The sequence below is a fragment of the Polyangiaceae bacterium genome (genome assembly GCA_020633205.1).
Taxonomy (GTDB): Bacteria; Myxococcota_A; Polyangia; order Polyangiales; family Polyangiaceae; genus JAHBVY01.
The window spans coordinates 749,035-805,540 of the sequence record JACKEB010000013.1 but is presented as its reverse complement, the minus strand read 5'-3'; the positions used below and the strand labels follow the sequence as shown (position 1 = coordinate 805,540).

The 56,506-nt window shown below is 64.0% G+C and carries 57 protein-coding genes (2 of these 57 running past the window's edge); 35 read left to right on the top strand and 22 right to left on the bottom strand.

All coding sequences use genetic code 11. From position 1 onward, the window contains the following. On the top strand, nt 1-1,045 hold the 3' portion of the coding sequence (pgi, locus tag H6718_19835) for a glucose-6-phosphate isomerase (GenBank protein MCB9587664.1). The gene continues 584 nt to the left of window position 1, outside the view; only the last 1,045 of its 1,629 coding nucleotides appear in the window; its start codon lies off the left edge, out of view; it ends in the stop codon at nt 1,043-1,045. 4 nt (nt 1,046-1,049) lie between these two features. Here the strand turns inward: pgi and H6718_19830 are convergent, their stop codons facing one another. Beyond that, a complete protein-coding gene (locus H6718_19830) occupies nt 1,050-1,658 on the bottom strand; it encodes a hypothetical protein (protein ID MCB9587663.1) in 609 nt (202 codons plus the stop codon). 380 nt (nt 1,659-2,038) lie between these two features. On the opposite strand from H6718_19830, the gene H6718_19825 reads away from it, so the two are divergent. Beyond that, nucleotides 2,039-3,394 (top strand): SWIM zinc finger family protein, encoded by a 1,356-nt coding sequence (locus H6718_19825; protein MCB9587662.1) that lies wholly within the window; start codon nt 2,039-2,041, stop codon nt 3,392-3,394. After that, nucleotides 3,391-6,441 (top strand): hypothetical protein, encoded by a 3,051-nt coding sequence (locus tag H6718_19820; GenBank protein MCB9587661.1) that lies wholly within the window; start codon nt 3,391-3,393, stop codon nt 6,439-6,441. Before H6718_19825 ends, H6718_19820 begins: the two co-directional genes overlap by 4 nt. Here H6718_19820 and H6718_19815 read toward each other — a convergent pair. Next, entirely contained in the window at nt 6,438-7,106 is a 669-nt protein-coding gene (locus H6718_19815; GenBank protein MCB9587660.1) for a hypothetical protein, read from the bottom strand. The genes H6718_19820 and H6718_19815 overlap by 4 nt on opposite strands. A gap of 74 nt (nt 7,107-7,180) precedes the next feature. On the opposite strand from H6718_19815, the gene H6718_19810 reads away from it, so the two are divergent. The 5 genes from H6718_19810 to H6718_19790 all read left to right on the top strand — a co-directional run bounded on the left by H6718_19810 (nt 7,181) and on the right by H6718_19790 (nt 12,050). Further along, entirely contained in the window at nt 7,181-7,843 is a 663-nt protein-coding gene (locus tag H6718_19810; protein MCB9587659.1) for a hypothetical protein, read from the top strand. A gap of 60 nt (nt 7,844-7,903) precedes the next feature. Then, nucleotides 7,904-8,827, top strand: coding sequence for a hypothetical protein (locus H6718_19805; GenBank protein MCB9587658.1), 924 nt, complete (start codon nt 7,904-7,906; stop codon nt 8,825-8,827). Nucleotides 8,828-8,928: 101 nt separating this feature from the next. Continuing rightward, complete coding sequence (locus H6718_19800; protein ID MCB9587657.1) at nt 8,929-9,558, top strand: TetR/AcrR family transcriptional regulator; 630 nt, start codon at nt 8,929-8,931, stop codon at nt 9,556-9,558. 66 nt (nt 9,559-9,624) lie between these two features. Then, nucleotides 9,625-11,229, top strand: a complete 1,605-nt coding sequence (locus H6718_19795; GenBank protein ID MCB9587656.1) for a right-handed parallel beta-helix repeat-containing protein — start codon at nt 9,625-9,627, stop codon at nt 11,227-11,229. Next, nucleotides 11,229-12,050, top strand: a complete 822-nt coding sequence (locus H6718_19790; GenBank protein MCB9587655.1) for an SUMF1/EgtB/PvdO family nonheme iron enzyme — start codon at nt 11,229-11,231, stop codon at nt 12,048-12,050. Before H6718_19795 ends, H6718_19790 begins: the two co-directional genes overlap by 1 nt. A gap of 29 nt (nt 12,051-12,079) precedes the next feature. Here H6718_19790 and H6718_19785 read toward each other — a convergent pair whose 3' ends face one another. Together H6718_19785 and H6718_19780 are read right to left on the bottom strand one after the other, a co-directional pair. Continuing rightward, nucleotides 12,080-12,598 carry a hemerythrin domain-containing protein gene (locus H6718_19785; GenBank protein MCB9587654.1) on the bottom strand — a complete coding sequence of 173 codons (519 nt, stop codon included), beginning with the start codon at nt 12,596-12,598 and terminating at the stop codon, nt 12,080-12,082. A 153-nt stretch (nt 12,599-12,751) separates the two neighbouring features. After that, nucleotides 12,752-12,970: a hypothetical protein gene (locus H6718_19780; protein MCB9587653.1), complete on the bottom strand. Its 219-nt coding sequence runs from the start codon at nt 12,968-12,970 to the stop codon at nt 12,752-12,754. A 168-nt stretch (nt 12,971-13,138) separates the two neighbouring features. Here H6718_19780 and H6718_19775 point away from each other — a divergent pair, with 168 nt between their 5' ends. Further along, a complete protein-coding gene (locus tag H6718_19775; GenBank protein ID MCB9587652.1) occupies nt 13,139-13,567 on the top strand; it encodes a hypothetical protein in 429 nt (142 codons plus the stop codon). A 32-nt stretch (nt 13,568-13,599) separates the two neighbouring features. On the opposite strand, the gene H6718_19770 is transcribed toward H6718_19775, so the two are convergent. Continuing rightward, nucleotides 13,600-13,845, bottom strand: coding sequence for a hypothetical protein (locus H6718_19770; protein MCB9587651.1), 246 nt, complete (start codon nt 13,843-13,845; stop codon nt 13,600-13,602). A 141-nt stretch (nt 13,846-13,986) separates the two neighbouring features. Here H6718_19770 and H6718_19765 point away from each other — a divergent pair, with 141 nt between their 5' ends. Further along, the gene (locus H6718_19765; protein ID MCB9587650.1) at nt 13,987-14,433 is read left to right on the top strand and encodes a hypothetical protein; all 447 of its coding nucleotides are present in this window, start codon (nt 13,987-13,989) and stop codon (nt 14,431-14,433) included. Here the strand turns inward: H6718_19765 and H6718_19760 are convergent. Next, the gene (locus tag H6718_19760; protein MCB9587649.1) at nt 14,411-16,660 is read right to left on the bottom strand and encodes an EAL domain-containing protein; all 2,250 of its coding nucleotides are present in this window, start codon (nt 16,658-16,660) and stop codon (nt 14,411-14,413) included. The genes H6718_19765 and H6718_19760 overlap by 23 nt on opposite strands. Then, nucleotides 16,638-18,503, bottom strand: coding sequence for a HAMP domain-containing histidine kinase (locus H6718_19755; GenBank protein MCB9587648.1), 1,866 nt, complete (start codon nt 18,501-18,503; stop codon nt 16,638-16,640). Before H6718_19755 ends, H6718_19760 begins: the two co-directional genes overlap by 23 nt. Nucleotides 18,504-18,654: 151 nt before the next feature. On the opposite strand from H6718_19755, the gene H6718_19750 reads away from it, so the two are divergent. Then, entirely contained in the window at nt 18,655-19,656 is a 1,002-nt protein-coding gene (locus H6718_19750) for an SMI1/KNR4 family protein (GenBank protein MCB9587647.1), read from the top strand. A 7-nt stretch (nt 19,657-19,663) separates the two neighbouring features. On the opposite strand, the gene H6718_19745 is transcribed toward H6718_19750, so the two are convergent. After that, the gene (locus H6718_19745) at nt 19,664-20,647 is read right to left on the bottom strand and encodes an aldo/keto reductase (protein ID MCB9587646.1); all 984 of its coding nucleotides are present in this window, start codon (nt 20,645-20,647) and stop codon (nt 19,664-19,666) included. Nucleotides 20,648-20,725: 78 nt separating this feature from the next. Next, nucleotides 20,726-21,592, bottom strand: a complete 867-nt coding sequence (locus tag H6718_19740) for an aldo/keto reductase (GenBank protein ID MCB9587645.1) — start codon at nt 21,590-21,592, stop codon at nt 20,726-20,728. 333 nt (nt 21,593-21,925) lie between these two features. Between H6718_19740 and H6718_19735 the strand changes: the two genes are divergently transcribed. Beyond that, nucleotides 21,926-22,819 (top strand): LysR family transcriptional regulator, encoded by an 894-nt coding sequence (locus H6718_19735; protein ID MCB9587644.1) that lies wholly within the window; start codon nt 21,926-21,928, stop codon nt 22,817-22,819. 17 nt (nt 22,820-22,836) lie between these two features. Here the strand turns inward: H6718_19735 and H6718_19730 are convergent, their stop codons facing one another. The 3 genes from H6718_19730 to H6718_19720 all read right to left on the bottom strand — a co-directional run bounded on the left by H6718_19730 (nt 22,837) and on the right by H6718_19720 (nt 24,205). Beyond that, nucleotides 22,837-23,247, bottom strand: a complete 411-nt coding sequence (locus H6718_19730; GenBank protein ID MCB9587643.1) for a DUF2750 domain-containing protein — start codon at nt 23,245-23,247, stop codon at nt 22,837-22,839. A 250-nt stretch (nt 23,248-23,497) separates the two neighbouring features. Beyond that, on the bottom strand, nt 23,498-23,938 hold the full coding sequence (locus H6718_19725) for a hypothetical protein (protein MCB9587642.1): 441 nt from the start codon (nt 23,936-23,938) through the stop codon (nt 23,498-23,500). Between the two features lie 66 nt (nt 23,939-24,004). Next, entirely contained in the window at nt 24,005-24,205 is a 201-nt protein-coding gene (locus H6718_19720) for a dodecin domain-containing protein (GenBank protein MCB9587641.1), read from the bottom strand. A 163-nt stretch (nt 24,206-24,368) separates the two neighbouring features. Here H6718_19720 and H6718_19715 point away from each other — a divergent pair, with 163 nt between their 5' ends. The 6 genes from H6718_19715 to H6718_19690 all read left to right on the top strand — a co-directional run bounded on the left by H6718_19715 (nt 24,369) and on the right by H6718_19690 (nt 31,936). Beyond that, nucleotides 24,369-26,708 (top strand): hypothetical protein, encoded by a 2,340-nt coding sequence (locus tag H6718_19715; GenBank protein ID MCB9587640.1) that lies wholly within the window; start codon nt 24,369-24,371, stop codon nt 26,706-26,708. 56 nt (nt 26,709-26,764) lie between these two features. Beyond that, complete coding sequence (locus H6718_19710; protein MCB9587639.1) at nt 26,765-27,739, top strand: hypothetical protein; 975 nt, start codon at nt 26,765-26,767, stop codon at nt 27,737-27,739. A 225-nt stretch (nt 27,740-27,964) separates the two neighbouring features. After that, a complete protein-coding gene (locus H6718_19705) occupies nt 27,965-30,256 on the top strand; it encodes a VWA domain-containing protein (GenBank protein MCB9587638.1) in 2,292 nt (763 codons plus the stop codon). A 14-nt stretch (nt 30,257-30,270) separates the two neighbouring features. Next, the gene (locus H6718_19700) at nt 30,271-30,948 is read left to right on the top strand and encodes a hypothetical protein (GenBank protein ID MCB9587637.1); all 678 of its coding nucleotides are present in this window, start codon (nt 30,271-30,273) and stop codon (nt 30,946-30,948) included. Between the two features lie 141 nt (nt 30,949-31,089). Further along, a complete protein-coding gene (locus H6718_19695; GenBank protein ID MCB9587636.1) occupies nt 31,090-31,407 on the top strand; it encodes a PilZ domain-containing protein in 318 nt (105 codons plus the stop codon). A 160-nt stretch (nt 31,408-31,567) separates the two neighbouring features. Beyond that, nucleotides 31,568-31,936 (top strand): PilZ domain-containing protein, encoded by a 369-nt coding sequence (locus H6718_19690; GenBank protein ID MCB9587635.1) that lies wholly within the window; start codon nt 31,568-31,570, stop codon nt 31,934-31,936. A 223-nt stretch (nt 31,937-32,159) separates the two neighbouring features. Here the strand turns inward: H6718_19690 and H6718_19685 are convergent, their stop codons facing one another. Next, entirely contained in the window at nt 32,160-32,792 is a 633-nt protein-coding gene (locus H6718_19685; protein MCB9587634.1) for a hypothetical protein, read from the bottom strand. Nucleotides 32,793-32,833: 41 nt separating this feature from the next. Next, a complete protein-coding gene (locus tag H6718_19680) occupies nt 32,834-33,502 on the bottom strand; it encodes a hypothetical protein (protein ID MCB9587633.1) in 669 nt (222 codons plus the stop codon). Between the two features lie 203 nt (nt 33,503-33,705). Between H6718_19680 and H6718_19675 the strand changes: the two genes are divergently transcribed. The 3 genes from H6718_19675 (at nt 33,706) to H6718_19665 (ending at nt 35,162) form a co-directional block, all read left to right on the top strand. Further along, nucleotides 33,706-33,969, top strand: coding sequence for an anti-sigma factor (locus H6718_19675; GenBank protein MCB9587632.1), 264 nt, complete (start codon nt 33,706-33,708; stop codon nt 33,967-33,969). A gap of 2 nt (nt 33,970-33,971) precedes the next feature. Next, nucleotides 33,972-34,592 carry a sigma-70 family RNA polymerase sigma factor gene (locus H6718_19670; protein MCB9587631.1) on the top strand — a complete coding sequence of 207 codons (621 nt, stop codon included), beginning with the start codon at nt 33,972-33,974 and terminating at the stop codon, nt 34,590-34,592. A gap of 117 nt (nt 34,593-34,709) precedes the next feature. Then, complete coding sequence (locus H6718_19665; GenBank protein MCB9587630.1) at nt 34,710-35,162, top strand: peroxiredoxin; 453 nt, start codon at nt 34,710-34,712, stop codon at nt 35,160-35,162. Nucleotides 35,163-35,171: 9 nt separating this feature from the next. On the opposite strand, the gene H6718_19660 is transcribed toward H6718_19665, so the two are convergent. Beyond that, the gene (locus H6718_19660; GenBank protein ID MCB9587629.1) at nt 35,172-35,849 is read right to left on the bottom strand and encodes a superoxide dismutase family protein; all 678 of its coding nucleotides are present in this window, start codon (nt 35,847-35,849) and stop codon (nt 35,172-35,174) included. A 223-nt stretch (nt 35,850-36,072) separates the two neighbouring features. Between H6718_19660 and H6718_19655 the strand changes: the two genes are divergently transcribed. From H6718_19655 to H6718_19645, 3 genes are all read left to right on the top strand, one after another. Continuing rightward, on the top strand, nt 36,073-36,744 hold the full coding sequence (locus H6718_19655; GenBank protein ID MCB9587628.1) for a methyltransferase domain-containing protein: 672 nt from the start codon (nt 36,073-36,075) through the stop codon (nt 36,742-36,744). Between the two features lie 60 nt (nt 36,745-36,804). Then, nucleotides 36,805-37,689, top strand: a complete 885-nt coding sequence (locus tag H6718_19650; protein ID MCB9587627.1) for a sigma-70 family RNA polymerase sigma factor — start codon at nt 36,805-36,807, stop codon at nt 37,687-37,689. A gap of 86 nt (nt 37,690-37,775) precedes the next feature. Beyond that, on the top strand, nt 37,776-38,447 hold the full coding sequence (locus H6718_19645; protein ID MCB9587626.1) for a sigma-70 family RNA polymerase sigma factor: 672 nt from the start codon (nt 37,776-37,778) through the stop codon (nt 38,445-38,447). An 82-nt stretch (nt 38,448-38,529) separates the two neighbouring features. On the opposite strand, the gene H6718_19640 is transcribed toward H6718_19645, so the two are convergent. Continuing rightward, a complete protein-coding gene (locus tag H6718_19640; GenBank protein ID MCB9587625.1) occupies nt 38,530-39,495 on the bottom strand; it encodes a LysR family transcriptional regulator in 966 nt (321 codons plus the stop codon). Nucleotides 39,496-39,568: 73 nt separating this feature from the next. On the opposite strand from H6718_19640, the gene H6718_19635 reads away from it, so the two are divergent. The 3 genes from H6718_19635 (at nt 39,569) to H6718_19625 (ending at nt 42,329) form a co-directional block, all read left to right on the top strand. Beyond that, a complete protein-coding gene (locus H6718_19635) occupies nt 39,569-40,810 on the top strand; it encodes an MFS transporter (protein MCB9587624.1) in 1,242 nt (413 codons plus the stop codon). A 306-nt stretch (nt 40,811-41,116) separates the two neighbouring features. Beyond that, nucleotides 41,117-41,929, top strand: coding sequence for a hypothetical protein (locus H6718_19630; protein ID MCB9587623.1), 813 nt, complete (start codon nt 41,117-41,119; stop codon nt 41,927-41,929). Continuing rightward, nucleotides 41,922-42,329 (top strand): hypothetical protein, encoded by a 408-nt coding sequence (locus tag H6718_19625; GenBank protein MCB9587622.1) that lies wholly within the window; start codon nt 41,922-41,924, stop codon nt 42,327-42,329. Before H6718_19630 ends, H6718_19625 begins: the two co-directional genes overlap by 8 nt. A gap of 129 nt (nt 42,330-42,458) precedes the next feature. Here H6718_19625 and H6718_19620 read toward each other — a convergent pair whose 3' ends face one another. Beyond that, complete coding sequence (locus H6718_19620) at nt 42,459-44,576, bottom strand: hypothetical protein (protein MCB9587621.1); 2,118 nt, start codon at nt 44,574-44,576, stop codon at nt 42,459-42,461. An 80-nt stretch (nt 44,577-44,656) separates the two neighbouring features. Between H6718_19620 and H6718_19615 the strand changes: the two genes are divergently transcribed. The 5 genes from H6718_19615 (at nt 44,657) to H6718_19595 (ending at nt 49,050) form a co-directional block, all read left to right on the top strand. Continuing rightward, nucleotides 44,657-46,453, top strand: a complete 1,797-nt coding sequence (locus H6718_19615) for a DUF1446 domain-containing protein (protein MCB9587620.1) — start codon at nt 44,657-44,659, stop codon at nt 46,451-46,453. A 63-nt stretch (nt 46,454-46,516) separates the two neighbouring features. Beyond that, nucleotides 46,517-46,801, top strand: coding sequence for a hypothetical protein (locus tag H6718_19610; protein MCB9587619.1), 285 nt, complete (start codon nt 46,517-46,519; stop codon nt 46,799-46,801). Beyond that, nucleotides 46,801-47,874 (top strand): cupin, encoded by a 1,074-nt coding sequence (locus H6718_19605; GenBank protein ID MCB9587618.1) that lies wholly within the window; start codon nt 46,801-46,803, stop codon nt 47,872-47,874. The genes H6718_19610 and H6718_19605 overlap by 1 nt, the downstream gene beginning before the upstream one ends. Before the next feature lie 65 nt (nt 47,875-47,939). Further along, nucleotides 47,940-48,590, top strand: a complete 651-nt coding sequence (locus H6718_19600; protein ID MCB9587617.1) for a hypothetical protein — start codon at nt 47,940-47,942, stop codon at nt 48,588-48,590. Nucleotides 48,591-48,654: 64 nt separating this feature from the next. Next, the gene (locus H6718_19595; GenBank protein MCB9587616.1) at nt 48,655-49,050 is read left to right on the top strand and encodes a hypothetical protein; all 396 of its coding nucleotides are present in this window, start codon (nt 48,655-48,657) and stop codon (nt 49,048-49,050) included. On the opposite strand, the gene H6718_19590 is transcribed toward H6718_19595, so the two are convergent. The 3 genes from H6718_19590 to H6718_19580 all read right to left on the bottom strand — a co-directional run bounded on the left by H6718_19590 (nt 49,040) and on the right by H6718_19580 (nt 53,416). Further along, nucleotides 49,040-50,770 carry a hypothetical protein gene (locus H6718_19590; protein ID MCB9587615.1) on the bottom strand — a complete coding sequence of 577 codons (1,731 nt, stop codon included), beginning with the start codon at nt 50,768-50,770 and terminating at the stop codon, nt 49,040-49,042. The two genes, H6718_19595 and H6718_19590, sit on opposite strands and share 11 nt — an antisense overlap. Beyond that, nucleotides 50,763-52,355: a hypothetical protein gene (locus H6718_19585; protein MCB9587614.1), complete on the bottom strand. Its 1,593-nt coding sequence runs from the start codon at nt 52,353-52,355 to the stop codon at nt 50,763-50,765. Before H6718_19585 ends, H6718_19590 begins: the two co-directional genes overlap by 8 nt. Nucleotides 52,356-52,465: 110 nt before the next feature. Beyond that, nucleotides 52,466-53,416 (bottom strand): hypothetical protein, encoded by a 951-nt coding sequence (locus H6718_19580; protein MCB9587613.1) that lies wholly within the window; start codon nt 53,414-53,416, stop codon nt 52,466-52,468. 190 nt (nt 53,417-53,606) lie between these two features. On the opposite strand from H6718_19580, the gene H6718_19575 reads away from it, so the two are divergent. After that, entirely contained in the window at nt 53,607-53,954 is a 348-nt protein-coding gene (locus H6718_19575) for an STAS/SEC14 domain-containing protein (GenBank protein ID MCB9587612.1), read from the top strand. Nucleotides 53,955-53,994: 40 nt separating this feature from the next. On the opposite strand, the gene H6718_19570 is transcribed toward H6718_19575, so the two are convergent. Then, nucleotides 53,995-54,570: a hypothetical protein gene (locus tag H6718_19570; protein MCB9587611.1), complete on the bottom strand. Its 576-nt coding sequence runs from the start codon at nt 54,568-54,570 to the stop codon at nt 53,995-53,997. A gap of 116 nt (nt 54,571-54,686) precedes the next feature. Here H6718_19570 and H6718_19565 point away from each other — a divergent pair, with 116 nt between their 5' ends. Next, complete coding sequence (locus tag H6718_19565) at nt 54,687-55,706, top strand: AraC family transcriptional regulator (GenBank protein MCB9587610.1); 1,020 nt, start codon at nt 54,687-54,689, stop codon at nt 55,704-55,706. Nucleotides 55,707-55,777: 71 nt separating this feature from the next. On the opposite strand, the gene H6718_19560 is transcribed toward H6718_19565, so the two are convergent. Continuing rightward, nucleotides 55,778-56,386, bottom strand: coding sequence for a hypothetical protein (locus H6718_19560; GenBank protein ID MCB9587609.1), 609 nt, complete (start codon nt 56,384-56,386; stop codon nt 55,778-55,780). Between the two features lie 36 nt (nt 56,387-56,422). Here H6718_19560 and H6718_19555 point away from each other — a divergent pair, with 36 nt between their 5' ends. After that, a protein-coding gene (locus H6718_19555; protein MCB9587608.1) for a hypothetical protein crosses the window boundary here: on the top strand, nt 56,423-56,506 show its start. Its footprint extends 546 nt past the window's final position; the window shows 84 of its 630 coding nt (coding positions 1-84); it begins with the start codon at nt 56,423-56,425; the stop codon falls past the right edge of the window.

Here is a 56,506-nt window from a genome sequence, read left to right as displayed (position 1 = left end):
CCCCGCCGAGACGCTGTTCATCATCTCGTCGAAGACCTTCACGACCCTCGAGACGATGACCAACGCGCAAACCGCACGCAGCTGGTTGGTCGCCGGATTTGGGGGTGAGGAAAGCGCCGTAGCCAAGCATTTCGTCGCCGTCTCCACCAACGCGGAGAAGGTCGCGGCGTTCGGTATCGACACCGCGAATATGTTCGGCTTCTGGGACTGGGTCGGCGGGCGCTACTCCCTCGACTCGGCGATTGGTCTCTCGACGATGCTGGCGATTGGCCCGGAGGGCTTCCGCGAGTTCCTTGATGGCTTTCACCAGATGGATGAGCATTTCCGCACGGCTCCGTTCAACGAGAACCTGCCGGTGCTCAAGGCGCTGCTCTCCCTGTGGTACAACGACTTCTTCAAGGCGCACTCCGTCGCTGTGCTGCCCTACGATCAATACCTCAAGCGCTTCCCCGCTTACCTGCAGCAGCTCACCATGGAGAGCAACGGCAAGCACGTCACCCTGGAGGGCGAGCGAGTCGACGTCGACACCAGCCCGATCTACTGGGGCGAACCCGGCACCAACGGCCAGCACTCGTTCTACCAGCTGCTGCACCAAGGCACGCGCCTGGTCCCGGCTGATTTCATCGCTTTCGCGCAGACGTTAAATCCGCTTGGCAATCACCACGACCTGTTGATCGCCAATGTCTTTGCCCAGGCTCAAGCCCTCGCCTTCGGCAAGACCTTGGAAGAGGTGAAAGCCGAAGGCGCACCGCCGGAGCTCGCGCCGCACAAGGAGTTCGAAGGCAACCGCCCCTCCAACGTGCTGCTCCTGGAGAAGCTCACCCCAGGCGCCCTAGGCAAGCTGGTCGCCCTCTACGAGCACGACACCTTCACCCAGGGCGTGCTCTGGGGCATCGACTCCTTCGACCAATGGGGCGTCGAACTCGGCAAGGTGCTCGCCCAGCGCATCATCCCCGAATTAGCCAGCTCCGAAGAGCCAACGCTGAAGCACGACGAGTCGACGAACGCGCTGATTCGCCGCTACCGGCGCATGAAGCACACCTGATCTCCTACACCGGGATAGCGGCGAGCGTGAGGCGCATGGTCTCTCGAACATCAGCGTCGGTCTCACGCTCGAGAGCCGCTTCGAGCGCGCCGCGCGACCACTCTGCGTGCTCGGGGTAGAACATCAGGGCACTCGAAATCACCCTCCGCAGCTCCGGTTCGGGATCCGACAGGAATGGAGCGAGGGATTCCAAGCCTCGAGAGGCGGCCGCCCGAACCGCCGCCACCTCATCGGCCTCGCGGGCCAATTCGGCGTCGAGGCTCTGCCCCCTCCCACTCAGAATCCGTCGCCAGGTTTCCTTTCCATCCTCATTCGAGGCGTGGACCCGGAGATACGTTTCACCCTCGGCCATACTCGCTATCAAGAGAGCGATCCAAGACCGCAAGGAAGCGCCCGAGCACTCCAAGAGTTCATACAGGAACGGAAACACTGCGGCGGAAGCCGGGTACACCGTGCCCTGGTGACAGACACTAGAAAAGAGCTCTCCGAAAGCCTCTTGCTGACCAGCCTCGTCACCGAAAGCAAGCATGCGCAAGTGCGCTGGAACGTCTACCGCGCTGCCATAGGCGTGCCGTAGCGCGCCCCAATCGACCTCATCGAGTCCCTCTAACACATCAACCACCCTCGCACGTCGCCACGATAGCATCCGGTTCGGTAACCCGCTTCTCACAAGTCCCAACGCGAGGAAATCGGGACTTCAGTGACAGACGCGCTAACCTCGGGTGACCATGGCAAAGAAGCTCATCCCAGAAGACCAAGCGATCTTTGACCGCAAGGAAGCGGACCGAGAGCGCCAGCGTCAGCTCGTTGCCGAAGGCAGGCTTTGAACCGCGCCAATGCCCTCTCCACTTCGGTCATCCATCTATATCGCGTCGGGAAGACGCGCGGGCTTCCGCCACGCGGATGAAGCGTTCCAATCGATGAGCTTCGACCGCTGGTCGATGCGAACTTGAGCCGCCCGGACGCGCCGCAAGTTCCGTGTAGAATCGCGCCATGTCCGCGGCGACTCAACTCGAGCACGTCTACCGCTACCCGTTCGCCTCCCACGTCGAGCCCGGATGGGGCTTGCACCTCGCAACCAGCGGGAGCGCTGGCGATGAATCGGCAACTCCGTACTTCTTCGAGGGCAAGCTGGAGCATCCCGAGGAGCTCGCGAAGATGCTGCTGCTGCTCTCGGACGTGGTGCGCAGTCGCTTTTATCTACCAGGAGCCATGCGCCAACTCGACCCCGTTGTGACTTGTTCCGACCAGGTGGTGCGCTTCGAGGGCTTTAGCTCTTGTTGTGGGGTGTATGCTCGTGTGGACGCTGCAGACGACTCGTTCGAGCATGGGCTCAAGGGGCGTGGCACCACCAACGTCGACTTCAACTCACCGATGCGCGCGGCGCTCGGTCGGATCCGCGCGGATGAAGAAGTGCGGCTCGCAGTGGGCGCCGATGAGGTGAAGCTCATCCGCGCCGAGGGCAACGCGGTAGAAAAGAAGGTTCAGCTACCTCTACGCTGGCTCAAAGGCTTCATGGAAGTGCAGGCGTACCAGGCGCGACTGCAACACAAGCTGGAGGTCGACGGCCTGACGCTGCGGCGCTTCCTCCGCACACTTCCGAAGAACGGCGGTCCCAAGCGTCGCGTGTTCGTGGTGCCCGCGGGTCGCGAGCTGAGGCTCACGCAGCGTGAATCCAAAGACGGAGTCCCCGTGATGGGAACGGATCGCCTGGGTGTCTTGGCGCCAGTTTTGGCACCCGGTCAACGAGTGAACGTGTGGGTCGACGTAGATACCGGCGTGAGCGGCTGGGAGGTCAGCGGCGCAGGCACCCGCGCGTTAGTGTTGCTGAGCCCAGAGGTCTATCGCGGATTCTCGGGTGAGGGGCAGGCACTGCGCCAACTCGCCGGGAGCAACTGGGAGGGCGCACTCCCAAGCGTCCGCGCCAAGCTGAAATGGCAGTCGGAGCTCGACGCAGCGGCGCTGGCTAAGGAGCTCGACAGGCCAGTCGCTGACGTGGAGGCAGCCCTCGCCGTGCTCGGGAGCCGCGGCCTAGTCGGCTTTGACGCCACGCGCGGCGTCTATTTCCACAGGGAACTCCCATTCGACCTCCACCAAGTCGAAACGCTCCAGCCGCGCCTCAAGGCCGCCCGGGCGCTAGTCAGCGATGGCAAGGTGCGCGTCGACGGAGCACAGCGCGAGGCAGTCGTGGAAGGCAGCGACGTGCAACACCGTGTGCGCCTGCTCGAGGATGGGGACCGCTGTACCTGTCGCTGGTTCGCGAAGCATCAGGGGCAGCGCGGCCCGTGCAAGCACATTCTTGCCGCGCGGATCTTATTCGAGGGCGACACGGACACGGAGCAGCGATGAGTGAGAAGCAAGGAATCGACTGGCTCCGCGCCTACGTAGCCAAAGAGGACCGCGCCTGGGACGCATTCGACAAGCAGGAGGAATACACCTACGACCGTCCGGATCGGATGCTCGCGGAGCGAGCTCGTCGTGGGAAGGGTTGGTCAAAAACTCTCAAGGCGAACGGCCATCTGCTGCCTCAGTTGTTGCCCGAGCTATCACCTGAACGCTTCATCCACTGGATTTCGTACGCAGACCCGCGCCACCTTGGCGCGGCACTGACGACCCTCGACGAACCCCAGCGACGCACGTTCAGCAAGGTGGTGGACAAGGCGCTTCGGGACGGCTTCAGCCGTAAACACGTCGCGCTCGCCGCACACGCCCTGTGCGGCTTTGGCTCGGTGAAGCGCGCAGACCTCTGGGATATCAGCCAAGAGCTGACTGAGGCGCTGTACCAGGTGCTATCAACGCGCAAGCCGGAGTGGCTGCAGAAATGGGTAAGCCACACGCTGGAAGGGGACGAGCCCCAGTTCGGCGTGGTGCACCGGTTGGTCGAAGCTGGGCTCTGCCCGAAGCCCACGACGGAGAGCTACTACGCGGCGCTGATTCAATCCGACGCGGGAAGACTTGGAGAAGCGGGCACGCTCTACGGTCTGTTGCGAGACGACCCGACACTGGTGGACGACGCCTTGAAGGCGTTCGAACTCGATCCAGCGGGCGGTGTGCTGTTCGACCCTTACGACTGGCAAGGAGACGGAAGGGCAGACCTGGACACCTGGATGGGTGCACTCACGCGCTTGATGCAGGAGCGCCACCTGGACCGCGAGCGGCTCTTGAGCGCTGCGCTCGGCACGCTCCGCGCCCGGATCCAGCTTCGCGGCACTGCATTCTACGTGAAGCTACTCGAACAGTGCTCCCTCACCCCCGAAGAAACCCAAGCACACGAAGCCGATTTCATTGACTTGTTGGCGCACCCAGTGAGCTCGGTCGTAAAACACGCGCTCAGCATCTTATCCGCGCGGATTAAGTCAGGACATGGCGACGAGAGCTACGTCCGCGGCCTCCCATCGGTGTTCGAAGCCGAGGCCAAAGGCAACGCGCTGAGCGCGATTCGCCTGCTGCACGCCTTGGGAAAGAAGCAGCTCAACCTGCGTCCCAGCATCGCTATTGCCGCTGCCCACGGGCTCCAACACGCCAGCGCCGACGTCCAAGAGAAGGCGCTGGACCTCGTCGAGGCGTTTCGCGGTTCAGCGCCGGAGCCACTGGAAACCCTACGTCAGTATGCCGACCTAGTCGCCGCCACGAATCGGGCGCGACTGGCAGCGCTGCTGGGCGAGGTCGAAGGCGCAACGACACCCAAAGACAACTCAGAGCTGAGTCCGCTGCTGACGGAGGCGCGCTCGCTGCCAAGAGACCTCTCGGAGTTCGTGCAGCTTCCCCGTCTGATCGCGGCGTGTGAAGCGGGCTCCCCACCTGCTGCCTTTCAACCATCCTCGCGCGCCCCACGGCTGAGCGACGACTCAATCGTTCAGCCGATCGCAAGCTTCGATGAGCTGGTCGACTGCCTGCTTGCCGCGCTGGAGGAGCGTGAAGACGCGATGCTCATCGAGCGTTGCCTGGACGGGATCAGTCGCTTCGCTCATGAGCGTCCGCCGGATATCGGCGTACGCACCTCTGCTTTACTCCAAGCTGCGTCGACGCTCGAGAGCTTTAGCGCGCTGGTAGTGGAGCTGGCCAACCTGATCATCGCGTGGCTCAACCGCCAACCCAAGCCCCGGGCTCGAGCATCCGTCGAGGACTGGTTTCGCACGTTCTTTGCTGTGCGCACCACGGAGATCGCCCAACGCGCGAAGGACTGTATCCCCGCGGTGACATTGAGCCTTCCAACGCATTCCCAAGGCTGGATCGCAGCGAGCGTGCTGGTCGAACGGCTGCGCGCGACGCATCAAGCGGGCGTGAAGTTCCAGCAGGCGGACTTCGTGCAGGCTTTGCTACGTCTCGCCCCTGACGGTCGAGCTGCAGCACTCCAGGCCGCCCAGGATCTCCCGGGTGAGATGGGCCAAGCGCTGCGCTATGCACTGGGCGGTGAGCTCCACGCGGTAGGGCCACACCCTCACTTCTGGGCGGCCGCGGCACGTGCTCGCTACGTCGCGGCCGAAGCGCCCGAGCTGCGCCAGACTCCCGCCGCGATCGGGCCGTACGCCGCCGAGAGCGTGAGCTACGAATGGCGCGTGAAGAAGCTGGAGGTGCGCTGGGCATCCAAGGACGAACACCGCTTCAAGCTCGAAATGAAACCGGAGCCGACGGTGCAACCTGGCAGTGAGTACTTCCCGGCTACGATGACACTAAAAGACGCGCTCAGAGCGCACGACCTCATCGAGGCACTTCCTCTCGATGCCAGGCTTCACGCGATGGCCTGGCCTTCACTGCCAGATGCCGCTTTCTGGCGCGGGGCGCACGCCATCACTGACCGCCTATTCCGCCCCGCGTCGACGCTGACGCCCACCGCACCCTATCTCGAGCCGCTCTTCGATCCCGACGTGGCATTTAACGAACCGGCGCGCGTCTGCCTGGTGCTCGCGCTAGTCGCCCAGGACGCGGATGCCCGAACGACAGGCGCCGATGTGCTCTCCACGCTGATGGAGGACGGGCGCTCCGACGGCACCGAAGCCGCGGAAACGCTCGTGCGCATGCATCGAGCCGGGACCACTATCCGCCTCGGAAGGTTGACTGAGAGCCTCAATCGCGTTTACGTCGCTGGCCCGGCACAACACTATGCCTGCTCACGTTTCCTCGAGGCAGTGCTCATGGGCCTTGGCGCACCGCTCCCCAAGGACGCACACCATGTGGTCGAGCTGCTCGCGGAGCTCAACACCGGCCTCCGTCGTCCCTGCCCGACGGCGCTCCGAAGCGTGCTCGAATCGATCAAGGGCAGCGGCAAAGCTGCGAAAGCGGCGAAGCGCATCCTCACTCAAGCTGGCGAGCCGGGGCTACCCGCAGATGTCGCCGCTGTGTTGCTCCGTAGCCGCATCGAGCGAGTGCGTCGCTGGGGGGCGCGAAACAGCTAACCTAGGCGCTCGCGAACCGCTTTCAACGCCGCCTCAACACCCAACCGCGGACTACTGAGCAGCTCAACGTCAGCGCGCTCGAAACACTCCGCCGCTTGGGCCATCGAGGCCTGGGCCAGCACGACGACGTCCCCGGCATAAGCGTGCTCGGTGATCTGCCGTGCGATAGTGCGTGCGTACCCCGAGAGATCGCCAGCTTCAAACAGCTGCCAGGCACCTGTGCACAGCAGCTGCGCGAACTCGGGCTCCGCGCCACGCTCCTGGGCAACTTGAACGAGTAGCTCGAGCGTCGGTTCGAAGGTGCTCTCCAGAGCAGCCGCAACGAGGACCCGGCGGCCACTCGCGACCGCCTGCTCCGCCATCGGCCGATCGATGCGCAGCACGGCGCACTCCGCAGAAGCAGCCGCTTCCGCTATGCCCCCGATGCTCGAACAGGTGCACACGATGAAGCGCGCGCCGTCGCTAGCGAGCGAATGGATCCTCGCGGTTACAGACTGCGCGACATCAGCGTGCCTCACCCCCAAACTCCGCGCTTGCTGCAAAAGCTCCGGGTGCACGGCGTGGCGCGCCGGCTCCCTCGCTCCCAGCTCACGCAGGACTGCGTTGAACGTCGCAACGTGCACTTCCGCTGTGTGCAGAAATGTCAGCTCGGGGTCACTAGGCATGCTCGAACTCCGCCCAACCTTGTAAACTCCCCTGCCGGCCCCAGCAGTCTTTTTCGGGGGTGAGGGAGCGAAGCGTGGCTGAGGACGAGTGGAACGACGAACTTCGCAACGAACTCTTGGAGTCGGTATGTGGTTACATGCTCGGCGAAGTGCGACTCGGCAAGCGGGACGATGAGGAAATTGTCTTCATCGCGGTGGACCGACTCGCCGACGAAATCCCTGAGGAGGAAGTGCCACTATTCGAGGCCCACGCCATCAAGCAGCTGCCCCTTGTGCGTCAGCGGCACGAGGCGGAGCAATCGGATTGGCCCGAGGAAACCGACTGCGACCGACTGGACGAGGTGCAGGACGAGTTACAAGAGGACGGCATTGTATTCTGGCAAGCATCGCCATGTTGCAACACGTGCTCTCAATCGGAGCTACCCGATCGCCTCCGCGAGATCGACGAGGACGACCCGGGCTTCGCCAAAGAGTGTCGAGGCTACGCGTTCTTCCACGACCAGAGCTTGCCCGACGAACTCTTGGAGAATAGCCAGCTCTTGGTCTACCTGTCCTACGGCTGGTTCCCTGACAAGGACGATGTTAGCGAGACCGAGTACGCGAAGCAGGCGCTCGCGATCGGCGAAGAGGTGTGCGACGCCCTCGAGTCCGCCGGTTTCCGCGTGGATTGGACGGGCGACCTGAGCAAGAAAATTGGACTCCACATCAACTGGCAGCGCCGGACTCAGCTCAGCTGATGGCGCTCACGGCTAGCGCCAGCCAGTCATCACACATTCTCGGTCGTTAGGATACAAATGGTGTCAATTCAGAGTTCTCACGACTCCGAGCGAGTCGTGGTTATCAGTCAAGGACTCGCCGAGTACGGCCAGCGTGAAATCGCCTTCGCGGTCAAGCTCCGTCCCAGCGAGGCAGTTGAGGCGGTCACGGCGGAGCTGCATCAACTGCTCGACGCGGTCGAGTCACTCGCCGCGCAGGGAAAACTCGTGGAGGCCGGAGGCTTTTCGGAGTTCGGGCGCCCAGGCTTCTTGAACTCCAGCATCCAAGGCCTCGTGTATGCCAGCGCTCAAGGCCTGGCCCCAGAGTTCCCCAACGACGCGCTTCTGGGAGTTTTCCTGCACAGCGCGGAAGTCCAGGTCGCGAAGTCGACGTGTGCGCTACGCCTGCTCTCGAGGCTCGGTCAGGCCTCGAGTCACTTCCCATTCCCGCCCACGACAGATCGAGATCGACCTGGCGTGGCAGTTGAGGGCGACGAAGAGTCCTTGTTGGCGATGGTCGCCAAGCTCAGTTTGAACGGTGCGTGCCTGTCGATGTCTCAAGGGTCCGTGCGCTTGCGTTGCAACGCCTCCGCGCGGCAGCAGCTTGCGCGCGCTTTTGTCGATCTACCGCCAGATGCCGCGTTCGCGTTGGTCACCGAACCGGACCCGGAAGCGGACGGACGCCTCGTCTGGTACCCTGGACAGACTGCTCCCGCGGCCATCACTCCGCCCAACGGCTCCGGCCAGCGGCTGACGGGGTGCATGCTCCTCGTAGCGCGCGGCGCGACGGAGGACACCGTGAGGTTGCAAGAGGATGGCTTCGCCTTGGTGGTCCGAGACGCGACTTGGGCGCAACTGTCCAACGCGCTGGTCAGTGGGTCGACGTGGCACCTGCCGAGCGCCGGAAACTCCCTCGACCTCCGAGTGGAGCCCTTGGATGAACTCGACGGACGCGTCATTCACTAGAGCCCGCGGTTCAACAGGACGCTGGGTTTGGCGTCTGGGTTCGGCGCCTTTTGGCTGCCGCTTCCCAAGCGCGCTCCATCTCCCGCGTGTATTCTCCCGGCGTGCCGCGACCGGTTGATGCTGACTCCGCCGCTACTTTTGATCGCATCGTCCGAGCGGCGCTCGAGGTGCTGGAAGAGACCGTACCGCGCAGCTCGATGTCGATGCGCCAGGTTGCTGAGCGCGCAGGCGTCAGCGTCGGGACGCTGAACTACTACTTCGAAACGAAGGAGCGCCTGCTCGAGGCGTGCCTCGACGGCTACTACCAGGACCTCGCAACGACCGCGCAGCGCCTGCTCTCGGGTTTGGCCAACGGTCCCGTTCCCGCGGGTGAGCCAGCCATTCGCAGCGCCGTCGCCGACATGTACCGCTTCATCACGCGGCACCGGGCGCTGATCGAGCTGCGGTTGGTGACCAACGCCATGCGTGGCGAGCTCGCTCCGGAGCGTCAGCACGAGTTCATGGGCACGGTGATCCAGCAAGCGGCAGACGTCTTGAGTCCCCACGTGGAAATCGATCGCGACGAGCTGCGGCTGACGATCCAGCTCTTGGCGACGAGCATCATCCGCATGGCGTTGCTCAGCCCGTCGGAGCGCGCGGCACTGACGGGCAGGGACGACGACTCAGCGATCGCTGAGTTCGTGGAACGCGCCGCGGTTCGCTTGGTGCGCCCCAAGGCCGCAGCTCGCTAATATCAAGGCCGATCAGCGACCGATTCAGGTCGCCAGCGCGCGACTCCCGTCCGTTATCATGAGGGAATGACTCGGAGGGAAAGGCCGCGCCACGGCGCACGGCTCGCGTTGCTCGTGGGCCTCAGCGCCGCGGTAGCCGGAGCCTGTGGCTCCGACGGCTCGGGCAATGGCGGTGGCGCCGACGGCGGGACCTCAAACGGAGGCAGCTCCAACGGCGGCAGCGCTGCAGGCGGCAACGGCGGTCGCATCGACGGCGGCACTCCCGGCGATGCATCCACGAGCGATGGCAGTGTAGTCAACCCCATTCCAGGCGACGGCGAGTGCGCTTGGTCGCCGGGAGAGCGCCCCAGCGCGGCGCTGCCTCCGCAGCACACGAACCAATACGTGATCGAGCTCGACCGCTGGCAGATCTCGAACGCAGCGCAAGAGCCTATCGATACCCGGAATCACATCAACGAAGCCATCCGCTGGGCCAAGGACAACGGTTACGACAAGGTCGTACTTCCGCAGGGCAATTATCTGGTTGGCGAAGCGACCAACGACGCCTACGCCGCGGGGATCGAGCTCGAAGGAGACATGACGTTCGAGCTCGCCGACGGCGCTGTATTGCAGATGGCGCCCAACGACCGCTGGAACTACTGCGTGATCAGCGTCAATGGCAACAGCAACGTCACGATCCGTGGAGGAGAGATCCTCGGAGACCGCGATCAGCATGACTACGGGAACCCGGATGGCACGGGTCACGATGAGGGTCATGGGATCTGCGTGTGGACGTCCGTCGATCGCGTGCTGATCGAGAACATCGAACTCCATGAACTCACTGGAGACGGCGTGCTGATTGTGGGAGCCAAAGCAACCGATAGCGAAGCCGAGAAGCCAACCACCAACGTCACCATCCGCAACAGCGAGATCCATCACAATCGGCGTCAGGGCGTGTCCATCGTCGGGGGTCACAACATCGTGATCGAGGACAACCACATCCACCACATTCAGGGCACGTCACCTCAGTTCGGGATCGACATCGAAGGCGCTGGACGCAAAGACCAGGACATTCACATCGCGCGCAACGTGTTCGACCACAACGCGGGCGGCGACTTCGTCACCTCGACGGGACACAACGTCTGGTTCGAGGAGAACACCCTGACTCAGTGTCAGACCGATGCAGCGGGCACCTTCGACGCTTCCCTCCCCTGCGAGCTCGAGGAGCAGGTCGACGGCCCAATTATCCTATGGAAAGAGACGGACAACGTCATCTTGAACAACCGCATTCGCATGTCCATCCGCACGGTGAACGGCTTCTGGGGGATCTTGGGCTACGTCAGCGGCAACGCGCGGACGCCGACTCGCGACAACCCAATTGGCAACTATATCGCGGGCAATACGCTCTACGACGCGGGGATCCACATGGCCCACAACATGCGCTACTTCGTGTCCAACAACACGATCCACAACGGCCTGATGCTTGGCTACAACCTGGCCTGTACTCGCCTGGAAGACAATCGCATCAACCGCACGGCGTCGGAGAACTACAAGCTCCGCAATGTCGCGGGTGTCGCCACGAAGAACATCCTCAATCGCAGCGAGGGCGCAGTCCCCGCGGAAGATCGCGTGTTGTATTTCCCAATGGCGGATGACGCTCCCTACCGCAACTCTTCACCGGTGTTTTGGTGATGCGCTATCCCCTCATACTCGGCACGCTTGCGTTGGTCGGCGTTGGCGTCACTTGGATGCTGCGTCCAACGACTCCCATCTCGCCCCTCACCCCCGAACCCACTCGGGTCGGCGAAGGCACGTGCCCCGCGGGCGACGTCGACTCGGGTCTTGGCCCGGACATGGTGCGTCTGCCCGAAGGCTTCTGCATCGACAAGACGGAAGTCACGCGCGGGCAATACAAAGCGTGGCTCGACTCCAACCCGAGCGCCTCGGGTCAGCCAACGTCCTGCTCCGGGAACACCGATTTCACCCCGAGCTGCGGCTGGAAGCCTGGATCCGATCAGGAGCTACCGGTGGTGTGCGTCGACTGGTGTGACGCGCGCGCCTTCTGCGAAGCGGCCGGCAAGCGGCTCTGCGGCAAGGTCGGTGACGGCGGCCCGTACCCCTTCGAGAGCTACGACGATGCGGCGACCAGCGAGTGGTTCGCCGCCTGCACTTCCGGAGGGAAATACGACTACACCTACGGCAGCACCTTGGACACCTCCGTGTGTCGCGACGCCGACGCGGATGACTACACCGAGTGGGGCCTCTCGGACGTCGGTAGCTTTGCCGCGTGCCACTCCCCCGACGCGGCCTATTCCAAGGTGTTTGATCTCAGCGGGCACGTGGCGGAGTGGGATCAAGGCTGTCAAAGCGACGATGCGGAAGCGCCTTGTCGCATCCGCGGCGGCAGCTTCCAACACCACGCCCAAGGGTTGCGCTGCGACATGGGGCGCGCCCTCGAGTGGCCTCGCACCCGCCAGGTAGAGGCCGTGGGCTTCCGCTGCTGCGCGGATTGAGGCCGTTGTTCGAGCGTTTGCGTCGCAGGTCAGTGCCGCGTGGGCGACGCCTGGCGCTGAAACCGATACGCTGAGTCCAGCGCTTCTGCGCGCTCGTAGCCGAGCGCGGCCTGTGCCTCGGGGAAAAGCTTCGTCTCCTCTTGGCGGATGTGGTGCTCCAGGAGCTGAAGTAGTGTCGCGGCAAACGTCTGCCACTCGGCGTCTTCATAGGAACACACGTCGAGGCGTTCGATCACCGTGTCGAGATCGTTTACCAGCGCGTCGTGATCGTCAGCCAAGGCGCGGGTCTCTGGCTGCTGACGGAGCAGCGGATAGAGCAACGTCATCTCGCCCTCCTCGTGAGCGTGCAGGGTGCTCCGCAGCTTCGGCCAGATCTCGGCACGAACTTTGGGATCATGCGTATTCGCAACGTGCTTGAGCAGTGAATGCGCCTCACCATGCTCCTCGGTGAGGGTCTTGAAGATCCCCTTGAAGCCCTTCAAGTCAGACTTCACTGCCTTGACCTTCTGCGCGCCCTTGGACGCGATTTCCGCGATTCGGTGTTCCATGCTTCCTCCTGCTTCGAACCTCACAGTGCAACCGGCGTACCCGTTCGGTTCCTCGGTCTTTCCCGCGAGTCGTGTGAGGGGGGAGGCCACACTTGATGCAGATTGACTCGCAACGCTCCGCCGCGGAAACGCCCTACGCACTTGGCTTGGTCGTTAGCGCCGCGTCGAAGGATCCACGCCCAGCTCTGCGTCCATTGAAGCGTCCGGCTGCCCTGCGTCCGGCAAGATAGCGGGCGCTACGTAGGGTAAGTCTCCGCTCGGTTTGGCGGTGGGGACGGCGCTTGGCTCACCGGGCTTCGCTGACTCCGGCGTGGCGCACGCGAACACGCTCAGCGGAACCGCCACGAGCACTAACTTGAGATCGAGTGTCATGAGTCGACACGCAGCAACCCGTATGCCACGCGCAGAAGCGCCCCGACAGCAGCGCTCACTGAGCACTCTCAGGATGCACGACGCCACGCTGACCGCAAAAACGGCTCTGAACCCACACGCGAGCGAATGACGGGTGACCGCAGCCCATAACCCAGGCAGATGTTCCCGATGTCCGGTAGGTCAAGCACGCACTCCAGCCAAACCTCGGGGAAGCTCCGCAACGTCGGCGCCGTCGCGGTGGTGCTGTTCCTCAGTCTGCTGGCCTGCAAAGAGAACGCCGCCGAGGAAGAAGAAGAAGACGCGCCGACGACCGCCGACTGCACGACCCCAGCGAAGCTCAGCTGCTTGGTCGCCGACACCTGCCACATCTTCTTCAGCAGCAATTCCGCGCAGCAAATCGCGACCGACTGCCAGAAGCTCGGCGGCACGACCATCTCCGGTGCGTGCACGGACAACTTCACGCAGTGCTGCATCAATCAGCAAAGCTCCTACGGCGAACCCGAAGCCATCTGCATCAACGACTCGAACCCCTCCGCAGGCGATTTCCGCCAAGCCTGCCGTGCCCAATCCGGCTCGACGTATTGCTCCGCAGAGTGAAGGTGACGCGCGCCGCTTCCCCTCAACGGTACTCATCGATCGACGTGCTCTCTCTTTTTGAGTTCGCGCTTCAGGGCAGCGTAGGCGTCCACCCAGCGCGGGTCGTCTTTGAAGTAGACGCGTTCGGCATCCCGTTTCCCGATGTCGGTCTCGTCCCAGTCAGAGCTGCTCAGGCTCTCCTGCAGCGACAATAGGTTATCTCTGTAGGCGAGCAGACGTTCGGTGCCGAGGGTCGCCAGCCGCGCCGACGAGAGCAACCGCGCGGATCGAGTCTTCACCGCCGCAAGTCTATTTGCGGCCCCTAAACGCGCAACCACGATCGCGCGTGGTTCGCAGCGTCAGCGTGGTGGAGTCCGGCGCCTCACGCTGAACCCTCACCCCCAAACCAAGCCGAATCGCGGGCTCGTGTCTCACCTGCGATGCGAGATGAAGCACGCTGGTGGCTCAAAGCGGTGTTTGCGCTGCCGGCAGCTTGTGCACTCGGCTTTGTGCTGAAGTATCCGGTGATGTTGCAACTCGGAGGCCCCCGCTTCGAGGAGGTCAAGCGCAGTCAGCAGCTCGGCCCGTTCGTCCGCGCACGCTTCGCGGCAGCTGGAGCGTGTCCTTCATGGGAAGAGGTCGACGCGGAGTTCAGACGGCTCACCGGGAAAGAGCTCTGCGAAGCCAATGAGGCGGAATGGGATCGACCCTGCGTGCTGTACCTCGTGTCCCAAACGGTCCCCGCGGACTGCGACTTGGTTCACCGAGTCGGCTTCGATGATCGCTTCCACTACTTCGCGTTACGCGATGAGTGGTTCCCCGAAGGGAGCGGTAAGCTCCGGCGCGCAGGGTTCCGTCCCGCGGTCAGCGCGCAAAGCGAGCACTGAACTCAGCGAGCGGCATCGCCTTGGCGAAGAGGTAACCTTGGGCAATCTCACAGCCCAGTGACTGCACCGCGCGGCGTTGTTCCTCGGTCTCCACGCCTTCCGCAACGACCTCATGCCCGAAGCTCCGCGCCATGGCGATGGCTGAGGCCGCGATGCTTCCTCGTGCGTTGCCCATCGTGAGTGTGCTCACGAACTCGCGATCGATCTTGATCGTGTCGATTGGTAGCTGCTGAACGTACCTGAGGGATGAGTACCCGGTCCCGAAGTCATCCAACGCCAGGCGGTAGCCCGCGTCCCGTAGGCGCCCCAGCTCATCGCGCACGACATCCGGTCGACTCACCATCTGACTCTCGGTCACCTCAAACTCAAGCAGCGCTGGCGGCAGATCCGACTCGCGCGCCTGCGCTAGCAGGCGTTCGGCAAAGCCGGGTTGCTGGATCTCGGACATGGACAGATTGACCGCAATCGCGACGTTGGGCGCGCCTGCGCCTGCGCGGCGACGCCAGTCTCCCAGCTTGCGCAGCGAAGCCAGGGTTAGTTCGGCCGCTAGCCCACTCGACTCGGCGATTGGGATGAACTTCCCCGGAGAAATATCCTTTCCGTTCACCTGCCAGCGCGCGAGTGCCTCGGCGCCGCACAGCCTTCCGTCCTTCAGGTAGACCTTGGGTTGGAGGTGCACCTCCACGCCGACTCCCCGCGAGAGGTCGTCGCGCAGGCGAGCACGCAGCTGCGTGCGCTCGCTGACCGCTTCCGAGATGCGTGGAGAATACCGGAGGATCCCACCGCGTGCCTCGGACCTCGCAGCCAAACGCGCGGTCGTGGCTCGTTGCATCAGCTGGTCTGCCGGCGTCTCCTCGTCGATTGCCACGACGGAGCATGTGGTCTGCAATGCGAGTGAATCGTCTCGTACTTGCACCGGCCGCTTGGCGAGACGCTGTACATCCTCCGAATCTAGTTCCGCACGGTTAGCAAGCAGATAGAGACTGTGATCGCTCGAGCGCGTCACGGACAACGCACCCGGCACTTCTTCTAAGCGCTCGGCTAGGGCGCTGAGAACCTCGTTCGCATAGTCAACGCCGAACGTGGCGGCCAAGTCCTCGAGCTCGTCGACCTCGATCGTGAGCAGGTCAATGCGGCACGGCTCCGTTGCTTCGAACACGCGAGTGAGGGCCAGTCGAAGCGCGTTTCGGTTTCCGATGCCGAGCTCGAGATCTTCGAACGCAAGGGCGTCGAGACGATGCAGCAGCTCCACGTTGTGCAGCAAGGCCGAGATATTGCTCGCGAAGAGCTGCAAGAGCCCAAGGTTCTCTGACGACACTTCACCGGGTACCTCCAAACATACGAAAAACTCCCGCTGCTCCCGCCGACAGCAAAAGCGCATGGCGAGCATTCCTCCGTGATGCACGACTTCACCAACGCCGACTCGATCGCGCATCTCCGCAACGGCGCGGTTCGCGATTCGAGATAGCAACTTGCGGTTCACGTCTCTGTAGCGGCCGATTCCACTGATGACGAAGCACTCCCCTGTGGCTTCGGCCTCGCAGTCGCTCGGGCCCACGCACACGACGCCGCTCGGACTCACCCCAAGCACCGCGGCGATGCGCGTCAAGATCCCCGAGGAAAGCAATGAGAGGTTCTCTTGCGACCAGAGCTCGGCCACGCTCTCCACGATGACCTTGAGGCCCCGGCGGTTCTCGTCCAGGCGACGCAGCTCACGATAGCTGCGGATCGCGGTCGTCAAGCAGCACAGCATGCGTTCTCGGTCGAGCTCTGACTTGGTTCGATAGTCGTCGATGTCGCACTCGCGCACGACCCGCAACGGTGGCGCATCACCGGGTTGCCCGGTTCTCAGAATGATTCGCGTCAGCCCACGCTGCCGCTCACGCATCCAGCGCACGAGCTGCAGCCCAGCGTCTTTCGTTTCCATGACGACATCGACCATCGCCACCGCGATGTCGTCGTACATGGTGATCAGATCCATCGCCTCCTTCGTTGAGCGCGCGTGGAGCAGGCGAATGGAGCGACCAAAGACCTCGAAGCGTCGCAGCGCGAAGCGCGAAGCCTGATGGACCTCCTCATCATCGTCCACGATCATCACGTACCAGTAGCTGTCTCCCTCCAGGTCGAACTCCGGCTCAGAAGAACGATCGTCCGACAGCCAATCGAGGCTGCCACTGCTCATGCAGGCCAAGTCGGTGGTGATTTCAGGCTGCTCTGGGGGACTCATTGAACTTCTCCATGCGATGCTGGTTGTTTGCTGTGCTGACCGCTGGCGCGACGATTGGGAGCGCCACGCGGAACGTCGTCCCAGTTTCTTCCCCCGAGGAAACACCAATGGTTCCGCCGAGGAGGGTTGTGACCAGGTTATGAACGATGGCGAGTCCGAGACCGCTTCCGCCCTGCGCGAGCCGGGTCGTGAAGAAGGGTTCGAACACCCGACTCTGCGACTCGCACGGGATCCCCGCCCCATCGTCGCTCACCGTGATTTCGACCAAGTTCCCCGCGATGCGTTTGCTCATCACGCGGACCACGCCGTGCTGGTCCTCGCGAAAGCCGTGCAAGCGCGCGTTCTCGATCAGGTTCATTAGCACTTGGCCAAGCGGCCCCGGATAGCTGTCGAGCGTGGCATCGATCCCATAGTCCGCCCGGAGCTCTACCGCGGTGCCCTTGAACTTGGGACGTAGGGCTTCGACGATGTCGTCCACGCAGTCATGGAGCGAGAACTGCCGGCGCTGCTCCCCAGCTTGGTCGACGGCAACCCGCTTGAAGTGGAAGACCAGCTCGCTCGCGCGTCTCAAGCTCCGGAGTTGCAGCTTCGTCCCCTCCTGCATATCCGTCAGGAATTCGTTCAGTTCTCCCCGGCTCACCTGCCCGCGCGCTATTCGCTCCTCGAAGTCGCGGACGAAGTCTCTCAGGGAACTGGAGACGGCGAGTGCGTTGCCGATTGGGGTGTTCAACTCATGGGCGACGCCCGCGACAATGCCACCCAAAGCCGCCATTTTTTCCGCGCGGTACATCTGCGCTACGGCGCGCTCCTCGGACGCGACCGCCGCCCCGTGCGCCGCAACTTTTCGGCTCCAGAGCCAGCTCGCCAAGCCCAGCAGCACGAGCACTCCGACGAACAACGCGGTCGAACGCGCGGAGAACAGTGGAGCGCGCTCGAAGTCGATCAGCAGCTTGAAGCCGCTATCGGAGGCCGCCCGTGAAGCGCCTACACTCATCGGGATGGATCGCAGAACGTAGTCCTTGCGGCCGTGGATTTGCTCCCCAGAAGCCCGCGCTTCCGCCCAGCGCCAGACTTCTGGCTGCTGCTGGGGCAGCACCGGTAGTACGCCGAACGCACCCATGAATGCGGTCCCAGGCGCGCAACCGCTCAGACAATCTCCACGCTCGCTATACAGGGCCGCGTGATTTCCGGGCGGAGCCGCGCTAACCAGGCTGAGCAGCCCCTCTGCGTCGAAGTTCACCACCACGAGTCCAAGCAGCAAACCGTTTGCCTCATGGATGGGCATCAACGCGCGGAACGTGGGTCGCCACGGGACTTCAACGAAGCCATGTTCCCGATTCAGCTCGATAGCCGTCAGCCCGAGCTGACCCGGCTTCAAGCGGCGCCCGGCTTCGACGTAGTCGCGCCCGGACTTATCCTGCAACTCGTGGACTGGCGTGGCGATTACTCGGCCTCGCCGCCTCTCTACCCGCAAGCGCTCGTGGCCAGTAGCGCTCAGCAGACGGACCTGGAAGAGCCGCGCGTCCTCTTCGATCAAAACGCCCCAACGCTGCTCGAGCTCGGCACGCAGCTCCGGTGTCTCCTGCTTGGCAAAGCGCCGGAGCCCTCCGTCTCGCGTCAGCGCGCGTACGCTGCTCACCTTTGCCTCGATGCGCTTCTGCATCAGCATCGCGGTGCCGTCGGCAAACGCGCCCGCGACCACACGGCCCCGCTCATCGACGCTCTGCTGATCCAGGTAGGCACCCACGCCAAACACCAGCGTCGCGACCCCAGCAAGCATCGCCCACGTCCGCGCCCAAACGCGCGTCGGTCCATGGGCTTCGAGTTGCGTGATTCCCCCCATCACGCAGTCTCGAACGACCCGCTCGGCAAACCCCTGAAGTCGGCGTCAGCAAAATCCTGACAATTGTGTCGGAAACCACAGAAGTCAGACCTGTCTATTGCAGCTATTTGAGTTACTGGACGTTGTGCCACCGCCGTGAAAGGACGTCGCGATGTCCGAGCGGATCCGCGCTGCCGTCGAGGTCATCCAGCACTGGATGCAGAGCAATGGGGCGCCTCGATTGGCGGAAAACTTGGCGCAAGGGGCGAGCGACGAGCAGCTGCGCGAAGCCGAAGAGGCGTTCGGGGTGGAGCTGCCGCGTGACTTGCGTGCGCTGTGGAAGGTACACAACGGCCAACCCGAAGAGGGCAACGGATTCTTTCCCGGAGGATTCAATTGGCTGTCCACTCGGTCGGCCGTAGCAGAGCAAGAGAACTTGCTATTGCTCATCGGTTTCGAGCGCGAGGCGGACAACCCTCGCAGCGCCACCCGCGCTGAGGTGGAGTCGGACCACTGGCTCCCGTTTGCCGGTCTGGAGTCGGACATGCTCGCCGTACACGGCGAAACTGGGCGCGTTTTCCTCTGCTACCACGACGATTCACCTGAGCTAGTCGCCGCCTCCTTGGAAACCTACCTCACGGGATATGCTGCCCGAGTCGCGGCGAGCGACTACAAGGTCAAGGGCGGCTTGGGCGACTACTACCTCGAAGAGCGTGATCGCGCTGCCGAGCGCATGGCGGAAGAGCGCGCCGAGAAACAACGCCGCTTGGAGGCGATGCCGCCGCTCGAGCGATTTCGCGAGGCACTGCTAGAGAATCACGACGGCCGAGCCGCTGAGGTGATGCGGGCAGCGCTCGACCGAAACGACAGCGCGACCTTCGATGGCTGCGTTGCGCTCCTCTTCAGCGAGCCGCGCAGCCCAGCGCTGATTGCCGGCACGCTACGCACCTGGATGGGCACGCTCGCGCTACCTGCAAGGCACTGGTTTACCATGGCCATCGGTGGCGCCATGCTGGGCAACAACGCCGTGCGCGACATCGCGATATCCAAGGTGCTCAAGGCGCCGGACTTCGATCTCAAAGAGCTCGAGCATCCCAAGGCGGGCACGCCCGACGACCAACGCGCCGCATGGCGCAGCGTCTCGCTCGCGATGTACGCGAAGCTCAAGCGCTAGGTCAGGCTCATCTCCCCGTCAACGCCGCCAACTGCGCGGGGTAGCGCGCTCCTTGGATCTCGATGGCGTCGAGCGCAGCGTGGATGCTGGTCAGATCTTCGGGGGTGAGGGAAACACTGGCCCCACCGAGGTTCTCCTCCAAGCGATGGACCTTGGTCGTGCCGGGGATTGGAACGATGTACGGCTTCTGCGCTAGGAGCCACGCCAGGGCGATCTGCGCGGGCGTCACGCCCTTGCCCGCCGCGATTTCGGACAGCTTGTCCACCAGGCCCTGGTTTGCCCTGCGCGATTCCGCGGAGAAACGCGGAATGATGTTGCGAAAGTCCTTCTCACCGAAGGATGTCTTGTCGTCGATCTTCCCCGTGAGAAAGCCTCTCCCGAGCGGACTGAACGGAACAAAGCCGATGCCTAGCTCGTCCAGCGTGGGAATGATTTGCTCCTCCGGCTCGCGCCACCACATCGAGTACTCGCTCTGCAGCGCCGCCACCGGCTGCACGGCGTGGGCGCGGCGAATCGTTTCGGCTCCAGCCTCGGAAAGACCGAAGTGCTTCACCTTGCCGGCGGCGATCAGCTGCTTGACGGTGCCTGCGACCTCTTCGATGGGCACGTTCGGGTCGGGACGGTGCTGGTAGAAGAGATCGATGCGATCGGTCTTCAGACGCTTGAGGGACGCATCGGCCACTTCTCGGATCCGCTCCGGGCGGCTGTCCACGCCTTCTAGAGCGCGGCCGCCTTTGAACCCGAACTTCGTGGCGACCACGACTTGGTCGCGAAACGGCGCCACCGCTTCACCCACAATCTCCTCGTTGGTGAAGGGACCATAGGCCTCTGCCGTGTCGAAGAAGGTGACCCCTCGCTCGAAGGCCGCGCGGACCATGGCGACCGCGGCCTCGCGCTCGACGCCGTTGCCCAAGCCGAAATTCAGACCCATGCAGCCATAGCCCAGCGCGGAGACTTCCAGTCCGCTCTTTCCTAACGTTCGCTTCTCCATCTTCATTCGCCTCTCTCCGGAGCGCCGGGCGTGCACAGCTCAGTTCTTTGCTCACCATTCAGTTGTGTGCGGCCCGGCTCAGCTCAGCTTGCCACCGAACACGGGCATGTTGCTCGCCTCTCCATAGTCGTCGATGCGAGGCAGATCTCCGAGCACCTTCATGTCCTCATCGGAGATCGTGAAATCAACCTCTGCGTTGTTGCGCATGTGCTTGGGGTTTGCCGTCTTGGGCAACGGCAACAGACCAAGCTGCAAGGTGTAGCGGATGGACAGCTGGGGCACGCTCACTCCGTAGTGCTCCGCCATCGAGGTGACTCGTGCGTTCTTCAGCAGCTCACCGTGGGCGATTGGGGAGTACGCCTCGACGAGCATGCCTTGACCTTGGGAGTACCCGATCAGCTCGTCCGGTGTGTTGCTGATGTGCGCGAGGATCTGGTTCACCATCGGCTTGACCGAGCACGCATCGAAGACGTTCTCGAGATCGACCCGCTCGAAGTTGGAGACGCCTATCGCCCTCAGCTTTCCCGCACGGTACGCCTCCTCGAGAGCGCGCCACGCAGCGCGGTTGCCCTCCAGAAATCGGTCTTCCTCTCCAAACCTCATCCAGGGCTGCGGGCTGTGAATCAGCATCAAGTCGATGCTGTCGAGCCCCAACGTCTTCAATGAGCCGTCGATGGCTTCGACCGCTTTCTCGTAGGACTTCACCTCCGCCGCGAGCTTCGTGGTCACGAAGATCTGCTCGCGCTGAAGCCCGCAGTTTCGCACCCCTTCTCCAACGCCGGCTTCATTTCCATAGGCCTGCGCGGTGTCGATGTGTCGATACCCCAGCGCCACCGCGTCTTGCACGGCCTTTGCAGCGTCGTCGTTCGGGATCATCCAAGTGCCGAGGCCGAGCTTCGGGATCTCGACGCCATTCTCAAGTGTGTATGTCTCTTTCAGAATCATGACTCGCTTCCTTTCAATTATTCCTTGCGGCAATTACCGACAGCGACTCACTCTCCGGCGGCGCCATACTGTTCATCGCTGACCTTCTCCAGCCAGTCGACAGCCTTGCCATCGAGCGCCGAGTGGTCGCGCAGCCGATGAGGCCGACCGCCGCGACGAGGAGCCAGCCCGGCGCCACTCCTCTTCGGTTGCTGGCGACGGCGGCGATGGGCTTCGGTTGACTCATCCCCTCAAGGTAGGGCAACCGAGCTATGCGGTATAGGCCCCCAGTAAGGGATAGGTCTATATCAGGAATGCATTAATCTTCCGGCCCGCCGAGGCTATGCTCGGAGCATGGAACGCGAAGATCTGGGTGATTTGTATGCCTTCATGCTGGTCGCCGCCGAGGGCAGCTTCAGCGGGGCGGCCGCCAAGGCGGGCACCAGCCAATCGTCGCTGAGTCGCACCGTGCGGAACCTCGAGGCGCGCCTCGGGATCCGGCTGCTCAATCGCACGACGCGCCACGTAGCGCCCACGCCAGCGGGCGAGCGGATGCTGAAGACCCTGCGGCCAGCGCTCACGCAGATCGACGATGAGCTCGAAGCAGTGCGCGCACTGGGTGAGGAGCCTTCTGGAACGATCCGCATCACCACCTCACGCCATGCCGCAGAAACGGTGCTGTGGCCTGTGCTGAAAGGCTTCCTCCAGCGCTACCCCAATATCCACGTAGAATTATCTCTCGACTCACGCTTCTCCGACATCGTGACCGAGCGCTTCGATGCCGGGGTGCGCCTGGGTGAAGCGCTGGAGCAGGATATGGTCGCCGTGCGGGTTGGACCCGAGATGCGCCTCTTGGTCGTCGGTTCACCGGAGTACATCGCGCAACACGGCGCGCCGAAGCATCCGAAGGATCTTGCCCAGCATCGCTGCATCAATCTGCGCTTCAACCGGACCGGCGGGCTCTACCCGTGGGAGCTCTCGAAGGGAACCCGCGAGATCAAGGTGCGCGTCGAAGGTCAGCTTACGTGTGACGACATCCATTTCATTCGTCACGCAGCGATCGATGGCGCTGGCCTCGCCTTCCTGATGCTCAACTCCGTGGTGGAGGACATCGAACAAGGCAGACTCGTCAGCGTGCTGGATGACTGGTGCCCCAAGTTCCCGGGCTACTACCTCTACTACCCCAGCCGCCGCCAGCCTTCCGCAGCGTTCAAGCTCCTCGTGGAGGCCCTTCAATCTCGGGGGTGAGGGAGAACCTGAGCACCTCACTCATCACGCTCCAGGTGCCCCTCGAAGTCCGCGCGCCGTTCGTCGGACAAGCGGGACCAGAGTTCTCCTTGAACGTCAGCAGGCTCCACTTCGAGTCCACACAGATCCGTTGTGTAATTCGGTCCGACAAGAACACCGTCCTCATCCATCCCAGGAAGCCAACGAAACAGAAAATCGAACAGCGAGATCGACTCTGGAGTTGCCTCAGGGAAATCTTTCTTCGCCGCGCGCCGTGCGTAGGCCGCGTCCGACCAGAAGAGCAACACGCTGCATTCCTCAAACTCGTTCGACTCACACGTCTCGAAGCCGCTTTCACCACGCAGCGCCCAAACGCGGTCGTACTCGACGACTCGGGTCAGAAAGCGCTCATAGTTCTCGAGCGAGGTCGCTACGTCTTGGAGCGTCACTGCGGTTCGAAGCCTGGTTTGCTCGCAAAGCAGGTCGAGACGGGATTCATCCAACGGGGCGCCGAGCAAGACGCCACTCCCATCGAGTTCGCTGATCGATCCTCTCCCCCAACCCCGCCGTAGAACTGCCGCAGAGTCTTTGGCAGTGCGCAGCCCAACCGCACTTCGGCGGCGTCCAACGCGCTCGGACCAGCGCCAACGGGAGCCGTTCCAAACAGGCCCTCGAGGACTTCAGCGTACAGCCGGAAGTTCATTGGCTCGGCGGCTCCATCAGGCTCTTGCCCCCGGAGGACAAGATCAGCTCGTCGTACTCCGGGCTGTTCATCTCAGGACATTTCCGCACGGCTTTCAAGAACTCCTCGGGCGGTGCGTAGCCGTGGGCGTCGATGTAGTGCACGATCATCGAGGGAGCCTCGTAGATGCGGTTGCCATCGGGTATGTACAGATTCGACCAGCCGAGCCCGGTCAACTTGATACCCTGACACTCGAGTCCACCCGTAAACCCGCAGAACCTGCAGACGTGGAAGCCTCCGGCGACTGCCGGCATCCAGGGGTCAACCGCCAGCTCGCAGAGCCGACGCAGATCGGAAGGATCAACTGCGCCTCGGGTGTACTCGTGTTCCGGCTCCAACCAGCCCACGCTCCTAATCCTCTGCATGTGCTCGTGAGACGACAGGTCGGCCAGGTACATCCCGCGTTTCTATCTCGGAACCGCGGTCACGCCCACCTGCGTGCGTCGCAAGACGCCTCGGTGTGACTAGCTGGCTACGCTGAGCTTCATCGTCACGCGGAAGCCAGACACTTTGCCTTCGTGGATCAGCAGCTGCTGATTCTCGAGCCACGCCTCTTCGATGCCGTGGATTGTGTCCACCGCGCGGCTGATCCCTGCGCGGATCGCGTCCTCGAAGCTGGAGTCGGACTCCCCGGAGATCTCGATACAGTTCAATGCTGCGTTCATGGCACGTCCCTAACGGTCTGAGGTGAGCGTACTTAAGCACTCTCTGTGCCAAACCGACGACGAGCCTGAGAATTCGGGGAACCTTCGGGTTTGCTCTGCGCAGTACGGAGCCTCGGCCCGGCCACTTAAGCTGGGAAGCCTCTCGAACCCCGAAAGGCGCCCCATGTCAGCAGCCGCGCTCCGCGACCAGTTCCCAGCCAACCTCCGCAAACAGTGGGAAATCGATCGCATCCTGATCGAAGAACCGCGGCCTGACGGCTCTGGGACTCGTCTCGCGATCGATCTGCGCGCCGGCTACTCGCCCACTCAGCGCGGCATGGGGTCGGGGTCCCCGTTTCTATCTCGAAAGGTGCCCGTCGAGCAGGCGCTCGTGGCCATGTCGCCGCACCTCGAGGGCGCGACCATCGAGCGCGTCGATCTCTGGGGGGCCAACCTGAACAACGCCGCGCTCGACGCGCTCCTCGACGCCGCTTGGTTCCGCGGGGTACGCATCCTGAACCTCGGAGCTAGCCGACTGACCTCCAAGGCCGTGGCGTCGCTTGCGGCGCATCCGCTGGCCAAGCAACTCGAAGACCTCACCCTGTCCTACAACAAGCTTGGCAATGCCTTCGCCAAGCTCGAGTTCCCGGAGCTGACCTCCCTCGAGCTCGTCTACTGCGGCGTAGATGACAGGGCGCTGATCGCGCTAGGCGACGCCGCGCTCCCGAAGCTCGAGCGACTGATGCTGGAGGGGGCCGCGACGCATGTTTCCCTGGCGACGTTTTCGAGGGCGGCGCACGACGGTAGCCCTCCTCCCCGCGCAGAGTACTCTGCAAAGGCCCTGGAGGACTTTGGTCAGTCACCTCTGGGCAAGCGCCTCACGACATTAGGGCTCGGCTCGCTCACCCTGGGCGTGGAGCAAATGCGCGCGGTCGCCGCTAGCTTTGAAACCCTGAAGACTCTGGACCTCACCGCAGCAAAGCTCAGCGCAGCGGCGGTGAAGGCGCTTGGTGAAGGCCAGGGACTGAACACCCTCCAGCGTCTGGTGCTGACTCGCAGCTTCGCGCCCAACTACGGCATGCGGGCCGACCTCCAGGCGCCCACGCAAGAGACCGCGGACGCCTTGGCGAGTCTCGCTCGGGGCAACTTCGCGAGCAGCCTGAAGGACTTGGTGCTGAACGAAATCGCGGTGGGCCCGCTGGGGCTGAACGCGCTGTGCGGCGCCTCACTCCAGTCCCTGCAGCGACTCGAGGCGCGCAACTGCCAGCTGGGCGATGAAGGCCTCGCGGCGCTGGGGGGTGGAAGCCTCCCGTTGAACGACCTGCTGGTCGACGGAAACAAGGTTACGGAAACCGGAGTCTCCGCCCTCGCGCAGGGACCGCTCGCTGAAAGGCTGCAGCTCCTGGCGCTGACAACGAACCCCATCGGTGACGGCGGCGCCAAGGCGCTTGCAGGGTTCAAGTCGCTCAAGAGGCTGTCCCTGTCACGCTGCGGTCTCACCGACGTGGGGGCACGGGCGCTCGCCGCAGGTCCCGTCCAAGGCCTCGAAGCGTTGTTTCTGGGCGAGAATCTGATCTCCGACTCCGGCGCCAAGGCGATCGTCGACGTAGCCTCTGAGGCGTTGAAGCCACTCGCATTGCAGAAAAACTGCCTCTCCCCCGCTGGAGTGAAGCAGCTGCAAGCTACCCTCGGCGATCGCGCTTTCCTCGGGGATCAAGACCCTTCAAAGCTGCCACCCGCGTGCGTGGACAACCCGGCGCTGGTATTCAAAGCAACCGCCCACCGCACCCAGCCAGCACACACTGCGCCGATCGACGGCCTGCGCAAGCAGCTGCCTGACGGGCAGCTCTCTCGAGACAAAGCCTATCCAGGTTGGATTTTCGCCTTCCCGAAGAGCGAGAACGGCGAGTACCTGGCGCTCGCCTACGACACCGAGCGAGATCTGCTCGTCAGGCCAGACCCTCCGATCGTCAACGGCTTACCGTGTGTGGTGCCTTCACCCGACGGGGAGTGGCTGGCGGTGAAGGCGTTCTGCGACGGCATTTACGCCGTGCGTACCGCAGACGGCACCTCTACTCGGATAGCAGACACGCTATCACATCAACAGGGCGGCGTGGTGTTCTGCGATGGTCGCATCGTCGCGCTGGATGCGGACACGGAAGCCGACGACTGGCAAGGGCGCCTGCAAGTCTTCGGTTTCGAGAACGGTGAGTGGGTGCTCGAGCACTCGGTGACTGGCTTCTTCGAAGTATTCGATGACATCGTCCCCTTGGCGAATCACCGCATGTTCGCCGTGATCGGGGACGCCGGGATGTTCTTCCGCGCGCTGCGCGGCAAGGAGCTGCGCTACCTCGGGCGACTTAACAAGAAGTATCCTCTGTTCGACTTCGAAGGTCAGCCAACGCTGAATCCGACGCATCGCACGACGGCGGTGCTGGGCAACGTGGACGCGCTCTTGGACGAAGCGTTCGCCCAAGGCCGCTCACCGACGAGTATCCATCTCCCCGAAGACGCCTGGGGCTAGCGGCCAAGGGAGCCTGGGGTTGACGCGCGGTGGATGCACAACGCAGCCTCCGCGCCGTGAAGCGGCGAGACTTTCTTGGAACCATCGGTGCGGCACTGAGTGCTCCGCTCGCGGGCTGTGGTCCGTCGACTTCACGCCGCGTCCCGGCTGTTTCCCCTCCCCCCCAAGCGAGCCGGGTGGATGGCTCCTTCGCGGAGCTGTTGATGACGGGGAGTGGCGATCCGAGCTTGCGCCCCAAGCTGCTGGCGCATCCGGCGCTAGCAGCGATCGTGCGTCATCAAAAGCTCTCCGGGAACACAGGCGCGACCCCGGAAGCCGCGCTGGAGGATGTGTTCAAGGGCCTGGAGCGACATCCGCCGACCCGCAGCGTGCTCGACGCCTGGCGGGGGCGCGACACGGAGCTGCTCGCGGCGGCGAACGCGGCGGCGCGCTATTTACCCCAAGGAAATGTATTCAGCGGCGAGGTGTACTTGGTCGCGGGCTACGACATCGGCGTCGCAGCGCCTCCTGACTTGATCCTGAACGTCGCGCACCCTCACTTCGTCGATGACCCGCGGGAGCTTGGCTTCTACGCGACTCACGAAGCGCACCACGTGGGGTTCCTCGCGCTGCGCAGTGCGCCAGCGCTGACGGACCTCAATCAGGCGCCGAAGCTGCGAGCCGTGGTGACCTTCATGACTCAGCTCGAGGGCATGGGGGTGCACGCAGCGTATCCAGCGCGGAGTGAGCAGCATCGCCTCGACGGCGATGACGACTATCAAGTCTACGCCGACCCCGCGCAGGCGAAGGCAGTGACCGAGCGCTACGCGGAGCTGACGACGACGCTGGCGCAAACCGACGGCAGCCTGGAGGACGAGCTGGTTGGCAACGTGCTGAACGCGATGTCTTCGGGGCAGCGCGTTTGGTACCGCTTTGGCGCGCTCGTGTGCTGGCACCTGGAACAGCACAAGGGTCGCCAAGCTCTGATCGCGTCCATCCGCAAGCCAGAGCTCTTCGAAGAAGCCGTTCGCGACCTGCTAAGTAAGGCCTGACCCGGGAAACAGCGCGCCGGGAAGCACGCGTCGCGGCTCCGCGTAGGAGCTAGGCAGACCCTTTGCCAGCGCCGTGCGTATCACCCCAAACCTGAAACCAGCTCGAAGTCGCACGCGGCTCTGAGCGCCGCTCCTCTCCCCCAACAAAAAAGTGATCGGGGGTGTAAGGCCGTGGTTTGTCGCGCGTTCGGCCCACTCTAGACCTTTGCGGGGTAAGGGGGAGCTATGGGTGGCGGGCGAATGCAGCTGAGTTGGCTGGGGATTTTGGGGCTGTTGCTGCTGTGCGCTGGGAGCGCGAGCGGACAGGGCCGGACAGACAAACCGACCCTCGACCCCTCGAGTTGGTCCAAGGGCTTCCGCAAGCTACCCGCCGCGGTGATGACCGATCCCGGAGAGCTGCCGCGGCTCGAAGTCGTGGACAGCGAAAAGACGAAGGCCAAGGCGGAGCAGCAGCGCGCGCAAGTCCCGCTGAAGCACACGCACGTTTCCGCGAAGATCACGGAATTCGTCGCCGAGGTCGAGGTGCGGCAAACCTACGAGAACAGCGCCACGAACCCCATCGAAGTGCTGTACGTGTTTCCCCTGCCGGAGAACAGCGCCGTCAACCACATGCACATGCAGATCGGCGAGCGGGAAATCAACGCGGAAATCAAGAAGCGCGATGAAGCGCGGCGCACCTACGAAAAGGCCAAGAAGCAGGGCCACACCGCGGCCCTCCTCGAGCAGGAGCGGCCGAACGTCTTCACCCAGAGCGTCGCCAACATCCCCCCGAAGTCGAAGATCGAAGTCGTCGTGCGCTATGTGCAAGACCTGAGCTACGACGCCGGCTGGTACGAGTTCGTGTTTCCGATGGTCGTCGGTCCCCGTTACATGCCCGGCGAGGCGCTGAGCGGACCGCAGTCGGGATCCGGTACCCGCGCGGATACGACCCGCGTCCCCGATGCATCACGCATTTCACCGCCCTACGTCGGTCAAGGCACGCGGAGCGGACACGACATCTCGCTGGAAGTCGTCGCCAACGCCGGCCAGCCGCTCACCGACATCGACATTCCAACCCACCAGGTGGTCAAGCAGACGTTGAGCGGCGGCGCGTTGAAGGTCGCGCTGAAGGATCAAGCGAGCGTCCCCAACCGCGACTTCGTCTTCCGCTACCGTGTGGCAGACAACCGTCCCCGCGCCACGCTGTTCACGACGAATGACAGCGGGCCAGGCTACTTCTCGCTGGTGATCCAGCCGCCCGGAGTGGACGTGGACTCCCTGGTGGGCCGTCGTGAGTTGATCTTCGTGGTGGACGTTTCCGGGTCGATGAGCGGCTTGCCTCTGAGCCTGTGCCGCGACGCGATTCACGACGCCCTCGGCGGTCTGCGCCCGATGGACACCTTCAACGTGATCACGTTCGCTTCGGGGACGAAGCGCCTGTTCGAGAGCGCGCGCCCCGTGAACTCCGCCACACTACAACAGGCAGCGAACTTCGTGAGCGATCTGCGCGCCGGTGGTGGCACGGAAATGGCGAAGGCGATCGACGCTGCTCTGGCGCCACGCATGACGCCGGGGCGACACCGTTACGTGTTCTTTCTGACGGATGGCTTCGTCGGGAACGAAGCCGAGCTGATCGAGAAGGGCAAGCGCTTCACTCAAGCCGCGACGAGCAAAGACACCAACGCACGGGTTTTCACGATGGGCGTTGGCTCTTCGCCCAACCGTCACCTGATCGATGGCTTGAGCAAGGCTGGGCGCGGCGTCCCCACCTACGTGAGCTCCCGCGAGGATCCCCTCGGCGCGGTGAATCGCTTCTACCACGTCATCGATCAGGCGATCCTCACGGATCTACACATCAACTGGGGCGGCATGGACCCCCGGCGCGTCACGCCGAACCAAGTGCCCGATCTCTTCGCGAGCCACGCCCTCGCGGTGCATGGCGAATACACGAAGCCACCGAGTAGCCCGCTCAAGATTTCCGCGCGGGCCGGCAAACAAGCCTACGAGATCCAGGTCGTTCAGAAGGACCCCGGGCTCGGCGATCGCTCGAAGCTCGTGCTCGGCTCGATCTGGGCGCGCGGGCAGATCAACGACTTCGAAGAGCTGTTGCGTTCAGGCCAGAGCCGCGGCGAAGCGGAAGCAGGCATCACCAAGCTTGGACTCGAGTTCAACCTGGTCACGCGCTACACGAGCTTCGTCGCCGTCGACAAATCGCGGGTAGTCGAAGGCAAGCCGAACACGCTGATGCAGCCCCTCGATGGCCCTGAAGGGGTCGACCTCGCAAAGGCGGGTGAGACGTCCGCAGGCTACGGCTACGAGTTCCAGGACGATCCCATGAGCAGCCCATCGGCGGGCGGTTCGGACGACGACACGATCCGTTCGGCTCAACTCTATTCAGTCCAATCGCTACGCGGCTGCGGCTGTCAGCTCCCCGGTAGCGGTTCGACCCACTCGGCGTGGGCCTTCGCAGTCGGGCTGATTTTGGCTGGATTGCGGCGCATCCGGAGATTCCCGCGGCGGCGACGCGGAGAGAGGTAGTACGCTCAGTCGTCATGTCGAGAGCGGGCTGCCGAGAGCTTCACGGGTGGGCCGCTCTCGCCTGCACGGCGCTCCTTTGCGCCGCGTGTAGCGCGCGGCCAGCAGCAACACCGAAGGCCCCGGAGGACGACCTCGAGTCCCCGCCGCCAGTAAATGAGAGGCCCCTCGCTGACTCCGAGCAGAGTGAGCTTGACGCGCTCGATCTCGACTTGGTGCAAGCCAACAAGCACCTCGAGGAGCAGCTCAGTCGCAAGCGCACAAACTATTACCGCGCGGATTCTGACGACGAGACCGAACGCGACGGCACCAAGGTGCCTGAGCCCGTCGTGCCAGAAACCGGCAAGAAGCGCCACCCGGAGCGCGCTCAAGGCGGGGGTGGAGGCACCGCGACCACGCCAGGCACCTCACCCCCCGAAGCCAAGGACAAGGACGCCGAGGATCGCCCTGTGGGTCTGCGCGGCTCGCCGTGCGATCTCGCTTGCCGCGCCTTGCACTCGATGGAGCGCAGCGCCGAACGCATCTGTGCCCTCGCGGGTGAGAGCTCCGAGCGCTGTCAAAAAGCCAAGCGCATGGTGCAACAAGCCACACAGCGCGTGCGCGACGCAGGCTGTGGCTGCACCGAGGGCAAGCAGGAGCTGATGAGCCAGCGTGCCCTCAGCCTCGAGGCGCGCGGGGCAGTCTGTAGTCGCTGAGGCAACCTTGTCGCGGCGAACAACGCAGTTCGCTGCGCCGACCTCTACTGAGACCGCTCGAAAATCCCAGCTGCACGGGGCGCTGCGGGCGCCTACTCAATGCGGCACGGCTTTCGCTACTTGGACGCGCAGGAGAAAGCCATGCGATCAGGAGTCTATCGAAAGCAGCCACGCCGCGCCCTCACCCCCATCGCCTCACCCATCAACGGCCGAGTACTTGGAGAAGGTCGCGACGACCACTGCTTCATCGAGAAGGTCAGCGTCGGAGGCGCCTTCGTGCGCGCCCAGCACGTGCCAGAGTACGGCGAAGTGGTGACCCTGCGCTTCGGCTCTGGGGCTGAAGCCTTCCAGGTCAGCGGCTGGGTGCGCTGGATCGAGCACAACGGGTTCGGCCTCCAGTTCGGCGTGACTGGCGCACGTGAGACGGCGCGTCTCGCGCAGCTTGTGCTCGCGGCCTAAGCGCATCGTCACGTTTCCGCGGGGCGATATCGCCCTTGACCCACAAACCGGACGGCTGACCCTGCACAATATGACATCGGTCCCTTGACGACATCGACTCACGGCTGCATCCCTCGGCCCACATCAGAAGGACGGGGGGGTCCGACGTGAGGAGTAAGCCATGCGATCAGGAGTCTATCGAAAGCAGCGACGCCACACCCTTACCCCCATCGCCTCGCCCATCGATGGTCGAGTGCTGGGAGACGGTCGCGACGACCACTGCTTCATCGAGAGGGTTAGCGTTGGAGGCGCCTTCGTGCTCGCCCAGCACATTCCAGAATACGGCGAGGTCGTAACCCTGCGCTTTGGCTCGGGGGCGCAAGCCTTCCAAGTCAGCGGCTGGGTGCGCTGGGTGGAGCACAACGGCTTTGGCGTGCAGTTCGGCGCGACAGGAGCGCGTGAAACCGCTCGCCTTGCCCAAATCCTGCTGGCCGCATGGGCGTTCCAGCACATTTCCGCCGGGCATTTACGCCTGGCGACGGTTCCCTAGCGTCGCAGGACCGCCCCTCAGCACCTCGGCGCCGGGCTTGGGGGTGAGGCTGCCGAAGTGCTCCCGGGAAGCGGCGCTGGCTCGAGCAGCACATGCAGCCGGTCGTCTAGCTCAGCGGCCGAGCGTGCGCTTCCAGCGCTGCACCATGGCGCGCGGCAGAGCGAGGAGCTCCCCCGGATCCGACGCGCCTCACCCCCGAACCTGGTCTGCGAACTCAAAGAGGCTAATCAGTAGACGAAGCCAGAATCGCCGTCGTCCAGTCTCGCTTGCGATCTTCGATCGTCCAGCAGAAGGTTCCCCACCACTCTCGACCGGCGTCGAAGAAGTTCGACCAGTCGGTAGACCACTCGTGGATCGTGAGGTGAGCCGTCTCGCGCAGATCCGGCAGGTCGAGCACCTCTGAGCAGAAGCGGTGCACGAAGTCGCGCATCCAGGCGCGGTCGAGATCGGGGTAGCCCGGAGTGCCGAGACGCGCGCTGAGTCCCTTACGCAGCCCGTAGGGAGGATCGAGTAGCGCACGCGCAAGTCCTCCCCCCGCCCTCACACTGAGGCCGCGCTCGGAGTAGGCGTACATGTCGATGCGATCCGCCTCGACATCGTATCCGCTACCCCACAGCTCCTGAAACGTAATCGGCGTCGGGACTGGTGGGCACTTTTCCTCGAGGATCTCGATACGGAAGACGTGCTCCGGGATCCGACCGTTCAGGCTCGCCAGGCGCGCGTCGTACCGTGCGGCCAGGTGCCGCATTGCCTCGAGGAGTAGCTGCTGGGTCGGCGTACCATACGGAAACCGCACGACTTCGAGTACAGCGCCCAGCGCGCGAAATGGCTCATAGGCCTCGACGTTTTGTGCCATCGAGGCCTGAGCCTACTCGGTTTCTAGCTACGCGGCGACGCTCAGGGGCAGCCGCCCTTGCCCTTCCAGTAGCTGCTCCGGCAAATCGCGTAGTAGCCAAGGTTCTCCGCGGTGCGCACCGCCGTGCCCGGATGCTTCTGTGCGCGCGTGAGCGCGTCGCTTACCCCGTACTTGTTGCGAACTTCACCGCCGAGAACGGCACCCGCGATGTGAGCCCCTTCATGAACAAAGGTCTGCACCTTGTCTGCTCGGTCGCTTCGCTCTTCCTTCCACTCCGAGCCCAGCGTAATCTTGTAACTCCCCGGGGAAGCATGACCGTAGTACGACTTGCTCCAATTGCACTTCACGTCGAGCTTCGAGCTCTGCAAGATGGTGGTGACCTTCGCCATACGGCTCTTCACGTTGTTGAAGCGCGTCTTGCTGTAGCTGCCAAACCAGCGCTTTTCGTCGCCGCTGTTCCAGGCCGCCTTGCGGCTGGCTTCGGACATCGAGTTCAGGCTGTTTAGCCGCGCGGAAGCAGAGCTCGCGAACTTACCCCCGTTACTGAGCCAGCTGGGCACGTTGTATCCACTGCAGCTGCTGTCCACGACGGGCCCCGCCGCGGCGAAGGCGTCGTCAGTGACCCCGCTCTCGATTTGGGTCACGGGCTCGGCGTGACTCGAGGCGGAGAGCAACAGGGCGACGGAAGCGATAGCGAATGAGAGTTTCATGGGACTGCCTTTCAGGTGGTTGCCCCTCCTTCAGCAAGCCCGGTGCCACCCGCAAATACGCTGAATTTCCCAGAGTTTTTGGGGGTGAGGGAACCTCCAGGTGACGCTGAGAGGAGCCGTAACCGCACCTCGAAGTGACAGTGGGTGCTCCGCAGCGCACTTCACGTGTAACGTTCGGTCACTTCCCGAGGTCAAACCCCGAAATGGTCTTCACCTGTTCTCAGCTGGCGCGCTCTTGGGGTGACATCCAAGACGGTCAGGCGTCCGCGTACACGCGGCGCGCGGCGGACTTCCACCTCGCGATTTGCGCCCGCTGCCGTCGCTACGTGGCGCAACTCGAGCGCCTGCAAGGAACATTGAAGAGCCTGAAGCCAGACGTGGATACACCCTCGGAGGAAAGCCTGGAACACGCGCTCGGCGCGCTCATGGAAGCGCCTGCCGACGTCCCGGATCCATCCGAAGGGTGAGCATGCACCCAGAAGATCGCGTCCTCGTCGAACAACTGGTCGCGCGCGATGCGAGCGCATTCCGTGAACTAGTCACTGAGCTTCATATGCGCCTCGTGCGCGTCGTACGGCGTATCGTCAGTGATGAATCCGCAGCCGAAGATGTGGTGCAAGAGACGTGGCGGCGCGTCGTGGCGAGCATCCACACCTTCGACGGGCGGAGTCGCCTTTCCACGTGGATCACGGGCATCGCGATCAACCGCGCCCGCACCCGACGCGCCGCGGACAAACGTCGCGTCGAGCTGGAGCAAGAGGCTCACGGCGCTCTAGACGACGGCTTCTTGCTCGGTCAGTGGCGCGAACCGCCTGGTCACTGGGGTCAGGGCGATCCCGAAGATTCGCTGCGAGAGAAGCAACTGCTCGAGCTCGTCGAGACTTGCCTCGAAGAGCTGCCCGAGCGGCAACGCATGGTTCTGGTGTTACGCGACATCGAAGGCTTCGACGGCCCGACGGCCGCTCAGATGCTCGACCTCAGCGAAGAGAACCAACGGGTGCTGCTGCATCGCGGCCGAGCAAGGCTGCGCACCGCGGTAGACCGGAGGCTAAAGGCAGCTGAAAAGGCCGAAAAAGCGCCTCGTTCGTAGCTTCCCCTCCCCCCCAAACAAAAACCTCCACGCCGCGTGTAACGCTAGGCCCCCGCCTTGGGTCTGATGAGCAAACTCGCCGGGCCACGCGCCCGCTCAGCGACCTCAGGAGCGAACATGATTGCAGTTGGAGACAAGGCCCCCGATTTCGACCTCAGCGCTGGCGACGGCAAGACCGTCAAGCTCTCGGACTTCGCGGGCAAGAAGTCGGTCGTGCTGTTCTTCTACCCCAAGGACGGCACGCCGGGTTGCACCGCTGAGGCGTGCAGCTTCCGCGATGCGTACGACGTCTTCGCCGAAGCGGGCGCCGAAGTCGTTGGCATCAGCGCCGACTCCGCCGAGAGCCACACGAGCTTCAGCGCCAAGCACAACTTGCCCATGACGTTGCTCAGCGACCCCGACGGTGCCGCGCGGAAGAGCTACGGCATCCGCTCGACCTTGGGTATCATGCCCGGACGCGCGACGTTTGTCATCGACAAGCAAGGCGTCGTGCGCCACGCCTTTTCCTCGCAGCTGCGAGTGGGCAAGCACGTCAACGACGCCTTGGAAGTCGTGAAGTCGCTGAGCTGAGAGCGACTCTCAGCCGGCCTTGATCGGTGCACAAGCGATCGGCTTGCCGGCGTCCCCGCTCTTACCCGTCCCCTTGTCGTCGGCTTCGTGCAAGACGATCGCCTTGCCGATGAAGCTATTCGGATCCTTGGGGTTTAGGTTCGCGTTGGGGATCGTGATCTTCAGCTTGCCCTTGCCGTCCTCTGCGATGGTGATGTTGCCGAGGTCACCCAGATGATGTTCGCTGGCTGTGGGTAGCCCGTGCGCCTCGCCCTTCGGCGCGAAGTGGCTGCCCATGCTCATGCCCGCGATGTCGCTGCAGTTGTCCGCTTGGTGGATGTGCAGCCCCTTCTTGCCGACCGGAGCGCCGGAGATCTCCACCTCGATTTCCACCGAACCGCTCTTGGTCTCGTGGAGCTCCGCCTCGCCAGCGACTTTCATGTTCGGAACCGACGCGAACTCGGCCTCCGCTTCGCGGTCGCCAGCTTCTTCATCGGCTTCTTTCGCCTCTTGCGCCTTTGCTTCGTCAGACTTCGGCGCCGCGTGGTTCATCTCTGCCTTGGTCGAAGCGCGGTCTTCAGGCGTCGTCTCGGCGCCGTTGGTGCGCTCGGGTTCAGCAGGCACCTGAGTCGGCGTGGGGTCTGGCTTGTCACACGCGACGAGCCCGAGCACCGCCGCCAACGTCAGGTAATTCAGCTTCAATTTCATGAGTTCCTTCTCCGTGTCCAACGGTTGAGCTAGGCGAAGGAGCAACCCACATGCCAGCCGACGAAGCGGCGAAAACCCCTGCGAAACGACACCGCCAGGGCAATTCTCCCGTGGCTTCGAGCAACGGATCCGCAAACGAACCACGTGGGGCTATCGCAATTTCGCCCGATCGAGTCGAAAGCCAGCCTCTGGTGCGACGGCATCACCGCCCTAACATCAACTGATGTCTCACCAGATGTTCGACCAAGCCGCGGCCGATGCCTACGACGAGCGCTTCAAGAAGCTGGCCGTGTTCCGGGACGCGCTGCAGCTCGTCACACGCCTGGCATTGACGGAGCTTCCGGAGCAGGCCCACGTCTTGATCGTGGGGGCCGGTACAGGCCTCGAGCTGTTGTACCTTGCCAAGGCGTTCCCGAGCTGGCACTTCACTGCGGTTGAACCGTCGGAGCCGATGCTGAATCACTGCAAGGCGCGCTGCGAAGCCGCCGGCATCGGCTCGCGTTGTTCGTTTCACCACGGAACCACTGGCACCCTGGAAGACCAAGGACCATTCGATGGCGCTACGGCGCTCCTGGTTTCCCAGTTTCTGGTCGACCCCGAAGCGCGCACCGGGTTCTTTCGGGAGATTGCTCAGCGCCTGAAGCCCGGCGCACCGCTCGTGTCTGCGGACCTTTCGCACCCACCAGGCGACGAACTCACGGAGCTGTGGCGCCGCGCCTGGATCTACAACGACACCACGGCTGAAAACGTGGAGCGCATGCTGCAGTCCATTGGACAGCACGTTGCCGTGGCGCCCCCAGAGGTCGTAGAGGCGCACCTGACCGCCGCTGGCTTCAGCGCGCCCACGCGCTGCTTTCAAACGCTGTGGATCCACGGCTGGATGTCGCGCGCCTAGGCGCTCAAACTTTCACTGCTCGAGGTGTAATCGCCGAAGAGGCGCTGCGTCTTGGTGGGCATGACGACGCAATCTGACCCCCAGCTCGACCGTTTCATTCGCTCGGCGTATGCCGCACCCCGACTCGACCGCGCCCAAGAGGCGGCGCTATTCGCCCAGTGGCGCGCCCACGACGATCAGTCCGCGCTCGACGAGCTGCTAGCCGCTCATCTCCGCTATGTGGTCGCCATCGCGCTGAAGTACCGGCGCTACGGGGTGCCGCTCTCCGAGCTCGTGGCCGAAGGCAACCTCGGCCTCGTGCACGCGACCCACAAGTTCAGCACGGAGCACGGCACGCGCCTGATCACCTACGCGAGCCACTGGATCCGCGCCTTCATGCTGAACCACGTGACGCGCAACTGGTCCATCGTGCGCTCCGGCAACGGTGCCTTGAACACCAAGCTCTTCTTCAAGCTACGTCGCGAACGCGCCAAGTTGGTCGCCCTGCTGGGGGATGGAGACGCGGTGGACGTCGCGCTGGCGGCGCGACTGCAGATGGATCCGACACTGGTCCAGACCATGCTCGGGCAGCTGCTGCAGCGCGATGTTTCGCTGGACGCGCCGCTCTTCGCCGAAGAGGACGCCACCCGCTTGGACGGTCTCGCGTCCCCTGACGCATCCGCAGAGGGTCAGCTAATGAGTTACCAAACCGGCGCACTGCAACGGGAAGTGGTGCATGAGGCGCTTGGCTGCCTCGACCCACGAGAGCGGCTGGTTGTCGAAGAACGACTGATGGCTTCTCCGGAGGACGAGCTGTCTCTGGCGGACTTGGCGAGGCACTTCGGTGTGAGTCGAGAGCGCGCCCGTCAGTTGGAGGCGCGAGCCAAAATCAAGCTTCGAACCCGCATCGAGACGCTCATGCGCGAGCGCGCCGCATTGGATTGGCCCCTGGCTCAAGCCGCTTAGTGCCTTGTTGATTGTTCACGCCTCCCGGACGCGAATTTCTGTTCAGCGAGCTGTAATCACTGCACGGGTCGCGCGTCCTTGAGGTCATGACACCAGAACTGCATCGCGCCGAACCACGCTTGCTCCTAACATCAGCTGGAGAGAGTTCTCTCGAACTCGAGAACAGGAGCCACAGCTTGGGCGAAGACGCCGATTTCAGCCTACCCCTGAACGAAGAAGTGCGTCGCACGCTGGTCGAAAACCACCAGGTCTTCCTGGCCTTCTTACAGCGGCGCGTCGGGCGACGCGAAGTGGCCGAGGACATCCTCCAGGAAGCGTTCGCGCGCAGCATCCAGCGCGCCGACAGCATCCGAGATGCTGAAGCGATCGTGCCTTGGTTCTATCGGGTGCTGAAGAACGCGGCCATCGACCACTTTCGGCGCATGAAAACCCGTGACCGCGCCTTCAGCGCATTCGCCGAGGAACTCGCGCGTACGGACGTTCCGGACCAGGAGCTGATCGACGAGGTGTGCGGCTGCGTGGGCCGCCTAGTGGAGACGCTCAAGCCCGAGTACGCCGACGCGCTTCGGGGTCTCGAACTCCAGGGACTATCGATCACGGAGTTCGCAGAAGCGCGAGGCATCACGAAGAGCAACGCGGCGGTGCGCGCCTTCCGCGCCCGTGAGGCGCTGCGTCGCCAGCTGGAGCGATCCTGCGGCACCTGCGCCGAACACGGGTGCTTCCATTGCACCTGTGACGTCAAAGCGGGCTGCCACTAGATCCTTATCCGCACGGTAGCGTTGCTTAGCCCACTTCGAGCTAAGGAGGCTTAACTCTGATGGCGCACGGCGCAGTGTGCTGCTACTTGCGCCGTTTCCGGACCGCTCGCGTCTCAGACTCCACCGCGGCAGGCATCGCCTCGCGCATGGACTCCACGAACAGCTTGAGGCGCGCCGGGTAGAACGCGGCGTAGGGATAGATCACGCTCACCGGCAGCGCCGGTGGCTCCCAGTCAGGGAGTAGCTCCACTAGCTCCCCGCTGTCGAGATGGGGCTGGACCATCCACGTGGAAATCAATAGGGCTCCCAAGCCAGCGATGGCCGCGTTCGTCAGCGCGTGGAAGCTGTTGGAGGTGAGGCGCGGCTGGATCGGGACGTCGACCTTCTCACCGCGCTTCGTGTGACACATGCTTACCTGCCGGTGGTAGAAGCCGTTGGCGCCGAGCCATGCCAAGCGGCTCAGATCACTCGGCTGCTTGGGCATACGCCGCTCGGATAGCAACTTGGGTGACGCAACCACGGTCCTCGGCACCTCAGCCAAGCGAATGGCGACCATGGACGGGTCCGTGACTTCGCCGACGAAGATCGCGCAGTCGATCCCCTGGGAAACGAAGTCGCCGCTCGGCTGCTTGAGCAGCCAGTCGATGGTCACGTCGGGGTGCCGCCGCATGAACTGCGCCAGCGGGCCAATCAGCTGCTTCTGCCCAAACACGTGAGGCACCACGACGCGCAGCGAGCCGCTGACGGGTGCCCCCGCCCGGCGCAAATCCCACTCGAACGCGTCCCACCCTTCGAGCAGCTCCTTCGCGCGCTCGAAGCAGCGCTCGCCGTCTTCGGTGAGGCGCATGCTGTGGGTCGAACGAGAAATCAACTGCGAGTCGAGTACCCGCTCGAGCTGCTGCAGCCGCCGGGAGATGGTCGGTTGCGTCGTTCCAAGCTGCGCGGCGGCGGCGCTGAGGCTACCTGCCTGGACGATGCGCACGAAGGTCTCCAGCAACTCCAGGCGATCGACCTGTGTCGGAGCTTGGGCTCTGCGGGCTTTGGTCATACGCGGAACGTATGACGGATGTTCGGTCCACACCACTACTGGGTGCCGCCTCCGCGCTTCAGACTCCCCCCCAATGCCCCACGTCAAGACCCTGGACTCCGCCGAACAGCTCGCGGCCCTCACCGACGCTCAGACGCCAAAGGCGCCTACCGAGACGGTGGCGGCGCGCCTGACGTTGCTGCTCGCGCTGTCCGTGGGCCTGACCGCCGCGACGCTCTACTACGCGCAGCCCATCCTGGGCGTGCTCGCCGCTGAGCTCGGCGCGTCGGAGCGCACCATCGGCCTGGTGCCGACGGCCACGCTGCTTGGCTACGCGTTGGGCATCCTGTTTTTAGCTCCCCTTGGGGATCGCTACGATCGGCGTCGGATCATCCTGTTCAAGGCGGTTGGTTCGGTGGTCGCGTTGCTGGGTGCCGCGGTGGCCCCCGACGTCCACACCCTGATCGGAGCGAGCCTGGCCATTGGCATCACCGCGAGCATGACCCAAGACATCGTGCCAGCGGCAGCCACGGTTGCACCCGAGCACGACCGCGGTCGCATCGTCGGCATCGTGATGACGGGCCTGTTGCTGGGCATCCTGATGTCCCGCGTACTGAGCGGTATCGTCGCCGAGCACTTCGGCTGGCGCGCGGTGTTCTTCGCGGCAGCCGGGACGATCGCGGTAGCCGCGCTCGCACTCGCTCAGGGGCTACCCCGCTTCGCGCCCACGACGAGCATGCCCTACGGCACGCTGCTCAAGTCGTTGGTGGAGTTGTGGCGTCGCCACCCAGCGCTGCGGCGCGCGGCGCTCGCCCAGGGACTCCTGGCCTCGGCGTTCGCCGCCTTCTGGTCGACGCTCGCCGTCATGCTCCACGGCGAGCCGTTTCACTACGGAAGCGCGGCCGCGGGTGCGTTCGGCCTGGCGGGCGCCGCAGGTGCTGCCATCGCGCCAATCTCTGGGCGCTTCGCCGATCGTCGCGGCCCGCAGTTCGTCACGCGCGTCGGCACGTTGGTCACGGTGCTCTCCTTCGTGGTGATGGGCCTCGCGACGTTCCTCTCCCCCCAAACCCACTTGGGCCTCTTGATCCTCGCCACCGTTGGCTTCGACCTCGGGGTGCAAGGCACGCTGATCGCGCACCAAACCATCGTCTATTCGCTCGAGCCTGCCGCGCGGAGCCGTATCAACGCCGTCTTCGTGGTCACCATGTTCGCGGCCATGTCCGTCGGCGCGGCGGTCGGCGCGATGCTGCTCGCCGCGTGGGGCTGGCTCGCCGTAGTCGCCTACGCCGCGGTCGTGTCGCTCGCGGCGTTCGGTCTGCGCCTCAAGGCGAAGTGAGGTTAGCTGGCGCAGCGCAGCCGAGCTTCGAGCTCGTTCACCGTTCGTGAACAAAGTACCAACGATGAACATCTACATAATTTCAATATCTTATGCGTCCTTGTTCGATTTCAGCCAGCGTTCAGGCATCATGAACAAGTGAAAACAACGTCCCTGGTCGACGCTGCGGTCGCCGCCTTCCAAGCATCGACTGGTCTGGTCGCACGGCGACTAGGCCCAGCGAATGCCCCCGCAGTGGAGGTGGTTGCGCCCGAGGGCGCCCGGCGTTTCGCCGTCCGTGCTCGGCCTCATGTGCATCGGACAGGCGTGAGCCACGCAGCTGCACTCGAGCGGGATGCCACCCGCAGCCTCCTAGTCACCGAGCAACTCAGTTCTCAGCTTGCCGAACTCTGCCGGGATCACGATCAACCTTTCATCGATACCGCGGGGAACGCGTACCTGAACGAACCGGGGCTATTCGTGTACGTCAACCGGTCCGGGACTGCACGGAAAGACAAGACGAAGTCGAGCCCAACAGCGAGTCGCGCTTTTCGAGAACACGGGCTCCGAATCATCTACAGCTGCGTGGTCATCCCGGGGCTGCTTCAATCCACCTACCGTGAGATCGCTCGGGCGTCGGGTGCGGCACTCGGCACCGTATCAGGCACGCTCTCCGACCTCAAGACGCATGGTTTCCTTGCGGATTTAAAAGGCCGACGACACTGGACAGACCGACAAAGACTAATGCAAGCGTGGATGGTCAACTACCCACTCGCGCTGCGCCCCAAACTGAACCCGCGTCGATTCCGCGCGAATACGCCGAACTGGATGGCAAGCGCTGACCCTTTGCCGCCTGGACTCCAATGGGGAGGGGAGATGGCCGCGTCGAAGCTCGAGGCTGAGCTAGTTCCCATCACTGCGACCGTCTATGCGCGCAGCTCCGTGGCCCAGTTTGCACGCACAGCGCGCCTTGTTGCCGACCCAGATGGCCCCATCGAGGTGTTGGACACCTTTTGGGAGGCAACCGAACAAGACACCGACATCGTCTCACCGCTCTTGGTTTGCGCGGACCTGCTCTACTACGGGGATCCGCGTACTGTTGCCGCGGCCCGCATGCTCCACGAGAGGTACCTTGCTTGAGCTGCGACAGGCGCTAGCGGCAGATTGGGTGCGTCTACTGGCACAGCTAGACGCAACGCTGCGACAGCTTGACATCCCCTATTTCCTCGTCTCAGCCGAGGGGCTTACAATCTTGAAGTTTGTCGCATGGGCAGACAACGGAATCGCCCGAGATGGGCGCGACGCGCAGGATCTGCTGACTATCTTGCGCAACTACCGGGAGCTGCTTGGGCTGGATGCGTTGTACGACCAACACTTCCCCATACTGGAAGCCTATGGACTGGAAGACCAACGTGCAGCGGCTCACGTCCTCGGCGTCAAGGTGGCGCAAAGCGGGGGTCAACAGGTACGCGCCCTCATCACCAAGCAGCTTGAGTTGGGTCACCGGGATCGACTCGTCAGCAACGTGGGCAACACCTGATCAACCTGGACTCCGTCGAGGATCTGCTCGCAGCATTCGAAGCAGGTCTGATCGCCGGCACTTAACCACTGCAATCCCACTCTTGATGCCCGAATCCAGTGGCGACCACTGCGACAGCATTTCCACCACTTAGCTGCCCCGCTCGATGCTCGAGTTGCCGAGGCGCACCGACAGGATCCCCAGCTCCGATAGCAGCCGCTGCAGGCGATAGCCCAGGCTGTGGTCGTCGAAATCGAGCACAAGCCGCAGCGCGTCGGGCAAGCGCTCGAAGAGCCCTTCGAACTCCTCGATTTTGGGGTGAGGTCCTACGTCTGTCCGACTCAACTCTTCTCCGGTTGCCGTACGGAACGTGCAACGCAAGCCTGACTCGATGCGCGTCACCTCCAGGCGATGTTCTGGCGTCAGCGCGCGCAGCGCCAGCTCCAGGTAGCGAAGCGCATCGGCGTTGGCTTCCGGCTGTGCTTTCCGTGCGAGCACGGCAGCCTTGAGATCTTCCGCAGTGAACAGCTGGGTCAAGAGCTGGCGCGCTTGCTCTGGGTGGCGATCCCAACCGTTCAGGCTCTCGAGCACATGACTCCTCACGGCATCTGAGTCGCAGAGCGTCAGGTATTGATCGATGGTGAATGCGTTGCGCAAGCGCCCCACCCAAGCGCTACGTCGATCGATCGGCAGCGACTCCAAGACTTCCCTCGCCCAGGCCTTGTCCGCGCTGTAGAGCGTGGCAAACAGCGAGCTGTCCAACGCGGAGTCGAGCGCCTTGCCGCGCGCCTTCGCGAGCGCAAACAGAGGCCGTGCGAGGAGCTCCGAGCGCGCTGCTTCCGGCGGGTGCGCTTCGCGGGCGAGCTCCAGGAGTCGAGCCTCGAGTGCTTCGGCGTTCTGCTCAACGTATTCAAGTAGTGGGCCCCACTGGGCGAACGGAAGGCAACCGCCAAGTCCCGAGGGACTTGGGTAGGCGCCGCTCAAGAGATCCCAGCAAAGCTCCAAGAGGCCTGCTGGGTCGCGCTGTTCGAGCAGAGCCTGGAGCACCGCTCGCCGTTCCTCTGCTGTAAACCCCTTGTCCGCAAGCCCATGCAGCGCGCGCCAGGTGACGTCCGTCGTGCCGTCTGGCAGGGTGAGCGGCGCCTCCAGCGGCCCTGATTTATCCGCGAGGAATCGCTCCAGCACCGGCAGCTCGAACCAAGGCAGTGCGCGCAGCGGCAGCGGCAAGCCGGCCCGCGCCGTTTCCAGCAATAGCTCACGCTGGTCTCTTCCAAGTTCGTGAGCCAGGGCCGGCTGCTCACGCTCGCAGAACTCAGGAAAGACGAGCGGCGCGCACACCCCCGCGAGCGCCCGCAGCACGGCATCCACGAGCACGGCGCGCTCATCGGGCGCCGTGTAGGGCTGGCCAGGCACCGGAAACTCGTGCACCCATGGTCGCTCTCCCCGCCGCAATCGGGTCCGCAGGGCTCGCTCCAAGGTGCGCTGATCGGCCCGCATGGCGAGCGCTCCAACAGCCAGGGCCGCCAGGCCCCCTTCATCGCCCCACGGAAACGACTCTACGATTTCGTTCGAGAGCGCGGCTTCGAACAAGACCTCAGTGAGCTCTTCGCGCGGCGGTTGGTCCAGCCAGACGGCGCCGACTGCTGCTGCACCCCTAACAAGCAGTGAGGGATCGTCCGTCAACTCCAAGAGCGGCTTCCACACGCCGTGGCGACCGCAACACAAGGCCAAGGAAGCCTTCGCCACCTCGCTGGTCTCCGATTCGAGCGCTTCTGGCAGAACTCTCAGCGCTCCCTCGCGGCAACCCGGCAACCCAGCCACTAGGTACGCCGCGCTAGCGCGCACATCTGCATCGGAGTGAGCGAGGAGCCGCAAGTACACGTCGCCTCCAGCCGCGACGGCTTCAACCGTCGCAGCGCCCTCCGGATAGTCAGCAGACGGCGGGGCGCTACGAAACACCAGCGGATCGAAGCCCTGAACGGTGTCCACCAAGTGCCCCATGCTGAGCCGCGCGAGGAACTCCAGCACCTGCGGGAGCGGCGCATCCGGCGCACCCTCCAGCATCCGAATCAAGTACCCCACGGCAACGGGCGTCGCGTCGAAGCAGCCGCCTTGATGAAAGATCCCAGCGTCGAGCGCCGCGAGCCCTTCATCCCAGTCGTCGCCCCCGCTCGCCACAAGCCGCAGCTGATCCGGCACATCAACCGCGGGACCGTACGCGTCCTCCAGCTCCTCCCAGTCGATGTCATCCAGCCCGTCGTCCCACATGGCCCCTCAGGGTAGCGCAGCCGCGTTGCTGGAGCGGCGTTTTGAGTGCTCGCAAGAGCCAGCTCAAGTACGCTCCGCCAATGCCTGAAGCGCGCCCCGTTCGCATCGCCAATTGTTCCGGCTTCTTTGGAGACCGACTGAGCGCCTTGAAGGAGGTCGTCAGCGGCGGGCCGGTGGACGTGGTGACCGGCGACTACCTCGCAGAGGTCACGATGTCGATCCTCGGCAAGCATCGCGCTCGAGACCCAGAGAAGGGCTATGTGCCGACCTTCGCGCTGCAGCTCAAGCCGGTGTTTGGCGTGGTGCTCGAGCGCGAAATCAAGTTGGTAGTCAACGCGGGCGGGTTGAATCCCCACGGTCTCACGAGTGCGCTGCGACAGCTGGGCGCCGCGATGAGCCTCTCACCCCAGGTCGCCACCCTAACCGGCGACGATCTGCGGGAACGGCTCCCGAGCCTGCGGGCGAGCAACGCCGACTTCCCTCACTTCGAGTCTGGCGATTCGCTCCCCACCGCTGAAGGCTTCGTCCACACCGCGAACGCCTACTTGGGCGCCTGGGGGATCGTGCAGGCGCTAGCAGCCGGCGCGGACATCGTCGTTTGCCCGCGCGTCACGGATGCTTCGTTGGTCGTTGGCGCGGCAGCTTGGTGGCACGGCTGGCAACGCGACGAGTGGGACAAGCTCGCGGGCGCGGTCGCTGCGGGTCACGTGATCGAGTGCGGCGCGCAGGCGACCGGCGGCAACTACTCCTCTTTCCGCGAGGTAGCCGACCTCTCGCGACCAGGCTTTCCCATTGCCGAGATCGCCGAAGATGGCAGCAGCGTGATCACGAAGCACCCGGGAACCGCTGGTGAGGTGAGCGTAGGCACCGTCACCGCCCAGCTCGTCTACGAAGTCGGTGGGCCACGCTACCTGAACCCCGACGTCACGACTCGCATCGACAGCATCGAACTCGAGCAGCTCGACACCGACCGCGTGGCGCTGCGCGGCGTGCTCGGCGAGCCGCCGCCCGACACCACGAAGGTGGCGATCACCTGCAAGGGTCAGTTCCGAAACGAGATGACGTTCGCTCTAGTTGGCCTTGACGTCGACGCGAAGCAAGCGCTGTTCGAGCAAGCGACCCGGGCCGCTTTCAAAGGCAGGCCGGTCGAGCTCGTGTTTCAGCGCCTCGGCGCGCCAATCCTCCCGGAAACGGATAGCGCTTCTATCAATCAGGACCAGGCCACACAGTTCTTGCGGGTGATCGCCACCAGCGATGACGAAGCACAGGTCTCCCGCCCGTTCGGCGCGGCGCTCATCGAGCTCGCGCTCTCCAGCTATCCAGGGCTCTTCGCCATGGCTTTGCCCGGCGCCGCCAGCGAAGCCACGGGGTACTGGCCCACGGTGGTACGGCAAAGCGATCTGGAAGTGCGCCTCACCCACCCCGACGATCGCGTCGAGGAAGTATCGCTTCCGCCGCAAATGCTCCCGGCGTCTCAGCTCGATCAGGGGGTGAGGTTGCCCTCCAACGCGCCTGAGCACGCCGTGTCAGTTCCCGGAGGCAAAGCCGTGCGCGCGCCACTCGGCTCCGTCGTCGATGCGCGCTCAGGCGACAAGGGCGGCGACGCCAACGTCGGGCTCTGGACCCGCAACGCGGAAGCCTACGCCTGGCTACTCCAGCACCTCAGCGTCGACCGCCTGAAGGAGCTGCTCCCCGAAGCGAAAGAGCTGAAAGTCGAGCGCTACGAGTTTCCGAAGCTCCACGCGGTGAACTTCGTGATCCGTGGCCTGCTCCAAGGCGGTGCCGTCGCGACCCTGCGTTTCGATCGCCAGGCCAAGGCGCTGGGCGAGTTTCTGCGCTCCCGTAGCGTGGACGTGCCGGAATCGTTGGTCCGCTAAAATCGCAAGCCGCCGGGACGGCCAGCGTGTTCAACATTCGAGCGGCCGGTTAAGCTTCAGCCCATGGGGATCTTGGGAACGCGCTGGGAAGGCGACTACCAGGGACACGCGATCGTCGTGGACCGGAACGAGTGGACCAAGGGCTTTCGCTTGACCTGGGACGGCGAAGAAATCGCTCGCCGAACCTGGTCGCTGATCGGCCTTGGAGAACTCCACGCCTCGGTGCAGCTCAACGGCGAAGCCAAGGAGGTTCGCGTCGCGCTCGAATGGGATGGCGTCGGGAACCTGGACGGGAGCTGTCAGGTCAGCGTCGATGGCAATGCCGTCGCGCTCAAGCAAGTGAAGTAGTGGTCCGCCGATACCGATCTGCAGCTGCGGTGCTCGCTTGTGAGGAACTCACGCCCAACGTGGAGTTCTTCGAAGAACTCGGGTTCCGCCTGGATATGATTTCTCCGGCAGACGACCCGACCGTCGCCGAGCTGTCCGGTTTCGGAGCGCGCATCCGCCTAGAACGCGGCGAGGGCGCGCCCGGCGTCCTGCGACTCGAAGCATCCGAGGACCACGCAGATGAAGCGCTGGTAGCTCCGAACGGCACCCGAGTGCTGATCAGCGCGGAAACAACGCTCAAGGTACCGCCTCTTCAGAGCAGCTTCGTGCTCAGTCGCCTGGCGACGGCCCGGTGGGTCGAGGGGCGCGCAGGCATGCGCTACCGCGATCTGGTCCCTGATCGACAAGGCGGGCGCTACATCGCCTCCCACATCCAGATCGAAGAGGCGGGTCCAGTACCGGACTACGTGCATCATCATCAGATCCGCTTCCAAGCCATCTACGTGCAAGCAGGCTGGGTCGAGGTCGTCTACGAGTCCCACGGCGATCCGATCGTGATGCAGCCAGGCGACTGCGTGTTGCAGCCGCCGCACATTCGCCATCGCGTGCTGTCCTGCTCCGCAGGGCTCGAGGTCGTGGAGATAGCCTGCCCCGCAGCGCACCCCACCTTCCGCGACCACGACCTCTCGTTGCCGACAGCTTCCTACGAGCGCGAGTTCGCTGGTCAGCACTTCATCCACCACGTCGCGGCGGCGGCCCCATGGGAAGCATCGAGCGTCGGGGAAGCACGTGACACCGGACTGGCGCACGCAAGCGCCGGGCTGGTCGACGTACGTGCACTGCGCCGCATCCCTACGGATCAGGCTCAAACCCATGACGGCGAGCTGTGCCTGTTCTTCGTCTCCAAAGGTAACGCTCAGCTCGCGGTCGAAGGGCAGCCGCGCATGAGCTTGAGTGTTGGAGACAGCGTCACCATTCCCGCGCGAGTGCCCTACAGCTTCAGCGACTCGAGCGGCGACTTCGAGCTCCTACGCGTCGCCTCCCCGGCGCCTTTGACGGTGCTCCCTCACCCCCAAACCCGGGGGGCCATGTGAGCCAAACACGGGCGGAGTTTGCTTGGGCGTTTCTCGTCCTCGATGAGCATCCGTATGGGCGCGCCATGCTTCAGGAGCTGCTGGCCGGTGGTTTCCGTCCGGATTTATGCATTGTCGAGGCCTCGGCGGTTGCGGACGTGGAACGGGAGAAGTTCCTGGTGCGCATGCAAGGCTTCCCCCTCGCGCCCAGGTTCGCGGAGCTCGCGGCGGGGATCCCGACTGAGGTGGTGCCGAATCACAACGACGCGCGCTGCGGAACGCTGCTCACTGAGCTAAAGCCGGACCTGATTGTGCTTGGGGGCACGCGCATCTTGAAGCCCCATGTCTTCGAGCCGGCGCGGCACGGCACGCTCAACGCTCATCCAGGGCTCTTGCCAGAGGTTCGCGGCTCGGCGTCGGTTGCCTGGGCCATCGAACGCGATGAACGCATCGGCTGCACCTGTCACTTCATCGAAGCCGGGATCGACACCGGCCCCATCGTCGGACGACGGGAAATCCCGGTTCACCGCGGAGACACCTACGAAAAGCTGTGTCATGCGACGGTTCAGCTATCCGCTCAGTTGATGCGCGAAGCCCTCGAGGCCTTCCGGGACGGAACCCTGACCGCCACGCCTCAGGGCGCCGGAGCGCCCGCTCACAAGAACATGCCAGAGGAACAGGTCGCGGAAATGAAGCGCAAGCTGGCTGAAGGGCGCTACGCCCACTTCGTGGACTAGCGCTTGGCGGCTTGTCCAGGTCCGCGAGCTGGTACACTCGCCGCCTCAAAGCGGAGCCAAACTTATGTCAGCCGGACTGTGGCCAATCCTGAACCCAGCGAGCGAAGCGTCACCCACTTCTGACGGAGCGCTGCTGCTGCAGAACATCGAAGAGCTCGATGAGATCGCTCATGCGATCGGCGCGCTGCCGCTGACGAGCTTCGCGGATCTGCGAGAGGTCCCGGAGGACTTCGATGGTGAACCGGAGGAGCTCGAGGAGCTGCTCGGCCCGTGGGAGGACTGGTTTCCAGTCGCCGAGGGAGTGGAGGCCATGCGTCGCTGCGCAGAAGCCCTGGCGATCCCCGAACACGCAGAGTCGGTCGAACATCCCGCGGAGCTGAAGGCGGAACTTTCGGCCTTTGCCGACTACCTGGAGCGAGCGACCAGCGACCAGACTTTCCGCTTGGAATTTATCGAATAGCACCAGCCCAGCTGAGGAGCGGCGTACTCGCTTCAGCCGTGGCGTCGGGCGAGAGGTGAACGCGCTTCGGACGCTGCTTGGGATCGAGCTTTGGCATGACCAGGTCAAGGCTTTCCGTGGTCTCACCGCGCTGCACGACCACTCTGAAGCGCTGCCCACCGCGGACGCTACGCAACATCCAAGGCAGCAGCGCGAAGGGTTGAGCGGTGTTGCCGTTCAGCGTCAGGATCTGGTCCCCCGGTTCGAACTTGGAGGCCTCCGGCGTGTTCTCCACCAACGTGTCCCAGACGTTGAAGCCGCTCACCTTGAGCACGTTGAGAGCCAAATCTCGCGGCTCCATGCCCTGGTATTCCGTTCGAGTGACCTTCGCGCCGCTCCGTTCGAGGCAGTCGGTCAGCGGAAAGGCATCACTCACCGCTAGCAGCTCGTCCAAGCGTTGAGTCACCTTGGGGAACTTAGCCATTGCCTCACGGAATCGCTTCTCCGTCGTACCGCGCCCCCCATCCCGCGCTGCGCGATACACCGCCTCCAGGGAGGAACCGACCTTCACCAGCTCGACATCGAGGCAGAAAGCCAGCATCGCGCCACCGGCGTACGCGGCGTTGCCCTGCGCTTCGCGCAGCGGCTTGCCGTCAACAGAAAGCTGATACACCTCAAGCTCTGGCAAAAAGCGCTCGAGCGCCCGCGCCTCGCGCTGGGCGGATGTCAGCGCGGCCACTCCACTGACGGCCTTCAGCTCGAAGTAGTGAGTGAAGCCTTCTGATAGCCAAGTCACGTCCGCTTGGGACCACTGATGGAGCAGCTCGTGGATCACGATTTGCCCGAGCCTCGAGTCCGGCCCCTCCGGCGGCGCTGGTCCGACGACACTGGTGTCGTACCCCACGGAACCGCCCGCGCGAACGGTTTCGCGCAGATTCAGCGTGACCAAGCGGGGATGAGCATCCAGCGGGCCCAGCTGTTGCGAGGCCAGCGTCACTGTGTTCCTGACCAGTGCCGTCAGCCTTGCATCTGGAGTGAGGTCGCCGCTCATCACGCGGAAGACGCGGTCATTCACCACCACATTCTTCACGTTCGACTCCCCAAACACATAGAAGGCATCGCGCAGCGCAACCGTCGTGCCTTCGCGCCCAGCCTCGGGGAGCGCGCCTGAGGCGTCCGACGCTTCCGCGTGAGGAAAGCTCAAGCGCGTCGCGACATCGAGCAGGACGCCATCGGCCTTCAAAGTTGGGATGAACGCGCGACCCGCCAGGAACCAACCCGTGGTGGTCTTGAAGGGCACTGCGTCAATGCCGTTACGAGGTCCCGCTCGCTCGTGGGAGAGGTCCACCGTGTAAGCGATGTCGAGCGCTAGCTCAGGCGCCGTCTCGCTCGTCGACACCGGGAACTGCCCGGCGTACGGCGTTCCGTCGGCCATCTTGAGGAAGCTCACGAAGCCCTCCGCCTCGCGGAACGGCGCGTCCATCAGCGGCAACTCCAGGAGCTTGGTACCGGGCGGCAAGATCGCTCGCGGCACCTTCAAGCGCACTGCGAGTCGGCTTGGATCGCCATCCAACAGCGCCACCTCGAGCGAAACACTCGGCGGAGCCGCCGGCTCCGGAGCCACGCTGGCGGAGATGGCAGGAGGCAGCGGAGGTGGCGGCCGATCCGCAGCGGGGGAGCAAGCGGAAAGCCACGCGCCCCAGACAACGCAGCTCAAGCGTAGCGCGAGCTTACTACTCATCGCTCTCCCCCAAACATCCTGGGATTTGTAGCTCTGCGTGACCGGTCGATATTTGCCATAGGGTTATTTCGTGATCCTCGCTCGATGTCACCGCCAGTTGGCCCCGCGGATCGAAGCCTAGGAACCGCAGGCCGTCAGCCGGCAGGCTACCTCGAATCGTGGAATCCCTCGTCGAGCGCACGGTGATCGGCTGCTCGCGTTCGCGAACGAAACGCTCTCCATCCGGGCTGACCCAGGCGCGAGACGGTCCGCCGTCGGGCACGGCCAACTCGTGCAGCATGCTGGTGCGCCACTCGAGCGCAGGAAACCCGGCGTCCCCAAACCAAAACAGACTGCCGTCTCGCTGCCGCGCGAAGACGCGAGACTCCCCCGAAGCGTCTACGGCGTGGGGAGTCCCCGGCAGCTCCAAAGGTTCGCCATCCCGCCGAATCATCCGAAGCTGACGACCACTCTGGAGCAACACCGTTTGGCCATCACTCGTCCAGTGCGAGGGGACGAGGTGATCACCCGCCTCAGACGCCAGCGGCAGGCCCTTCGGAAGCGTTCCCTTCGGTGTTCCTGTCGCTGTTTCCACGAGGCAAGAACGGGGATGGCCTGAAAACGCGACGAGAGCGCCGTCCGGCGAGAAGACGGGTGAGCTAGGTTGCCCAAGCGGCGTGCACCACGGATCGTAGAAGGTGTGGCCCCGACCGAGGCGCAGGTTCCAGAGCGTGATGGCGCCGGAGTCCCGGAAGAGCGTCAGCCAGTCCCCCGCGACGTGGGGCGCTCTGCCGGTCAACGAAGCGAGCAACTTTCCCGACACCGCATCGACGACGCTTACATGCGCTCCCTCCGGGCCGACCCACTCGACGACAAGCCGGCTCGAGTCGTCGCTCGAGAGCAGCGCGCGGGCGCGCACACCCTCAGGGCCCTCGAAGCGGTCTGCGCTCCACTCAGCATCCGAGTTGGAGAGCTTCGACCCCGTCGGCAGCTTGCGCGGTGTCCACTTTGGGCGCGGGGGATCCATCGCTTTTCCGCTGGGATCGATCGACTGCAGAGCAAGCCCCGGGAGCGCGAGGCGTTCTACGCGAGGTGGTTCGATCCCGACGGTGTGTGCTCTGAGCGCCACCCACGTCCCGTCGGGCGCCGCGACCAATCCGTAGTCGACGTCGTGTTCCCCGGCTTCTCGCCGCCCGACTTCCACCCCTGACTTCGCATCGACGACCGAGAGGACCGCCGGTGCAACATCTGGTGGCGGCCACAACCACACGAACAGCCATCGTCCGTCGTCGCTCAGCTTGAGTGTTTCCGCGTACCAACTGATCGGCAAGACGAAGCGCCGCTGCCAGCCACTCGTGTCGAATACTTCGACGCGGTCAGGCTGCGCGACTGCAAACACGCGACCATCGGCGGAGAAGGCCCACGCCCGGGCCTGCTGCCAAGCCTCTGGACAGCGCGCTGGAGGCACAGCCTCTGGTTCTTCCAAAAGGGGCCGCGGCTCCATGGGAGTCAGGTCATGAGTCGGGGCGGGGACCGATGGCTGCGCGCTGGCCACGCAGCCCAACAACACCAAGGCGCTGAAACCCGAGCACAGCTTCCGCACCACGCGCCGAGCGTACCACGGCGACCCGACGCGCTGACTAGAGCCACCTCAGGCGTGGACTCAAGACTCAAGGCACTAGCCTCGGCACCGATCGCGTCGTCCTACTCGCGAAGCTACCGCAGCGACTTGCTGATCCGCTTAGCCAGCTTTTCCAGCTGCTTTTGTGCCGGCTGGGGGCAGCTTGCGGCTTGCTTGAAGCTGTCCCAGTCGCCAATCAGCAGGCTGAGCCCCAACACGTACTCGCCTTCACCGCCCATCCAGCAACCGGGAGCACACGCGGTGAGCGCCTTCATGGCGCGCTCACGCTCAGCCTTCAGGTAGTCGGGGAACTGCTTCGTCGCCCGCACGTACTTGCCTCTTTCGAGGTGAAAGATCACCGGGAAAAATCGGGTAAACGCATAGGGCTCGGAGCCCTCACCAACCAATACGTCGTTCGTGTCCATCAGCTCCCAGGTGCCGTCGCCGTCCAGGTCCGTGGGAGTCAAGAGGTCCATGCTACCGTTCCCCTGAGCGTAGACGACCAACGACTCGAGCTTGGGGGTCAGGGAAATCAGCGTATTCTCGTGGCAGCAATGCGCGCCGCCCGTGGTCTTGGTCAAAGCCAGCTCCGGGACGCCATCGCCGGTCACGTCGAAGCACCACGCTGGTTCGTAGCGCTCGAGCGCGGTCTTCGGCTTGAATTGTTTAACGATTTTCCCCGCGGCATTAGCCAGCTCTACGCGGGTCTGGTCATTGGAGAAGCGTGTGCGTACTTCGTAGTCGCCGCAGCGTTCGTCGAGATCTACGGGGCCCTCGGTTTGATACAGCTTGATTAGCCCGGGCACCTTGGCAAAGCGGTCCTGCACCTCTGGTTGCGGGGTGTCTTCCCCCTGCGCCGCTTCCCCCTTCGTCTCGGGCTCAGTCGGAGCGGGCACTGCCGGTGAGGACGCGGAACTGACGGGCTTGGCTGTAGGCGCGCCCACCATCGCTGCAGTTTCCACAGGGGTTTGGGGGGGAGGAGCATCGGCACACCCACAGAGCAACGTAGCCGCTGCAATCGAGAGGACCGGATCACGCGATCTCATGCCTCGAGCGATAGCACCCCTTCCAACGCCCGTCTCAAACTGACGAATCCGCTCAACGCCGGCCGCTTTTCGCCGTTCAGGGTGCGAGCAGGAAGCCGTCGCAGCACGGGTTGAGCTAAGCTTGCCTTGCCGGGAAGCGGGGGCACCTTTGGAAGAAAGCGCGTTCACTGAACATTGGCTCGACGACGGCGTGCTTCACATCACGTGGCACCGCCAGTTCTCCGACGCGGCGCTAGATACCGCGATCGCACGTCACGACAAGATCGTCGGAGGTCTGAGTTCGACCTACCTCACGCTCCACGAGGCTCCTGACGGCGCACCGAGCATCAGTGCGCGCCAGCGGCAGCGCATTCGCCAGTGGCTCGACGAAGGTGACCGCGACGGGACTCATCGCCAACTCAGGCGTGCAGCGTTCGTCACGGACTCGGCGATCGTGCGCGGCGTCCTCACCGCGGTCTTGTGGTTCGGCGAGCGTCACTACCCGATGAAGTCCTTCGAAAAGCGAACTCAAGCGCTGGACTGGCTCAGGCAAGCCTAGACCCAGCGCGCGTCCATCATCGCAAGCACCGCAAGCGTGATCACCTGAACGCATATCCGAGGTGGATGGCGGGGAACACCAAGAGCGGCTGAGCCTCGAATGTCTTTCCCGCGAGGGTGATGTCCTCGGCGCCCACCGCGTAACCAACCCCAATCCAAGCGTTGAGGTAGAAGCCAGCAAACAAGTCAAGGCGGTACCCCGCGTGGAGGCCAAGGCTCACGCTATCGTCGGTCTCTGCGAGGTCTGTCCCCTTCCGCTCGGCGAGCAAGCGCGAGTGCCCGACATCGACCCCAACGAACCCACCCGAATGTTTTTCCGCGAAGAAATACTGAAACTTCGCCCCGTAGCCGTGAAACGCCACATGGTAGTCCGGGTTGCCGTGGACGAACTCGGGGACTGCCAGCGCGAACGCGCCCAAGTCCAGGCGAAAATGCCCCTGATTGATGCCTGCGTGGACGGAGTAGCCGTCGAGCACGTACGCCGTCGGGTCTAGCTCGACGTCACCGCTCGGTTCACTCCGGTCCCACTCGCCCAGTGGCGCGGCCAGGAGGTTGGCGGTACTGAGCAAAGTGCGAGTGAAGAGGCCGCAAACGGCCACCTTTCGCGCATATTTCATAGTCCAGAGCATGCGGACGCTCTGCGCGAGGGCACTGACCTCAGGCGCCGAAAACGTTGACCGCTGACGTCAGCAGCCGGACGTGAGAGCGTGATTGGGTGCACACGGTCCCCGAGGTGTCTGCAGCGGTCGGAGCGCTGATCGTCCAGAGCGCCGCAGCCTTCGGAGTCGATGCCGAGGCGCTGTGCGGGGCCACGGGCTTCGACATCAGCCTCGCCAAAGATCCCGACGCACGGATCAGCATGCGCCTCGAGACCGACCTCTGGGACACCGCGGCGCGGCTCAGCGGGGACGACTGGTTCGGCATCTCAGTGGCGAAGCGGGTGCGGGCCGGAGACTTCGACGTCCTCGACTACGCCGTCCGCACCGCTCCCACCCTGGAGGCCTCCCTACGGCGCCTCCAGCGTTACAACCGCCTGGTCCACGATGCAGCAACCTTCGAGCTCGCCTACCGTGGAGACTCCCTCTGCGTGGAACACCGCCTGCCCCAACCGCTGAAGCAGTCACGCCACGCCGCAGAGTTCACCCTCGCCTCTCTGGTTGTCATTGGGGGTCAGCTCATCGGGCGTGAGATCGCAGTGATTCGTGTGAGCTTCCATCACGCGCCGCCACCAAGGTCGACACTGGACGCGTATCTCAATGTGTTTGGAGTAGTGCCGAGTTTCGGCGGCGACTGCAACCTGGTCGAGCTGCCGAGGAGTGTCACGGATCTCGGGATCCCAAACACCGACCCGAAGCTCTCCAGTCTGCTCCAACGCCACGCGGAGGCTCTCCTTGCCCAGCGCCCTCCGAAGCGCGAAACCACCACGGATGAAGTGAGGCGGGTCCTGACGCAAGCCTTGGGCAGCGACCCCCGTGAGGCTCGCCTCTCCGCCGTCGCTGCGCGCCTCAAGCTGAGCGACCGGAGCTTGCAGCGGCGGCTCGCGGACGAAGGCGCGCAGTTCGACCAAGTGTTGGAAGGCTTGCGACGCGACCTCGCGCAGCATTACCTCGAGGATCCACGGATCGGGCTTGCAGAGATAGGCTACTTGCTGGGTTACTCCGAACCCTCTGCGTTTCACCGCGCCTTCAAGCGCTGGACCGGGCAAACGCCAGCCATGGCGCGAGCGCAGCTACGAGATCCGCCGCGCCACTGACTGGGCAGGCTGTCCCTCCCCCCTAAAAACAACCAATGGGCCCCAGGGCGGCTTCATACCCTGGGGTGGCATCAGCTTCGGCGGCGTGATGTAGCGCGCGTCGCGGCAAGATACGCTTTTCCGCGCGGCGCCACTTCATAGCCGACTTCGAAGCTCTGGGTCAGCCCCAACTTCTTGAGCTTCACCACGTCGGCCTTGAATGGCGCCGTTTCTCTTTTCACCTGCTTCGCCAGCTTCGATGCGGCGATGCGCGGCTGCTTCTCGATCAACTCGAGCGTCTGCAGCGTCCACGGGCCCTTCTTGTCCATGCGCTCGAGCTTGCCTCTGATTTCCTGGATGTCCTCCGGAGTCAGCTGGTCCTGGAGCGCCAACTGCACCCGGTCCCCATCACCGCCGTGGTGGAGCGCGACGCGATAGATCTCCGTGTCATCAGCGATCTCGCCCAGTTCCCCGAGGTACTCGATGAGCGCAGGCTTCGACGCGAAGCCCGCCGCCTTCGCGTCTTTTGGGGTGATCTCTTTGACCTGGATCAAGCGGATATCGTCCACCTCGAGCACCCCAATCGGGTGGCAGCGGTAGCGCCCGCCGGGCTTCACGCGGGCCTTCTGCCAGCGACGAAACGTCAGCGTGATGGATCCGTCTTTCAGCCCCTCCCAAAACTCTTTCTTGAACAGCAGCACGCCGGGGAGCCTACTAGGCTACGCTGTTTGGAGCCAATGCCGCGCCGCCTGCTCGTCTTCAGCGCACTCTTGCTGCTAGCTTGTAGCGAGACGCGCGCGTCCAAACCCACAGGGGCTGAT

Bases quoted from the DNA above. Each gene is read 5' to 3' on its own strand.
- H6718_19715 (MCB9587640.1), top strand. From the start codon at position 24,369: ATGTCAGCAGCCGCGCTCCGCGACCAGTTCCCAGCCAACCTCCGCAAA.
- H6718_19750 (MCB9587647.1), top strand. From the start codon at position 18,655: ATGTCCGAGCGGATCCGCGCTGCCGTCGAGGTCATCCAGCACTGGATG.
- H6718_19580 (MCB9587613.1), bottom strand. From the start codon at position 53,416: ATGAGATCGCGTGATCCGGTCCTCTCGATTGCAGCGGCTACGTTGCTC.
- H6718_19650 (MCB9587627.1), top strand. From the start codon at position 36,805: ATGACGACGCAATCTGACCCCCAGCTCGACCGTTTCATTCGCTCGGCG.
- H6718_19760 (MCB9587649.1), bottom strand. From the start codon at position 16,660: ATGAGTCCCCCAGAGCAGCCTGAAATCACCACCGACTTGGCCTGCATG.
- H6718_19620 (MCB9587621.1), bottom strand. From the start codon at position 44,576: ATGTGGGACGACGGGCTGGATGACATCGACTGGGAGGAGCTGGAGGAC.
- H6718_19655 (MCB9587628.1), top strand. From the start codon at position 36,073: ATGTCTCACCAGATGTTCGACCAAGCCGCGGCCGATGCCTACGACGAG.
- H6718_19665 (MCB9587630.1), top strand. From the start codon at position 34,710: ATGATTGCAGTTGGAGACAAGGCCCCCGATTTCGACCTCAGCGCTGGC.
- H6718_19775 (MCB9587652.1), top strand. From the start codon at position 13,139: ATGTCCGGTAGGTCAAGCACGCACTCCAGCCAAACCTCGGGGAAGCTC.
- H6718_19640 (MCB9587625.1), bottom strand. From the start codon at position 39,495: ATGACCAAAGCCCGCAGAGCCCAAGCTCCGACACAGGTCGATCGCCTG.
- H6718_19660 (MCB9587629.1), bottom strand. From the start codon at position 35,849: ATGAAATTGAAGCTGAATTACCTGACGTTGGCGGCGGTGCTCGGGCTC.
- H6718_19735 (MCB9587644.1), top strand. From the start codon at position 21,926: ATGGAACGCGAAGATCTGGGTGATTTGTATGCCTTCATGCTGGTCGCC.
- H6718_19615 (MCB9587620.1), top strand. From the start codon at position 44,657: ATGCCTGAAGCGCGCCCCGTTCGCATCGCCAATTGTTCCGGCTTCTTT.
- H6718_19680 (MCB9587633.1), bottom strand. From the start codon at position 33,502: ATGAAACTCTCATTCGCTATCGCTTCCGTCGCCCTGTTGCTCTCCGCC.
- H6718_19610 (MCB9587619.1), top strand. From the start codon at position 46,517: ATGGGGATCTTGGGAACGCGCTGGGAAGGCGACTACCAGGGACACGCG.
- H6718_19590 (MCB9587615.1), bottom strand. From the start codon at position 50,770: ATGAGTAGTAAGCTCGCGCTACGCTTGAGCTGCGTTGTCTGGGGCGCG.
- H6718_19815 (MCB9587660.1), bottom strand. From the start codon at position 7,106: ATGCCTAGTGACCCCGAGCTGACATTTCTGCACACAGCGGAAGTGCAC.
- H6718_19695 (MCB9587636.1), top strand. From the start codon at position 31,090: ATGCGATCAGGAGTCTATCGAAAGCAGCCACGCCGCGCCCTCACCCCC.
- H6718_19780 (MCB9587653.1), bottom strand. From the start codon at position 12,970: ATGACACTCGATCTCAAGTTAGTGCTCGTGGCGGTTCCGCTGAGCGTG.
- H6718_19785 (MCB9587654.1), bottom strand. From the start codon at position 12,598: ATGGAACACCGAATCGCGGAAATCGCGTCCAAGGGCGCGCAGAAGGTC.
- H6718_19675 (MCB9587632.1), top strand. From the start codon at position 33,706: ATGGTCTTCACCTGTTCTCAGCTGGCGCGCTCTTGGGGTGACATCCAA.
- H6718_19595 (MCB9587616.1), top strand. From the start codon at position 48,655: ATGTCAGCCGGACTGTGGCCAATCCTGAACCCAGCGAGCGAAGCGTCA.
- H6718_19700 (MCB9587637.1), top strand. From the start codon at position 30,271: ATGTCGAGAGCGGGCTGCCGAGAGCTTCACGGGTGGGCCGCTCTCGCC.
- H6718_19600 (MCB9587617.1), top strand. From the start codon at position 47,940: ATGCTTCAGGAGCTGCTGGCCGGTGGTTTCCGTCCGGATTTATGCATT.
- H6718_19670 (MCB9587631.1), top strand. From the start codon at position 33,972: ATGCACCCAGAAGATCGCGTCCTCGTCGAACAACTGGTCGCGCGCGAT.
- H6718_19755 (MCB9587648.1), bottom strand. From the start codon at position 18,503: ATGGGGGGAATCACGCAACTCGAAGCCCATGGACCGACGCGCGTTTGG.
- H6718_19635 (MCB9587624.1), top strand. From the start codon at position 39,569: ATGCCCCACGTCAAGACCCTGGACTCCGCCGAACAGCTCGCGGCCCTC.
- H6718_19725 (MCB9587642.1), bottom strand. From the start codon at position 23,938: ATGTACCTGGCCGACCTGTCGTCTCACGAGCACATGCAGAGGATTAGG.
- H6718_19570 (MCB9587611.1), bottom strand. From the start codon at position 54,570: ATGAAATATGCGCGAAAGGTGGCCGTTTGCGGCCTCTTCACTCGCACT.
- H6718_19720 (MCB9587641.1), bottom strand. From the start codon at position 24,205: ATGAACGCAGCATTGAACTGTATCGAGATCTCCGGGGAGTCCGACTCC.
- H6718_19765 (MCB9587650.1), top strand. From the start codon at position 13,987: ATGCGAGATGAAGCACGCTGGTGGCTCAAAGCGGTGTTTGCGCTGCCG.
- H6718_19825 (MCB9587662.1), top strand. From the start codon at position 2,039: ATGTCCGCGGCGACTCAACTCGAGCACGTCTACCGCTACCCGTTCGCC.
- H6718_19740 (MCB9587645.1), bottom strand. From the start codon at position 21,592: ATGATTCTGAAAGAGACATACACACTTGAGAATGGCGTCGAGATCCCG.
- H6718_19820 (MCB9587661.1), top strand. From the start codon at position 3,391: ATGAGTGAGAAGCAAGGAATCGACTGGCTCCGCGCCTACGTAGCCAAA.
- H6718_19690 (MCB9587635.1), top strand. From the start codon at position 31,568: ATGCGATCAGGAGTCTATCGAAAGCAGCGACGCCACACCCTTACCCCC.
- H6718_19705 (MCB9587638.1), top strand. From the start codon at position 27,965: ATGGGTGGCGGGCGAATGCAGCTGAGTTGGCTGGGGATTTTGGGGCTG.
- H6718_19685 (MCB9587634.1), bottom strand. From the start codon at position 32,792: ATGGCACAAAACGTCGAGGCCTATGAGCCATTTCGCGCGCTGGGCGCT.
- H6718_19745 (MCB9587646.1), bottom strand. From the start codon at position 20,647: ATGGAGAAGCGAACGTTAGGAAAGAGCGGACTGGAAGTCTCCGCGCTG.
- H6718_19790 (MCB9587655.1), top strand. From the start codon at position 11,229: ATGCGCTATCCCCTCATACTCGGCACGCTTGCGTTGGTCGGCGTTGGC.
- H6718_19795 (MCB9587656.1), top strand. From the start codon at position 9,625: ATGACTCGGAGGGAAAGGCCGCGCCACGGCGCACGGCTCGCGTTGCTC.
- H6718_19645 (MCB9587626.1), top strand. From the start codon at position 37,776: ATGACACCAGAACTGCATCGCGCCGAACCACGCTTGCTCCTAACATCA.